The sequence below is a fragment of the Bradyrhizobium lablabi genome (assembly GCF_018129385.1).
GTDB lineage: Bacteria > Pseudomonadota > Alphaproteobacteria > Rhizobiales > Xanthobacteraceae > Bradyrhizobium > Bradyrhizobium lablabi_C.
The window spans coordinates 112189-168185 of the sequence record NZ_JAFCLN010000005.1 but is presented as its reverse complement, the minus strand read 5'-3'; the positions used below and the strand labels follow the sequence as shown (position 1 = coordinate 168185).

General features: G+C 63.0%; 56 protein-coding genes and 1 tRNA gene (1 of these 57 running past the window's edge). 23 read left to right on the top strand and 34 right to left on the bottom strand.

Going from position 1 to position 55997, the window contains the following annotated elements; genetic code table 11:
• Window positions 1-72 precede the first annotated feature (72 nt).
• Window positions 73-798 (top strand): sulfite exporter TauE/SafE family protein, encoded by a 726-nt coding sequence (locus tag JQ628_RS12740; RefSeq protein WP_212222910.1) that lies wholly within the window; start codon window positions 73-75, stop codon window positions 796-798.
• An 82-nt stretch (window positions 799-880) separates the two neighbouring features.
• Here JQ628_RS12740 and JQ628_RS12735 read toward each other — a convergent pair whose 3' ends face one another.
• Together JQ628_RS12735 and JQ628_RS12730 are read right to left on the bottom strand one after the other, a co-directional pair.
• The gene (locus JQ628_RS12735; RefSeq protein ID WP_212222909.1) at window positions 881-1075 is read right to left on the bottom strand and encodes a hypothetical protein; all 195 of its coding nucleotides are present in this window, start codon (window positions 1073-1075) and stop codon (window positions 881-883) included.
• Window positions 1076-1465: 390 nt separating this feature from the next.
• Entirely contained in the window at window positions 1466-2161 is a 696-nt protein-coding gene (locus JQ628_RS12730; RefSeq protein ID WP_249127825.1) for a hypothetical protein, read from the bottom strand.
• 161 nt (window positions 2162-2322) lie between these two features.
• On the opposite strand from JQ628_RS12730, the gene JQ628_RS12725 reads away from it, so the two are divergent.
• Complete coding sequence (locus JQ628_RS12725) at window positions 2323-3726, top strand: adenylate/guanylate cyclase domain-containing protein (protein ID WP_212222908.1); 1404 nt, start codon at window positions 2323-2325, stop codon at window positions 3724-3726.
• A gap of 162 nt (window positions 3727-3888) precedes the next feature.
• On the top strand, window positions 3889-4770 hold the full coding sequence (gene tcmP / locus JQ628_RS12720; protein ID WP_212222907.1) for a three-Cys-motif partner protein TcmP: 882 nt from the start codon (window positions 3889-3891) through the stop codon (window positions 4768-4770).
• Here tcmP and JQ628_RS12715 read toward each other — a convergent pair.
• Window positions 4740-5492 carry a DUF5131 family protein gene (locus JQ628_RS12715; protein ID WP_212222906.1) on the bottom strand — a complete coding sequence of 251 codons (753 nt, stop codon included), beginning with the start codon at window positions 5490-5492 and terminating at the stop codon, window positions 4740-4742. The genes tcmP and JQ628_RS12715 overlap by 31 nt on opposite strands.
• A gap of 184 nt (window positions 5493-5676) precedes the next feature.
• On the opposite strand from JQ628_RS12715, the gene radA reads away from it, so the two are divergent.
• The 6 genes from radA to JQ628_RS12685 all read left to right on the top strand — a co-directional run bounded on the left by radA (window position 5677) and on the right by JQ628_RS12685 (window position 13038).
• Window positions 5677-7152 (top strand): DNA repair protein RadA, encoded by a 1476-nt coding sequence (gene radA, locus JQ628_RS12710; protein ID WP_212222905.1) that lies wholly within the window; start codon window positions 5677-5679, stop codon window positions 7150-7152.
• Between the two features lie 154 nt (window positions 7153-7306).
• Window positions 7307-7936 (top strand): CvpA family protein, encoded by a 630-nt coding sequence (locus JQ628_RS12705; RefSeq protein WP_212222904.1) that lies wholly within the window; start codon window positions 7307-7309, stop codon window positions 7934-7936.
• 46 nt (window positions 7937-7982) lie between these two features.
• The gene (gene purF, locus JQ628_RS12700) at window positions 7983-9491 is read left to right on the top strand and encodes an amidophosphoribosyltransferase (protein WP_212223152.1); all 1509 of its coding nucleotides are present in this window, start codon (window positions 7983-7985) and stop codon (window positions 9489-9491) included.
• A 243-nt stretch (window positions 9492-9734) separates the two neighbouring features.
• Window positions 9735-10475, top strand: coding sequence for an SDR family NAD(P)-dependent oxidoreductase (locus tag JQ628_RS12695; protein ID WP_212222903.1), 741 nt, complete (start codon window positions 9735-9737; stop codon window positions 10473-10475).
• Window positions 10476-10561: 86 nt separating this feature from the next.
• Window positions 10562-11713, top strand: coding sequence for a hypothetical protein (locus JQ628_RS12690; protein ID WP_249127824.1), 1152 nt, complete (start codon window positions 10562-10564; stop codon window positions 11711-11713).
• Between the two features lie 98 nt (window positions 11714-11811).
• The gene (locus tag JQ628_RS12685; RefSeq protein WP_212222902.1) at window positions 11812-13038 is read left to right on the top strand and encodes an ABC transporter substrate-binding protein; all 1227 of its coding nucleotides are present in this window, start codon (window positions 11812-11814) and stop codon (window positions 13036-13038) included.
• Between the two features lie 107 nt (window positions 13039-13145).
• Here JQ628_RS12685 and JQ628_RS12680 read toward each other — a convergent pair whose 3' ends face one another.
• From JQ628_RS12680 to JQ628_RS12665, 4 genes are all read right to left on the bottom strand, one after another.
• Complete coding sequence (locus JQ628_RS12680) at window positions 13146-14342, bottom strand: ABC transporter substrate-binding protein (RefSeq protein WP_212222901.1); 1197 nt, start codon at window positions 14340-14342, stop codon at window positions 13146-13148.
• Between the two features lie 42 nt (window positions 14343-14384).
• Window positions 14385-15122 (bottom strand): SDR family oxidoreductase, encoded by a 738-nt coding sequence (locus tag JQ628_RS12675; protein ID WP_212222900.1) that lies wholly within the window; start codon window positions 15120-15122, stop codon window positions 14385-14387.
• Between the two features lie 45 nt (window positions 15123-15167).
• Window positions 15168-16760: a class I adenylate-forming enzyme family protein gene (locus JQ628_RS12670; RefSeq protein WP_349628057.1), complete on the bottom strand. Its 1593-nt coding sequence runs from the start codon at window positions 16758-16760 to the stop codon at window positions 15168-15170.
• Window positions 16761-16841: 81 nt separating this feature from the next.
• Window positions 16842-17507, bottom strand: coding sequence for a 2-hydroxychromene-2-carboxylate isomerase (locus tag JQ628_RS12665; RefSeq protein WP_212222898.1), 666 nt, complete (start codon window positions 17505-17507; stop codon window positions 16842-16844).
• 197 nt (window positions 17508-17704) lie between these two features.
• Between JQ628_RS12665 and JQ628_RS12660 the strand changes: the two genes are divergently transcribed.
• On the top strand, window positions 17705-18181 hold the full coding sequence (locus tag JQ628_RS12660) for a winged helix-turn-helix transcriptional regulator (RefSeq protein ID WP_212222897.1): 477 nt from the start codon (window positions 17705-17707) through the stop codon (window positions 18179-18181).
• Window positions 18182-18198: 17 nt separating this feature from the next.
• On the opposite strand, the gene poxB is transcribed toward JQ628_RS12660, so the two are convergent.
• The 6 genes from poxB to JQ628_RS12630 form a co-directional block, all read right to left on the bottom strand.
• Window positions 18199-19935 (bottom strand): ubiquinone-dependent pyruvate dehydrogenase, encoded by a 1737-nt coding sequence (poxB, locus tag JQ628_RS12655; RefSeq protein ID WP_212222896.1) that lies wholly within the window; start codon window positions 19933-19935, stop codon window positions 18199-18201.
• A 165-nt stretch (window positions 19936-20100) separates the two neighbouring features.
• Window positions 20101-21450 (bottom strand): globin-coupled sensor protein, encoded by a 1350-nt coding sequence (locus JQ628_RS12650; protein WP_212222895.1) that lies wholly within the window; start codon window positions 21448-21450, stop codon window positions 20101-20103.
• Between the two features lie 178 nt (window positions 21451-21628).
• Window positions 21629-22879 carry a TCR/Tet family MFS transporter gene (locus tag JQ628_RS12645; protein ID WP_212222894.1) on the bottom strand — a complete coding sequence of 417 codons (1251 nt, stop codon included), beginning with the start codon at window positions 22877-22879 and terminating at the stop codon, window positions 21629-21631.
• Window positions 22876-24255, bottom strand: a complete 1380-nt coding sequence (der, locus tag JQ628_RS12640) for a ribosome biogenesis GTPase Der (protein ID WP_212222893.1) — start codon at window positions 24253-24255, stop codon at window positions 22876-22878. Before der ends, JQ628_RS12645 begins: the two co-directional genes overlap by 4 nt.
• A 54-nt stretch (window positions 24256-24309) precedes the next feature.
• Entirely contained in the window at window positions 24310-24831 is a 522-nt protein-coding gene (locus JQ628_RS12635) for a hypothetical protein (protein WP_212223150.1), read from the bottom strand.
• Window positions 24832-24855: 24 nt separating this feature from the next.
• On the bottom strand, window positions 24856-25509 hold the full coding sequence (locus JQ628_RS12630) for a tetratricopeptide repeat protein (RefSeq protein ID WP_212222892.1): 654 nt from the start codon (window positions 25507-25509) through the stop codon (window positions 24856-24858).
• Between the two features lie 260 nt (window positions 25510-25769).
• Between JQ628_RS12630 and JQ628_RS12625 the strand changes: the two genes are divergently transcribed.
• A complete protein-coding gene (locus tag JQ628_RS12625; RefSeq protein ID WP_212222891.1) occupies window positions 25770-26624 on the top strand; it encodes a hypothetical protein in 855 nt (284 codons plus the stop codon).
• A gap of 137 nt (window positions 26625-26761) precedes the next feature.
• On the opposite strand, the gene JQ628_RS12620 is transcribed toward JQ628_RS12625, so the two are convergent.
• From JQ628_RS12620 to JQ628_RS12600, 5 genes are all read right to left on the bottom strand, one after another.
• Complete coding sequence (locus JQ628_RS12620; RefSeq protein ID WP_212222890.1) at window positions 26762-28357, bottom strand: class I adenylate-forming enzyme family protein; 1596 nt, start codon at window positions 28355-28357, stop codon at window positions 26762-26764.
• A gap of 10 nt (window positions 28358-28367) precedes the next feature.
• Entirely contained in the window at window positions 28368-29192 is an 825-nt protein-coding gene (gene panB, locus JQ628_RS12615; protein ID WP_212222889.1) for a 3-methyl-2-oxobutanoate hydroxymethyltransferase, read from the bottom strand.
• 3 nt (window positions 29193-29195) lie between these two features.
• Complete coding sequence (locus JQ628_RS12610; protein WP_212222888.1) at window positions 29196-29780, bottom strand: NnrU family protein; 585 nt, start codon at window positions 29778-29780, stop codon at window positions 29196-29198.
• 69 nt (window positions 29781-29849) lie between these two features.
• A complete protein-coding gene (locus JQ628_RS12605) occupies window positions 29850-30467 on the bottom strand; it encodes a hypothetical protein (protein WP_212222887.1) in 618 nt (205 codons plus the stop codon).
• 228 nt (window positions 30468-30695) lie between these two features.
• A complete protein-coding gene (locus JQ628_RS12600) occupies window positions 30696-32321 on the bottom strand; it encodes a peptide chain release factor 3 (protein ID WP_212222886.1) in 1626 nt (541 codons plus the stop codon).
• Between the two features lie 242 nt (window positions 32322-32563).
• Here JQ628_RS12600 and sugE point away from each other — a divergent pair, with 242 nt between their 5' ends.
• On the top strand, window positions 32564-32878 hold the full coding sequence (gene sugE, locus JQ628_RS12595) for a quaternary ammonium compound efflux SMR transporter SugE (RefSeq protein ID WP_212222885.1): 315 nt from the start codon (window positions 32564-32566) through the stop codon (window positions 32876-32878).
• On the opposite strand, the gene JQ628_RS12590 is transcribed toward sugE, so the two are convergent.
• The 7 genes from JQ628_RS12590 to JQ628_RS12560 form a co-directional block, all read right to left on the bottom strand.
• Window positions 32879-33883 carry an inorganic phosphate transporter gene (locus JQ628_RS12590; protein WP_212222884.1) on the bottom strand — a complete coding sequence of 335 codons (1005 nt, stop codon included), beginning with the start codon at window positions 33881-33883 and terminating at the stop codon, window positions 32879-32881.
• A gap of 11 nt (window positions 33884-33894) precedes the next feature.
• Entirely contained in the window at window positions 33895-34539 is a 645-nt protein-coding gene (locus JQ628_RS12585; protein ID WP_212223149.1) for a DUF47 domain-containing protein, read from the bottom strand.
• Between the two features lie 144 nt (window positions 34540-34683).
• Window positions 34684-35652 carry a branched-chain amino acid ABC transporter permease gene (locus JQ628_RS12580; protein ID WP_212222883.1) on the bottom strand — a complete coding sequence of 323 codons (969 nt, stop codon included), beginning with the start codon at window positions 35650-35652 and terminating at the stop codon, window positions 34684-34686.
• Window position 35653: 1 nt separating this feature from the next.
• Window positions 35654-36541 (bottom strand): branched-chain amino acid ABC transporter permease, encoded by an 888-nt coding sequence (locus JQ628_RS12575; protein WP_212222882.1) that lies wholly within the window; start codon window positions 36539-36541, stop codon window positions 35654-35656.
• 85 nt (window positions 36542-36626) lie between these two features.
• Entirely contained in the window at window positions 36627-37847 is a 1221-nt protein-coding gene (locus JQ628_RS12570) for an ABC transporter substrate-binding protein (RefSeq protein ID WP_212222881.1), read from the bottom strand.
• Window positions 37848-37888: 41 nt separating this feature from the next.
• Complete coding sequence (locus JQ628_RS12565) at window positions 37889-38626, bottom strand: ABC transporter ATP-binding protein (RefSeq protein WP_212222880.1); 738 nt, start codon at window positions 38624-38626, stop codon at window positions 37889-37891.
• Window positions 38619-39374: an ABC transporter ATP-binding protein gene (locus JQ628_RS12560; RefSeq protein WP_212222879.1), complete on the bottom strand. Its 756-nt coding sequence runs from the start codon at window positions 39372-39374 to the stop codon at window positions 38619-38621. The genes JQ628_RS12565 and JQ628_RS12560 overlap by 8 nt, the downstream gene beginning before the upstream one ends.
• 321 nt (window positions 39375-39695) lie before the next feature.
• Between JQ628_RS12560 and JQ628_RS12555 the strand changes: the two genes are divergently transcribed.
• Window positions 39696-40304, top strand: a complete 609-nt coding sequence (locus JQ628_RS12555) for a PAS domain-containing protein (RefSeq protein ID WP_212222878.1) — start codon at window positions 39696-39698, stop codon at window positions 40302-40304.
• 8 nt (window positions 40305-40312) lie between these two features.
• Window positions 40313-40933 carry a hypothetical protein gene (locus JQ628_RS12550; RefSeq protein WP_212222877.1) on the top strand — a complete coding sequence of 207 codons (621 nt, stop codon included), beginning with the start codon at window positions 40313-40315 and terminating at the stop codon, window positions 40931-40933.
• A 3-nt stretch (window positions 40934-40936) separates the two neighbouring features.
• Here the strand turns inward: JQ628_RS12550 and JQ628_RS12545 are convergent, their stop codons facing one another.
• The 4 genes from JQ628_RS12545 to JQ628_RS12530 form a co-directional block, all read right to left on the bottom strand.
• A complete protein-coding gene (locus tag JQ628_RS12545) occupies window positions 40937-41296 on the bottom strand; it encodes an ArsC family reductase (protein WP_212222876.1) in 360 nt (119 codons plus the stop codon).
• A gap of 111 nt (window positions 41297-41407) precedes the next feature.
• A complete protein-coding gene (locus JQ628_RS12540) occupies window positions 41408-41902 on the bottom strand; it encodes a cytochrome P460 family protein (RefSeq protein WP_212222875.1) in 495 nt (164 codons plus the stop codon).
• A gap of 14 nt (window positions 41903-41916) precedes the next feature.
• Window positions 41917-42966 (bottom strand): alpha/beta fold hydrolase, encoded by a 1050-nt coding sequence (locus JQ628_RS12535; protein WP_212222874.1) that lies wholly within the window; start codon window positions 42964-42966, stop codon window positions 41917-41919.
• Between the two features lie 167 nt (window positions 42967-43133).
• Entirely contained in the window at window positions 43134-44465 is a 1332-nt protein-coding gene (locus tag JQ628_RS12530; protein WP_212222873.1) for a dicarboxylate/amino acid:cation symporter, read from the bottom strand.
• A 152-nt stretch (window positions 44466-44617) separates the two neighbouring features.
• Between JQ628_RS12530 and JQ628_RS12525 the strand changes: the two genes are divergently transcribed.
• Window positions 44618-44776, top strand: a complete 159-nt coding sequence (locus JQ628_RS12525) for a DUF5993 family protein (RefSeq protein WP_212222872.1) — start codon at window positions 44618-44620, stop codon at window positions 44774-44776.
• Window positions 44777-44785: 9 nt separating this feature from the next.
• Window positions 44786-45343, top strand: coding sequence for a disulfide bond formation protein B (locus tag JQ628_RS12520; protein WP_349628056.1), 558 nt, complete (start codon window positions 44786-44788; stop codon window positions 45341-45343).
• 88 nt (window positions 45344-45431) lie between these two features.
• On the opposite strand, the gene JQ628_RS12515 is transcribed toward JQ628_RS12520, so the two are convergent.
• A complete protein-coding gene (locus tag JQ628_RS12515) occupies window positions 45432-46136 on the bottom strand; it encodes a glutathione S-transferase family protein (RefSeq protein ID WP_212222870.1) in 705 nt (234 codons plus the stop codon).
• A gap of 77 nt (window positions 46137-46213) precedes the next feature.
• On the opposite strand from JQ628_RS12515, the gene JQ628_RS12510 reads away from it, so the two are divergent.
• Window positions 46214-47071: an SDR family oxidoreductase gene (locus JQ628_RS12510; RefSeq protein ID WP_212222869.1), complete on the top strand. Its 858-nt coding sequence runs from the start codon at window positions 46214-46216 to the stop codon at window positions 47069-47071.
• A gap of 23 nt (window positions 47072-47094) precedes the next feature.
• On the opposite strand, the gene JQ628_RS12505 is transcribed toward JQ628_RS12510, so the two are convergent.
• Complete coding sequence (locus JQ628_RS12505; RefSeq protein ID WP_212222868.1) at window positions 47095-47646, bottom strand: 2'-5' RNA ligase family protein; 552 nt, start codon at window positions 47644-47646, stop codon at window positions 47095-47097.
• A gap of 83 nt (window positions 47647-47729) precedes the next feature.
• On the opposite strand from JQ628_RS12505, the gene JQ628_RS12500 reads away from it, so the two are divergent.
• Together JQ628_RS12500 and JQ628_RS12495 are read left to right on the top strand one after the other, a co-directional pair.
• The gene (locus JQ628_RS12500) at window positions 47730-48164 is read left to right on the top strand and encodes an antitoxin Xre/MbcA/ParS toxin-binding domain-containing protein (RefSeq protein WP_212222867.1); all 435 of its coding nucleotides are present in this window, start codon (window positions 47730-47732) and stop codon (window positions 48162-48164) included.
• The gene (locus JQ628_RS12495; RefSeq protein WP_212222866.1) at window positions 48161-48646 is read left to right on the top strand and encodes an RES domain-containing protein; all 486 of its coding nucleotides are present in this window, start codon (window positions 48161-48163) and stop codon (window positions 48644-48646) included. The genes JQ628_RS12500 and JQ628_RS12495 overlap by 4 nt, the downstream gene beginning before the upstream one ends.
• Here the strand turns inward: JQ628_RS12495 and JQ628_RS12490 are convergent.
• The 3 genes from JQ628_RS12490 to JQ628_RS12480 form a co-directional block, all read right to left on the bottom strand.
• Window positions 48643-49326: a GNAT family N-acetyltransferase gene (locus tag JQ628_RS12490; RefSeq protein WP_212222865.1), complete on the bottom strand. Its 684-nt coding sequence runs from the start codon at window positions 49324-49326 to the stop codon at window positions 48643-48645. The two genes, JQ628_RS12495 and JQ628_RS12490, sit on opposite strands and share 4 nt — an antisense overlap.
• Window positions 49323-50657 carry an amidohydrolase gene (locus tag JQ628_RS12485; protein WP_212222864.1) on the bottom strand — a complete coding sequence of 445 codons (1335 nt, stop codon included), beginning with the start codon at window positions 50655-50657 and terminating at the stop codon, window positions 49323-49325. Before JQ628_RS12485 ends, JQ628_RS12490 begins: the two co-directional genes overlap by 4 nt.
• A gap of 86 nt (window positions 50658-50743) precedes the next feature.
• Window positions 50744-51094 carry a Lin0512 family protein gene (locus JQ628_RS12480; RefSeq protein WP_212222863.1) on the bottom strand — a complete coding sequence of 117 codons (351 nt, stop codon included), beginning with the start codon at window positions 51092-51094 and terminating at the stop codon, window positions 50744-50746.
• Window positions 51095-52022: 928 nt separating this feature from the next.
• Between JQ628_RS12480 and JQ628_RS12475 the strand changes: the two genes are divergently transcribed.
• The 4 genes from JQ628_RS12475 to JQ628_RS12460 all read left to right on the top strand — a co-directional run.
• A tRNA-Ser gene (locus JQ628_RS12475) sits at window positions 52023-52099 on the top strand.
• 351 nt (window positions 52100-52450) lie between these two features.
• Entirely contained in the window at window positions 52451-53776 is a 1326-nt protein-coding gene (locus tag JQ628_RS12470; RefSeq protein ID WP_212222862.1) for a TROVE domain-containing protein, read from the top strand.
• A 103-nt stretch (window positions 53777-53879) separates the two neighbouring features.
• Window positions 53880-55259, top strand: coding sequence for a 3' terminal RNA ribose 2'-O-methyltransferase Hen1 (locus JQ628_RS12465; protein WP_212222861.1), 1380 nt, complete (start codon window positions 53880-53882; stop codon window positions 55257-55259).
• A gap of 11 nt (window positions 55260-55270) precedes the next feature.
• A protein-coding gene (locus JQ628_RS12460; protein WP_212222860.1) for a polynucleotide kinase-phosphatase crosses the window boundary here: on the top strand, window positions 55271-55997 show its 5' end (the start). Its footprint extends 1832 nt past the window's final position; only the first 727 of its 2559 coding nucleotides appear in the window; it begins with the start codon at window positions 55271-55273; its stop codon lies beyond the right edge, outside the window.

Genomic DNA, 55997 nt, shown 5'->3' with positions numbered 1-55997 from the left:
CGCGATCAGCGGCGCTTGCATCGCCTCAAGCCGAGGGGCCACACTGAACGACTATCCCCGAGTCGCGCGCCCATGGGCTTCCTCTTCGTCCTCATTGTCGGCCTTCTCGCCGGCACCATCTCCGGCATCGTCGGCACCGGCTCGTCGATCATGCTGATGCCGGTCCTGGTCTATCAATACGGCCCGAAGGAGGCCGTGCCGATCATGGCGGTCGCCGCCGTGATGGCGAACCTGTCGCGCATCCTCGCCTGGTGGCGCGAAGTCGATTGGCGCGCCTGCGCCGCCTACTCTATTCCTGGAATCCCCGCCGCCGCGCTCGGCGCGCGCACCCTGCTGGCGCTGCCCTCGCATGCCGTCGATATCGCGATCGGCCTGTTCCTGATCGCGATGGTGCCGGTGCGGCATTGGCTCGCCCGCCACGACCTGAAAGCCAATCTCTGGCACCTCGCAATCGGCGGCGCGCTGATCGGCTATCTCACCGGCATCGTGGTTTCGACCGGGCCGTTAAACGTGCCGCTGTTCCTGTTCTACGGCCTGACCAGGGGCGCGTTCCTCGCCACGGAAGCGGCAAGCTCGCTCGGGCTTTATGTGAGCAAATCGGTGACCTTCGAGCGCTTTGGCGCACTCACGCCAGACATCGCGATCAAGGGCCTGATCGCCGGCTCATCGCTGATGTTCGGCGCCTTCATCGCAAAGCGTTTTGTGCTGAAGCTCGAGCCGGACGTGTTTCGGCTCGTGATGGACGGCATCATGATTGCGGCGGGGGTCTCGCTGCTGTGGACGGCGATGACCTCGTAGAATCCGCCTATTCCAAAGCCGGTGTCGCAGAGAGAGGCCACCTGAGCAGCCTCCCTCCATACTTGACGATCATGCCGCCCCGTCACGGAGCCTTGTCCACGTTTGGATCGTTCTCGAACCAGCGTTGCGCGGCCTTGGCATTGGCGGCGCGGCGCTCGAGCCACCGGGCCACGAACAAATCGACCCACGCGGCGAAGCGCTGTTGAACTGCCGCCAGCACGAACCGCGCGTTCGGGTTCGGATAGAATGGTCTGTTGAAATCGTTGCGGGCGTACATCTTGCCCTCCTGCCGTTTCGGCGGAGGGAGCGGCCCTGCGCCGGAAGTTACACTCTTGCTTTGCGGATCAGCCCGACTTCGAGCTGAAAATTCGGACCCGACGCCCTCACGGACATGCACGACCAATCGGCCAGCCGAATAAGCGGCGGCCGGACGCGGTCGGCAGTCTCTGCGACGAGTGTGCGAGCGTTGCGCATCGTGGTCCTCAAGAGTGCGGGCAGTTTTACCCGCGATGAATGGGGGAATCTAAGCGCAGAGAACGTTCGGCGCGTCAAACTGTTTTGTTCACGTGCGCGAAATTTGCAATTTTCGAACGCTGCCGCGATCAGCCGCGTTCTAAAATTTCAGAGTCTGACGAAGAGCAATGCCCGGCGCGGGGCACAAGCGCGCTCACTCGGGGACGACGGCTTTCGCATTGCCCTTGGAAAAAGGCGCCGGCACGTCGAACTTGCCGGTCAGCAGGTCATATCTACAGCGCCAGCCGTTCACCACGCCGGTCTGCATGGGCTTGCGACCCCTGACGTCGGCATCGCCCGACAGGGCGATCACAAGATAGCGGTTCGCCGGCCAATCGACGCCGAGCCCGCGATAGCTCTCTTCAAGCCCTTTGAGCAGAAACGCCGAGTCGTGATATTCCGGCGCCTTCACGATCTTTCGCCAGTCGGGCCGGGTCTTCATGTAGTCCCACGCCAGATCGCCGAGCGGCTTCCCGCTCGCGGCGACGTAGCCTTGCGGCGTGAGGCGGTACAGATAGAGCGTCGAGGTGCCCGAGCCGATCTTCTGGACGCGAACGATCCATTTCAGATCGTTGGTGAAGATGAAGTCAGCGGGATAGCCGGCCGGCTCCTTATCAAGCAGCGTGAATACGTCTTGCCGGCGCGCCCAGAACAGCCATTTCCAGTCGTCGGTCTCCTGGTTCAAATATTGCTCGATCGCGACCGTGCCATCCGGCGTCGTTTTGGTGTGCTCCGGACTGATCTCGTAACCGGCGGGTGGACGCGGCGGTTGCGCGGCGGCCGCGTCCATGCAGCAGATGCCGATAGCGCAGACAAGGAGCAGTCCGACCAACGATGTTCTGACCGTCATTTTCCGGCTCCTTTGACCCAGTCACGCGATTAGTCGCGTGCGTTCCGATCCAGTTCATTGTGGGTGCTTTGGCGGCCTGATCTCGCGCCGTACTTGAGATATACCCGTACCTTCACGGCTCATCGGATGAGCCGGGCTTCCCGTGTGAAGGAGGGGTCGTCTTGAGCGTATTGGCTGAACCTGGCGCCTTGCCCGTTTTCGACGGTCGCACGAACGGGCGAGCCGACGTCCAGCAAGACGTCCAGAAATTTGCCGAGGCAGCGCTCGCGCAAAGCAAGCGCGAAGGCCTGTGGCTGGCCGTTCGCGCGCGCTGGGTCGCGCTTGCGGTAATCGCCGTGACGCTGCCGTTCATGAACCCACATTGGGATGTCCTCTATTACATCGCCTCGACCGGGCTCTTTGCAGCGATCGGCTGGGCTCAGCTCAAGGTCGGAAAAGCCGGCGTATCCCGGCCCGAGCTTTTCCTGATGTTTTGCGATCTGGCCTTGATGACCTTTATCGCCGTGGTGCCCAATCCCTGGGCTCCCGGAGACTGGCCGATCGGAATGCAATTCCGCTTCAACACATTCATCTACTTCTTCGTGCTGCTGGGCACTGCGACGCTCGCCTATTCCTGGCGCACGGTGATCGCGATGGGCACGTGGGTCGCGGGCCTGTGGGCCTTCGGCGTCGGCTGGGCCTGGTTTCATGCCGACAGCTACGCCGCGCTGGCCGAACGGGTGCATGCTGCCGTCGGCTCCGATGCCAGAATGTTCGCGCTGATCGACCCCACCGCGATCAATATCCCGGCGCGATTTCAGGAGGTCCTCGTCTTCGTCATCGTCGCGGTGACGCTTGCGGTCGCGGTGCGCCGCTCCAACGCGCTGCTGGTCAGCCACGCCGGCATCGAACGCGAGCGCTCCAATCTGGCGCGCTACTTCTCCCCCAACGTCGTCGAGCAACTCTCAAAGAACGACGAGCCGCTCAAGCAGGTCCGCACCGAGAGCGTAGCGGTGCTGTTCGTCGACATCGTCGGCTTCACCGCCTATGCCGACGGCCGCAGCCCGACTGAGGTGATCAGGACGCTGCGGTCGTTCCACGAACGAATGGAGCGCGAGATCTTCCGGCATGGCGGCACGCTCGACAAATATCTCGGCGACGGACTGATGGCGACGTTCGGCACGCCCTTCCCCAGCCATTCCGACGCCGGCAATGCGTTGCGCTGCGCGCAAGCCATGCTCGGTGCGATCGACGAATTGAACCGCGAGCGCAAGCCGCGCGGCGAGCCGCCGATCCGGATCGGCCTCGGCTTGCATTACGGCGAGGTCGTGCTCGGCGATATCGGCCAGAACCGGCTGGAATTCGCCGTGATCGGCACCACGGTCAACGCGGCAAGCCGCCTCGAAGCGCTGACCCGCGAATTCGGATGCGCCATGATTGCCAGCGATGACCTCGTGCGTCAGGCGCGCGCGGAAACCGGAAGCTCCGATGGCGATTTCGCCTGCCTGGTCGCGCAGCCGCCGCAGGCTATCCGCGGGCTGGAGCAGCCGCTCGGCATATGGACGCGCGCGGGCAACTCATTTTGACCGTCCGAGTAAGCGGTCGCGTCACTAGAAATCCTTTCGCAAGTTAGCAGGCTTGCTCGCGCACTGGATTCGTGGATAGTTGAAAACACCGGAGGTTGTAGGCTACATTGGACAATAACCATTCAAAATTTATTCAATCAATTTCGCAGGGAGTCCTCTCGGATGGTCGATCACGAGTTTGGCGACCAACACACAGAGCTCAAGCTCTCGATCATCGAAAAGTATCTGAAATTTTTCACTACTGCTCTGCGCGGTAAATTTCGTGAGCTTTGGTACATTGATGGTTTTGCTGGCACCGGATATCGGACCATCCGCCATCAAGCGGTGCCGCCTAGCCTTATAAGCGAGGGAGAGCCTGAACGTATCGAACGCCGACGCGGATCCGCTAAGATTGCAATTGACGTATACCCTCGCTTCGACTTCCTGGTTTTCATCGAAAACAAGCCGTCCTATGTGCGGGCTTTGGAAGAACTGCGGGCAAACCACCCCGATCGCCGCATCGTTGTCGTCAAAAATGATGCCAATGACGGTCTCAAATCGTTGATCGCTGCCAACAATTGGACGTCTACCAGAGCCGTCATCTTTCTTGATCCCTACGGCATGGAAGTGGATTGGTCCACATTGGAGACAATCGCCCGAACTGGCGCTATCGATGTCTGGTATCTTTTCTCGCTTGCGGGGTTCTACCGACAGGCTACTCGCGATCACGACGCGCTCGACGAAGATAAACGAGCCGCTCTTACTCGAATGCTAGGCACCGACGCTTGGGAGCGAGAACTCTACAAAGCCACACCAGTGAATGATTTATTTGGTGGAAGCGATCCGTCCATGAGACGCGACGCAGATGTCACTGCACTTGAAGCCTACGCCAAGGCCAGGCTCGAAACTATTTTCGGCGCAGTGCTCGACCCGCTACCGCTACCCCTGCATGAGCGGCCGCAACGATTTTCGCTTTTCTTTTGTATCTCGAGCCGCAAACCGGCAGCGATCGGATTAGCCCGGAAGATTGGCAATCACATCCTTAAGGCGGGCATCTCATCATAGGTCCGACCGTTGAGTTCACGGCCGGCCGCCTTCTTGTTCTTCCCACCCCACTGTTTGAAGAAAAAAGCCGTTCCGGTCGTTCGACACATCGCCTCTATCTCGTCGACCCACTCAGGCTTCATCTCTCGGGCGCGCGGCCCGCTCTCGCCACCGACTATCGCCCAATGGATCCCAGTCAGATTGCCCTCTGCGACTGATCCGATTAGCGGCTCAAGTGAAACGAAACGGATTGCCGCCGGCACTGCTCGAAGGGCGTCCAAGCGGCTCAGAACACGCCCGTCTTCAACACTGGTTCCAAGCCAGACGTTCTGGAGCACCCTAAATGGTTGTTGCGATAGCACCCGAGCCATGCGTTCAGGACGCTTCGTGAGAATTTGATAGGTATGTCGGGGAGTGTCTGCCATGACATCCCAAACCTTGGTGATGAACTCAATCGGGACATCATCGTGAAAAAGGTCGGACATTGAATTAACGAAGACCTTGCGAGGTTTCGACCACTTTCTTGGCGCGTCGAGCGATGCTTGATCCAGACGAATTTTACCGGTCCAGACGGCACGTTTTCCGCTCTTCCTCGTAAGGCCACGATATTTCTCTGTACCCATAGCCTCTAGTCGGGCGGCCATGCGCATGGCGTAACAATTGGTGCAGCCGGCCGTAAGCACGGTGCAGCCAGCTACCGGATTCCAAGTCGCATCGGTCCACTCAATTGATGTTTCTGCCATTCGAGTTCTCGCCAACTACCTGCTCTTCAAGGTAACGAAGAGTGCTTACAAAAGATTCTGCCGACTTGCCGTCCGTCCTTTGACGGGGGCGAAAAAGAAGGCTATAGAACAAAGTAAGAACATCAAGCCGCTACAACTTGGGGTGCTTGCGGCTAATACACTACTAGGCGTTAGAGCCGTAAGCATGGCCAAATCCTCCCTCTCCTTTGTCTGCCAGAACTGCGGCGCGGCGTATAACCGCTGGCAGGGCAAGTGCGATTCCTGCGGCGAGTGGAATACGCTGGCGGAGGAGGACACATCAGGCGCGACCTCGATGCCGGTGTCGATCCGCTCCAAGCGCAAGGGGCGGACGTTTGCGCTGGAGAGCCTTACCGGCAAGAGCCAGGACGCCCCTCGCCTGTCCTCGGGCATGACCGAGCTCGACCGCGTCACCGGCGGCGGTTTTGTCCGCGGCTCGGTGCTGCTGGTCGGCGGCGATCCCGGCATCGGAAAATCGACGCTGCTGACGCAGGCGACCAGCATGCTCGCCCGCGCCGGGCATCGCGCGGTCTACATCTCCGGCGAAGAAGCGGTGGCGCAGGTGCGGCTGCGCGCCGAGCGGCTCGGCCTTGCGGATGCGCCGGTGCAGCTTGCGGCCGAGACTTCCGTGGAAGACATCGTCTCGACGCTGTCCGAGGGCGCAGTCCCCCGCCTGATCGTGATCGACTCGATCCAGACCATGTGGACCGATACGGTCGAGTCGGCGCCCGGCACCGTCACGCAGGTTCGCGCTTCCGCACAGGCGCTCATTCGCTTTGCGAAAAAGTCCGGCGCGGCCATCATCTTGGTCGGGCACGTGACGAAAGACGGCCAGATCGCCGGCCCGCGCGTGGTCGAACACATGGTCGATGCCGTGCTCTCCTTCGAGGGCGAAGGCTCGCAGCAGTTCCGCATTTTGCGCGCGGTGAAGAACAGGTTCGGGCCGACCGACGAGATCGGCGTGTTCGAGATGACCGGCCTTGGCCTGCGCGAGGTTTCCAACCCCTCCGAGCTATTCTTGTCCGAACGCGATCTCGGCAGCCCCGGCACCGCCGTGTTTGCCGGCATCGAAGGCACCCGACCGGTGCTGGTGGAATTGCAGGCGCTGGTGGCGCCGACCTCGCTCGGCACGCCCCGCCGCGCCGTGGTCGGCTGGGACCCGAGCCGGCTGTCGATGGTGCTGGCCGTGCTGGAGGCCCATTGCGGCGTCAAGCTGTCGGGCCACGACGTGTATCTGAATGTCGCCGGCGGCCTGCGCATCAACGAGCCGGCCGCGGACCTTGCCGCCGCCGCCGCGCTGGTGTCCTCCCTGGTGAACGCGCCGCTGCCGACTGATGCGGTCTATTTCGGCGAGATTTCGCTTTCCGGCGCGGTCCGGCCGGTGGCGCAGACCTCGGCCCGGCTGAAGGAGGCGGCCAAGCTCGGTTTCGGCCGCGCCGTGCTGCCCGAATCGGCGCGCGGCGAGCCCAGTGGCGATGCCGGGCTCTCGCTCAATTCCGTGGGAGGATTAACCACGCTGGTGGCGGAAATCGCCGCCCGCGGCAATCCAAGAGGAAATCGGGACGGAAATCACCGCGAAAATCGCGATGGAACGGCTGAGAAAAATGCCACACCGGCCCGATTCCGTCGAGAAAACGGCTAAAGCGGCGTGACCTTACGGGACCCCGCCGCTATACATCGCCCGCGCGGGATAGCGCGATTTCCGGCCTTGCCGGACGCACGGGATGAACCCCACTTTGGGGGGCGACCGAAACGCCGATTCGCAAGCTTGATGTACGAGCGGACCTGACCAGCCGATGCCGATTACCATCCTCGATCTCGTCCTGCTCGCGGTAATGCTGATTTCGGGCCTGCTTGCGATGGTTCGCGGTTTTATGCGCGAAATCCTGTCGATCGCGGCCTGGGGCGCGGCAGCGCTGGTAACGCTGTACGCCTTCTCGAAACTGCTGCCGACCGCAAAGACCTATTTCAACAACGACACGGTGGCCGCCGTCGTGGTGGTGGCCGGCACCTTCATCGGCACCCTGATCGTGGTCTCCGTGATCACGGTGCGGATATCCGACATGATCCTGGATTCCCGGATCGGGGCGCTGGACCGCACGCTGGGCTTCCTGTTTGGCCTGGCCCGTGGCCTGCTGATCGTAGTCGTAGCCTTCCTGTTCTTCTCCTGGCTGGTCCCGGACAAGCAGCGGCCGGACTGGATCACGGGAGCCAAGTCGAAAGTGGTGCTACAGGGAACCGGCGATTGGCTGATGTCGCTCTTGCCTGACGACCCCGAGAACACCATCTTAAAGCGGTTCAAGAAGAATAAACCTGAAGATGATCAAACTGACGCCGAACCGGCTCAGCCGGGTACTGGCGATGGCTACAGTAAACCTGCCCGCGACAGCCTTAAAAAGCTGATCGAGAAACCCGCGGCCAAGTGAGTTGGGCAAGCAAATTGGGCCAAAACTGAGAGAGGCGATGGACCAGATGCAACATCCTTCCGATCCCGCCGAGCGACTTGATCAGGGCTACGAGTCCATCGAATTGCAGGACGATCTGGAAGGCGACACGCTCCGCGAGGAATGCGGGGTGTTCGGCATCTTCGGCCACCCGGAGGCCGCCGCCATCACCGCACTCGGACTGCACGCCCTTCAGCACCGCGGCCAGGAAGCCGCCGGCATCGTCACCTTCGACGGCAGCCGCTTCCACAGTGAACGCCGCCTTGGCCTGGTCGGCGACACCTTCTCCCGCCGCGAGGTGATCGAACGCCTGCCCGGCTCTACCGCCGTCGGCCACGTCCGCTACTCCACGACAGGCGCCACCATTTTGCGCAACGTGCAGCCGCTGTTCGCCGAGCTCAATGCCGGCGGCTTTGCGGTCGGCCACAACGGCAACCTCACCAACGGGCTGACGCTGCGCCGCGAGCTCGTCAAGAACGGCGCGATGATGCAGTCCACCACCGACACCGAGGTGATCCTGCATCTGGTCGCCCAGTCCAAGCGCAACCATTTCATCGACCGCTTCATCGAGGCGCTGCGCACCATCGAAGGCGCCTACTCACTGGTGTCGCTGACCAACAAGAAGCTGGTCGGCGCCCGCGATCCGCTCGGCATCCGCCCGCTGGTGCTCGGCGATCTCGACGGCCGCCCGATCCTCACCTCGGAAACCTGCGCGCTCGACATGATCGGCGCCAAATATGTCCGCGATATCGAGCCGGGCGAGATCATCGTATTCGACGAAAACGGCGCGCACAGCCATAAGCCGTTCCCGCACAGGCCGCCGCGGCCCTGCATCTTCGAATACATCTATTTCTCGCGGCCGGACTCCATTGTCGGCGGCCGCTCGGTCTATGACGTCCGCAAGGCTTTTGGCGCGCAGCTCGCCCGCGAAAGCCATGTGCAAGTCGACGTCGTGGTGCCGGTGCCCGATTCCGGCGTGCCGGCCGCAGTCGGCTATGCCCAGCATTCCGGCGTACCGTTCGAGCTCGGCATCATCCGCAATCACTATGTCGGCCGCACCTTCATCCAGCCGACCCAGAGCGTGCGCGAGCTTGGCGTGCGCATGAAGCATTCGGCCAACCGCGCCGCGATCGAAGGCAAGCGCATCATCCTGATCGACGACTCGCTGGTGCGCGGCACCACCTCGAAGAAGATCGTGCGCATGATGCGCGATGCCGGCGCCCGCGAGGTGCATTTCCGCCTCGCCTCGCCGCCGATCCTCTATCCCGACTATTACGGCATTGACCTGCCTGACCGCGGCGGCCTCTTGGCGGCCACCCATTCGCTGGAGCAGATGCGCGAGATCATCGGCGCGGACTCGCTCGCGTTCCTGTCGATCGACGGCATGTATCGCGCCATGGGCTATCCCGGCCGCGACCCGGCCAACCCGAAGTTTTCGGATCACTGCTTCACCGGCGACTATCCGACCCACCTCACGGACCAGAGCGAAACCGAGCCACAGCCGCGCCAGCTCTCGCTGCTGGCGGAAGCGAGCTGACGCTACGACGATGCAGCTAACCATTGGCATTTTCTGCGGAGTGCTTTTGGTTGGATTCATGGTCTTTGCCTTCAGGCAGGGCATGAAGGTGACACCCGACCGGTCGGGGAACGGAACCAATAGCGACAATATGCACTCGGGCGGCAACAGCTAACGCTGCAAGAGCAAGAATTCCGTCATGGCCGGGCTTGTCCCGGCCATCCACGTCTGTAATACCCCCGCCAAGACGTGGATTGATCTGAAATGACAAAACCCCTCGCCAACCGCATCGCTCTCGTCACCGGCGCCTCGCGCGGCATCGGCTATGCCACCGCGCTCGCGCTCGCACAGGCCGGCGCGCATGTCGTGGCGGTGGCGCGCACGCAAGGCGGACTGGAAGAGCTCGACGATGAGATCCGCAAGGGCGGCGGCAGCGCCACCTTGGTGCCGCTCAGCCTCACCGACACCGACGGCATCGCGCGCCTTGGCGCGGCCCTTCACGAACGCCACGGCAAGCTCGACATCCTCGTCGGCAATGCCGGCGTGCCCGGCCCTTCCTCGCCGCTCGGCCACATCGAGCTGAAATCCTGGACCGATGCGTTCGCGGTCAACGTGACCGCAAATTTTCAGCTCATCCGCTGCATGGAGCCGCTGCTGAAACAATCCGACGCGGGCCGCGCGGTGTTCATCACCTCAGGGGCCGCCAGCAAGGCCAACGCCTATCTCGGCCCCTACGCTGCTTCAAAGGCTGCGCTTGAAACGCTGGTGCGCGTGTGGGCCAACGAAACCGCCACGACGCCGCTGCGGGTCAATCTGTTCAGCCCGGGCCCGATCCGCACCCGCATGCGCGCCATCGTCTTTCCCGGCGAAGACCCGATGGACCTGGAGACACCGGACAAGCCGGCCGAGTTCATCGTGCCAATGTGTTCGCCCGAGTGGACCGAGACCGGAAAACTTTACGATTACAAGAGCCGCACGCTGCTGAGTTTTCGCGCACCTGCGTAGCTCCGGCTGCAATTGACACCTTCCTCGCCGATCGGTTGACTTCCCCTCGACTGCGGACCAACCGCAGCAGATCAAGGGAGGAAGCCATGATTTCCGTCCGCCGCGCGCGCCTCACAGCGGCTGCACGCTTCACCAAATCCACCATCGCATTGGTCGGCCTCGCGCTGGTCAGCGTTTGCGCGCTGACCGCGTCCGTGCACGCCGGCGACATCCCGACCTTCGCCGTGGATGCCTCCTGGCCAAAACCGCTGCCGAACAACTGGATCCTCGGCCAGGTCGGCGGCATCACCGTCGACTGGCAGGGCCACATCTGGGTGATCCATCGTCCGAAATCGCTGACCGATGACGAGAAGGGCGCAACGCTCAATCCGCCGCGCTCGAAATGCTGCGTATCGGCGCCGCCGGTGCTGGAGTTCGATGCCGACGGCAATCTGCTTCGCTCATGGGGCGGCCCGGGCGAAGGCTATGAATGGGTCGGCCGCGAGCACGGCATTGAGGTCGACGAGAAGGGATTTGTCTGGGTCGGCGGCAATGCCGACAACGACAACGCCATCCTGAAATTCACCCTCGACGGCAAATTCGTGATCCAGATCGGCAAGATCGCGCCGAGCAAGGGCAGCAATGACACCACCCAGCTCGGCAAGCCCGCCGAGACCGCGCTCGACAAGGAAGCCAACGAAATCTATGTCGCCGACGGTTATGGCAATCGCCGTGTCATTGTGTTCGATGCCACCACAGGCGCCTACAAGCGGCACTGGGGCGCCTATGGCAACAAGCCGAACGACGACAAGCAGCCGCCCTACGATCCCAAGGCGCCGCCCCCGCAGCAATTCGCCAACCCCGTCCATTGCGTGAAGCTCAGCAATGACGGCCTCGTCTATGTCTGCGACCGCATCAACAACCGCATTCAGGTGTTTCGCAAGGACGGCACCTTCGTGAAGGAGTGGTTCTTCGAGAAGAACACGCTCGGCAACGGTGCGGTCTGGGACATCGCGATCTGGCCTGATCCGAAGCAAAGCTATCTTTTGACCGCCGACGGCGAGAACAACGAAATCCGTGTGCTCAAGCGCGACGACGGTACCGTGGTGGGCAGCTTTGGACGGGGCGGCCGCAATGCCGGCCAGTTCCACTGGATCCACGCCATGGCGATCGACGCCAAGGGCAACGTCTATACCGCCGAGGTCGATACCGGAAAGCGCATCCAGAAGTTCAAACTGACGTCGGACGCGCTACGATAGGCGCATTGCAATAACGGTTTCGGGCAGGAACAATCCGAGGGAATGCCGGGCAAGGCTTCGCAGGAAGCCACCCGGCATCAACTTATGGAGGAAGAACAATGACCAATAAACTTGCGCGGTATTCCACCGCACTGATCATGCTTGCCGGCGTTGGCCTTGCCGGCCCGGCGCTCGCCCAGGACAAGACCGTCAAGATCGGCGTTCTCAACGACATGTCGAGCCTTTACGCCGACATTGGCGGCCCCAACTCCGTGGTCGCGGTCAAGATGGCGATCGAGGATTCCGGCCTCACCAAGAAGGGCTGGAAGATCGACGTGCTGAGCGGCGATCACCAGAACAAGCCGGACGTCGGCGTCAACATCGCCCGGCAATGGATCGATACCGAGAAGGTCGATGCGATCGCCGATACGCCGAACTCCGGCGTCGCGCTCGCCATCAACAACCTCGCGAAGGAAAAGAACATCATCCTTCTCAATTCGGGTGCCGCGACCGCCGACCTCACCGGCAAGGCCTGCACGCCGAACACAGTCTCCTTCACCTACGACACCTACATGCTGGCCAACGGCACCGGCAAGGCGCTGACCAAGGCCGGCGGCGATAGCTGGTTCTTCCTCACCGCCGACTACGCCTTCGGCCATGCGCTCGAGCGCGATACCTCCGCGGTCGTCACCGCCAATGGCGGCAAGGTGCTCGGCGGCGTCAAGGCACCGATCAACACCGCCGACTTCTCGTCCTTCCTGCTCCAGGCGCAGGCCTCCAAGGCCAAGGTCATCGGCCTCGCCAATGCCGGCGGCGACACCACCAACTCGATCAAGCAGGCGGCCGAATTCGGCATCGTTGCCGGCGGTCAGAAGCTTGCCGCGCTGCTGCTCTTCATCAACGACGTCCATGCGCTTGGCCTCAAGACCGCGCAGGGCCTGACCTTCACGGAATCCTTCTACTGGGATCTGAACGACAAGACCCGTGAGTGGTCGAAGCGGTTCTCGCAGCTCGCCAGCAAGAACGCGATGCCATCGATGACCCAGGCCGGCAACTACGCCATGATCCTGCATTATCTGAAGGCGCTGGAAGCGCTCGGCGGCAATCCGCATGACGGCGCCAAGGTCGTCGCCAAGATGAAGGAACTGCCGACCGACGATCCGCTGTTCGGCAAGGGCCCGCTGCGCGCCGACGGCCGCCGCCTGATCCCGGCCTATCTGTTCGAGGTGAAGAAGCCCGCTGAATCGAAGGGACCGTGGGACTATTACAAGCTGATCGCCACCATCTCGCCGGAAGACGCGGCCAAGCCGCTGGAGTCCAGCGACTGCCCGCTTTTGAAGAAGTGACCGCGTAGCTGATATCCCGGGGTGCCAAGCGAACCCCGGGGATCTCGAAGTTGTTGTCCCGGCCAGACAAGACATCTGGCCGGGACTTTTTCACGCGCGATCAATCCTCACTTCAGATCGGCGCTCAGCACCTCTCCGAACAGCTCCCATGAGCTGCCGGTCCACCGCTGCAACTGAAGCTGCGTATAGGCCATGCTGCTGTCCGCACCCGTGTTGATCGTCCCCGGTATCAGGGTTGGAAGCGCTAGCCCCTTTATGCTCCGCGCCTGCTTGAGAATGTTCTCGCGCGAGAGATCGTTGCCGCTCTGCTTGAGCACCTGCTCCAGGATTTGCCCCTGCTGGGTGCCGAACAGATAATTGGCATCGCCGATGTCGGCACTCGGCAGGTATTTTGCGAAATGTTCGCGGTACCACTTCATGCCGGGATCGTCGGCCCACTTCTTATCGCCGGGGTCCTTGAACATCGTCGCGGCGATGATGCCCACCGCCTTTTCCGGCCCGGCCGGCACGATGGTCGACGACACCGAGGTCGACACCAGATTGATCAGGAATAGCGGCTTCCAGCCGATCTCATCGGCCTTCTTGATCGCTTGCGCGGCGAATTTCGGCGTGCCGGCGAACAGAAACGCCTCCGCACCCGACGACTTCAGCGAGACCACATGGGACTCGATCGTCGGCTCGCTCACTTCATAGGAAGAAGCGACGACCTTCTTGTCGAAATCGTCTTTCAGGTAATCCTTGAAGGCGACGACGAAGTCCCTGCCGAGGTCATCGTTCTGGTGCAGGATCGCAATCTTTGCGTTCGGTCGCGCCTGGGCGATGTACCTCGCATAGATCCGCCCCTCGGTGTTGTAGCTGGCCAGTCCCGTGGTGGTCATGGGGAATTCGGCGAAGTTCGTGAACTTGGTGGCGCCGCTCACCACGAAGAGATGCGGTATCTTCTTCGCATTGACATATTTGATGGTGGCGCTGATGCCGGGCGTGCCGAGCGGACTGAACAGGAACGCGACTTCATCGCTCTCGACCAGTTTTCTGATCTGCTCGACTGTCTTCGGCGAACTATAGGCATCGTCATAAGTGATCAGGTTGATCTTCCGCCCGTTGACCCCGCCGCGCTCGTTGACGGAATTGATATAAGCGATCAGCCCCTTGCCGGTATTGCTCAGGGGCGAGGCCGGCCCGCTGAACGGAAACGTCGCGCCGATCCTGATTTCCGATTCGGTAACACCCACGGTTTGCGCATGCGCCGCAGCGACCGCGAAGGCCATCGCCGCTGCGATGACCGCAGCTCTTCTTCCCAGCATGGTTTTTCCCTCCCTGTTTGATCGAGCCGCCCGTTGTTGTGTTCACCACTTTTCCTTGAACGGGCGGATTTCCAGTTCGAACGTCCAGGCGCTGCGCGGCTGCTGATAGAGCTGCCAATACGCCTCGGCCACGGAAGCCGGCGGCATCAGCGCATCCGGATCGTTCAGCGCATCGGGCCCGAGCGCCTCGAGCCGGCGCTGGCGCACCCACTCGGTGTTGACGCCGGAATCGATGATGAGGTGGGCGACATGGATGTTCTTCGGCCCCAGCTCACGCGCCATCGCCTGCGCCACGGCACGCAGCCCGAATTTGGCGCTGGCGAAGGCGGCAAAACCCGGACCGCCGCGCAGGCTGGCCGTGGCACCCGTGAAGAAGATGTTGCCCTGCCCGCGCGGCAACATCAGTCGGGTAGCCTCGCGGCCGGCGAGGAAGCCGGAATAGCAGGCCATTTCCCACACCTTGCGGAACACGCGCTCGGTGGTGTCGAGGATCGGAAAATTGACGTTGGCGCCGATGTTGAAGATGCACACTTCCAGCGGCGCATGCTTGTCGGCGTCGTTGAGGAACGAGATGATCTCCTCCTCCTTGCGCGCATCGAGCGAGCGGGCATGGATCTCGCCGCCCGCGGCTTCGACGTCCTTGACCAGCGGCGCCAGCTTTTCGCCATTGCGCCGGCCGGCAAAAATCGAAAATCCCTCCGCCGCAAACTTCTTCGCGATCTCGCCGCCGATAAAGTCGCCCGCCCCGATCACGGCCGCGGTCGCGTTTCGCTTGGTCATGCTGTTCTCCTTGGCACTTGACGAACCGGCGGCCGCCAGATCCGGTCAGCCGGCGGCTGTTGATCTTGCAGCGGCGGTCCCGCGCGCGATGGCGGTTTCCTTGAGTTTGTTCTTGAGGATCTTGCCCGTAGATGCCGCCGGCAGCGCCTCCAGGATCACGATCTCGCTCGGCCGCTTGTACGAGGTGAGCTGCCGCGCGGCGTAGGCTTGCAGCTCTGCCGCCGTCACCTTGGCTCCCGGAAGAAGCTGCACGAAGGCGACGACCTCCTCGTTGCCTGCGACCGGGCGGCCGACCACGGCGGATTGCACCACCAGCCCATGGGAGTTGAGCACACCTTCGACTTCGGCCGGATACACGTTGAAGCCGGAGCGGATGATGAGCTCCTTGGTGCGGCCGACGATGTAGAGTTCGCCGGCCTCATTCACGCGCACGAGGTCGCCGGTATTGAACCAGCCATCCTTGTCGATCGCGGCGGCCGTCAGATCCGGCGCCCGGTAATAGCCGAGCATGACGTTAAGGCCGCGGACGTGCAGTTCACCGACCTCGCCCGGCCCAAGCCTGGCGCCCTTCAGATCGACGATGCGATGCTCGATGCCGGGGAGGAAGCGTCCGACCGTATCGTCGTTCGCCAGTTCATTCTCGCGCACACCCGAAAGGCCGGGCGAGCATTCGGTGATGCCGTAGTTATTGAGCAGAGGAATGCCGAACTCGGCCTCGATGCGTCCTTTCAACACGAGATCGAGCGGCGCGCCGGCAACGTTCATCAGGCGCAAATTGCCGCGCGCGAGCTTTTGCAGCCCCTGCACCGTCTTGTATTCGAGCAGGCGCTGGTAGGTCGCGGGAACGCCGAACACCGTCGTGATCCCGTCATTGGCAATCGCCCGCGCCAGCGCCGCCGGGTCGGCCTTCGGCACGACATGCAGCGTCGCCCCGTGCATGAGTGTTGCAATCAGAAGCACCGTGTAGCCCACGATGTGCGACATCGGCAGCACGCCGTAGACCCGGTCGGCCGGGCCGGTTCGCCGCAATAGGCCCGAGGTCCTGGCGGCCACCAGCAGGTTCTGATGGGTCAGCATCACGCCCTTCGGCGTGCCGGTCGTACCGGAGGTGTACATCAGCCCTGCGACCTGCTTGGCCCGGTCGGCGCTCACCGGCTCCGGCTGTGCGGCCTCGTTCAGCGGACCGATCGCGACGGTGAACGGGCCCACCGATCCCGCTTTCGCGCCGAGGCGCTCGGCATGACCTTCGGCTTCCTGCGAGAGGCCGGCATTGATCAAAATCCTGCGCGCGCCACTGTGTTCGGCGATCAGGTCGAGTTCACGCGCCGACAGCCGCGGGTTGGTGGCAATGCCCCAGGCGTCGAGCTTGCTGGCTGCAAACAGCATTGCGCCCAGCGCTACGCTGTTCTCGCTCGCCACCATCAGCCGGTCGCCCGGCCGGACGCCAAGGCGCGCAAGGTCGAAGCTTGCAGCGTCCACCGCTTGCGAGAATTCGCGATAGCTCCAGACGCGGTCGCCTTCCACAAAGGCGGGATGATCCGGCATCTCCTTCACAAAGCGCGCGTAGACTTCGTGCACCCGCGACGGCTGATCACGGAGCAAGTCGTCCCTGCCAAAGCTGTCGATATTCGACTGCATCATTCCCTCCCTCGCCAATGAGCCATTCGCCCTTCTTTGTTTTGCTGCTGATGCGGCTCCTCCGAACGAGCAGCCCGAAGATCAGGACGCGGCGCCCGCCCGCATCGCTTCGCGCCCGCCCCGTGCGGGCAATTGCGCCAGAATTTCCTCCTCGACGTCGCGAAGCTGATCCTTGCCGAAGAACATCTCGCCGCCGACGAAGAAGGTCGGCGAGCCGAAGGCGCCGCGCGCGACCGCATCTTCCGTGAGCTGCACCAGCCGGCCCTTGATCGCGGGCTCCTGCGATTTCGCTGCGATCCGCGCCGCGTCGATGCCGGACGCCTGCAACGCAGATATCATCACCGCGGGGTCGTCCATCTTCTTCGGCTCTTCCCACATGTGATGATAGACGGCGTGGAAGTACGGCCAGAACAGCCCCTCGGCCTGCGCGGCAACCGCGCCACGCATCAATTGCAGCGTGTTGACGGGAAAGAACGGATTGTTGCGGAAGGTCGTGATGCCGTGCTTGCGGATGAAGCGCTCGGTCTCCCGGCCCATCTGCTCGCGCTTGTTCTTGATGCCCTTGAGATAGTCGGCGGGCGAAGAATTGCCCGTCAGCTTGTAGATGCCGCCGAGCAGCACCGGCACGTGGTCGAAACGAACTCCGGTCCGCTTCTCCACCTCCGGAATGACCTTTGCCGCGAGATAGGCGTTCGGGCTTCCGAAATCGAACAGGAATTGAACCTTGAGACCTGCATCAGCGGCCATGCGCATCCCCGTCGTGTGAGCCGAATGGACATCGGCATTGAGGGGACGATATCGTTCTAAAAAAGAACTGTCAATCGTAGCGCTTGCACAAGCACGTGTCGAACATTGGTCGGTTTTGCATCCCGTGTTAATTCCTATTTGGAATGCAATATGTTATGTCGTATTGGTTGGCGGGATGAGGCTCGCGGAGAGTTGAGATGAGATGGGACACCCTTGAGGACGAGCAATGCTCGCTGGCGCGGACCGTTGCGGTGATCGGCGACCGCTGGAGCCTGCTGGTGCTGCGCGAATGTTTCCTGCGCGTCCGCCGCTTCGAGGAATTCCAGTCGCGGCTGTCGATCACGCGGCACCTGCTCGCGGACCGGCTCAAGAAATTCGTGAAGTTCGGCGTGTTGCGGAAGGTGAAGTACCAGGATCGTCCGGCGCGCTACGAATACATCCTCACGCAGCGCGGGCTCGATCTATATCCGATCGTGATGTCGATCGTGCATTGGGGCGACACCCACATGGTCGACGAGCGTGGCAGGCCCCTGCTCCATCAGCACAAGAATTGCGGAAATTTTTTCGATCCGGTGATGATCTGCTCCGAATGCGGTGAGCCGCTCTCTGCGAAGCAGGTTCACACCCATCCCGGCCCCGGCGCGCCGCAATCGCCCGCCGCGAGCGAGGCGTAGTCAGGCCCGCCGGGTTCTCAGCGCGAAAGCAGGTTGGTCTTGGCGAGATCGAGAACCTCGTCGCCGCGGCCGCTCATCACGGCCCGCAGGATCCACAGGCTAAAGCCCTTGACCTGTTCGGCGGTGATCGTCGGCGGCATCGACAATTCCTGCTTGGCGGTCACGACGTCGAGCACCGCCGGCCCGTCATGGGCAAAGACCTCGCCGATCGCCTTCGGCAGGGCGCCGGGATCGTCGACCCTGACCCCGTGAATGCCCATGGCACGGGCCATCGCGGCAAAATCCGGGTTTTCCAGATCGACGCCGGTCTCGACCAATCCGGCCGCCTTCATCTCGAGCGCGACGAAGCCGAGCACGCCGTTGTTGAAGATCACCACCTTCACCGGCAGCTTCATCTGCTTCAGCGTGATGAGGTCGCCCATCAGCATGGCAAAACCGCCGTCGCCCGACATCGACACCACCTGCCGCTTCGGCTGGGCCGCCTGCGCGCCGATCGCATGCGCCATGGCGTTGGCCATCGAGCCGTGCACCCATGAGCCCAGCAGGCGACGGCGGCCGTTCATCGTGAGATAGCGCGCGGCCCAGACCGTCGGCGTGCCGACATCGGCGGTGAAGACCGCATCGTCGGACGCCTTCTCGCTGAGCAGCCGCGCCAGATATTGCGGATGGATCGGCTTGTTGCCGGGGGTGCCGCGCGCCAATTCGTCGAGCCCGGCGCGCGCCTTCTTGTAATGCGCCACGGCGGCATCGAGATGCTTGCTATCGCTCTTGCCGGTCAGTTTCGGCAGCAACGCCTCGATCGTGGCGCCGACATCGCCGACAAGGCCGAGATCGAGCTTGCAGCGGCGGCCGACATTCTCGGGACGAATATCGACCTGCGCGATTTTGGCGTCGCTCGGGAAAAACTGCTTGTAGGGAAAATCCGTCCCGAGCATCAGCAGCACGTCGCAGGCGTGCATGGCGGCGTAGCCCGACGAGAAGCCGATGAAGCCGGTCATGCCGACGTCGTAGGGATTGTCGAACTCGACATGCTCCTTGCCGCCGAGCGCATGCACGATCGGGCTCTTGAGCTTCTCCGCCAGTCGCATCAGGCCGGCATGGGCGCCCGCGCAGCCACGGCCGCAGAACAGCGTCACGCGCCTCGCATCATTAAGCAGCGCGGCCAATGCGGCCAGTTCGGTCTCGGCCGGTACAACCACCGGCGCTGCCGGCAGCAGCCCGGCATTCGGCGAAATGCCCCGGCCAGGTGCCTTCTTCAGCGCAACGTCGCCAGGGAGCACCAGCACCGCCACGCCGCGACGGCCGACCGCAGCGCGGATCGCATTTTCCAGCATGTAGGGCAGTTGCGAAGGGTCCGAAACCAGCTCGCAATAGTGGCTGCATTCCCGGAACAGGTCCTGCGGGTGCGTCTCCTGAAAATAACCGCCGCCGATCTCGGCGGAAGGAATATGCGCCGCAATCGCCAGCACCGGCGTACGGCTGCGATGGGCGTCGAACAGGCCGTTGATCAGATGAAGATTGCCCGGCCCGCACGATCCCGCGCAGACCGCGAGCTGGCCGGTGACTTGCGACTCGCCGGCCGCCGCAAACGCAGCGACCTCCTCATGGCGGACATGCACCCATTGGATCGTCTTGCGCTTGCGCAGCGCTTCGGTCAGGCCGTTCAGGCTGTCGCCGACCACGCCGAACATGCGCTTCACGCCGGCCTGGATCAGGGTTTCCGCGATCAGGTCGGCGACATTGTCGATCTGCATGGGCGCCTCCGGCTGTACTCCGCAGCCGGTGTAACCGGCAGAGGGGTCTCAAACAAGGCGCGATGCCGGGAGGCGTTTCGAATAGGCACGATCGTGATCAAGCCATGCAGATTGCCGCGATCATGGGTAACAAGCCCGGATCGCGCGCGCATCTTCTTCCCTGAATCAGGCCGCCCGCACCGTCTTGAGGAACTGTGCGACCTCGGCGCGCAACATCTCCGACTGGCGCGACAGCTCGCCGGCGGCCGAGAGCACGTTCGAAGCGGTCGCTCCCGCCTCTTGCGCGGCGGCGCTCACGCCTTTGATGTTGGTGGATACGCCGGTCGTGCCGCCGGCGGCCGACTGGGCGCTGCGCGAGATTTCCGTGGTCGCTGCATTCTGCTCTTCCACTGCGGAGGCGATCGCCGTCGACACTTCCGACATGTTCCGGATGACGTCGGTGACGCTGCGGATCGTCAAAACCGAATCCGAGGTCGATTGCTGAATGTCGCCGATCTGGGTCGCGATCTCGGAAGTGGCCTTTGCGGTCTGTTCTGCCAGGCCCTTCACCTCCGAGGCGACCACCGCGAACCCCCTACCGGCCTCCCCCGCACGCGCCGCCTCGATCGTGGCATTGAGCGCAAGCAGGTTGGTCTGGGACGCGATATTGGTGATGAGGTCGACGATCGCGCCGATCTTTTGCGCAGCCTCCGAAAGGCGATCGATCGATTTGCCGGCCTCATCGGCGCCCTGGGCCGCCTTGTTCGCGATGTTCGTGGAGTCCTGAACGCGCCGGCTGATTTCGGCGATCGAGCCGCTCAGCTCCTCGGCGGCGGACGCCACCGCATTGACGCTGCCCAGCGCTTCTCCGGCCGCCCTCGTCACCGCGTCGGACCGCTCGGTGGTCTGACTCGTCGCCGCTCGCATGGTCTTCGCCGCGGACTGAAGTTCCGTTGCAGATGAAGCGACGACGCCGACCACACCGCCTACCTTGGCCTCGAACTCGCCCGCGAGCCGCTCCAAGACGGCGCGCCGCTCGCGACGGCCCGCTTCGATATAGACGGATATCGCGAGATCCATGTCCAGCATGGCCGCCTTGACGACCGCCGCCTGGATTTCAGCTTTCTTTTGCTGCGCATTCCGCTGAAAGCGCCCGACGGGATAATCCAGTGCAATGCACTTGATCAGATCCGAGATCAGGGCGTTGTAGCCGCCGATGTACCATCGAGGCTCGAGCCCAAGCGTGTTATGAACCTCGCCGATCCGCGTCACCGAGGTCATGTAGGCTTCGTTGAAGTTGCCTTCGAGGATGATGCCCCAATGCTTGAGCTGCATCTCCTTGGCATGCCACATGCTCGCCTCCGACTTGAAGAAGGCCGACGTTTGCTGGAAGCGTCCGACATGCTTGTAGAAATTGTCGAGTATCCCCGACATCCTTTCAAGAACGAATGACCTGGCTTCTCGCAAGGCCGCGGCGGTTGCGTCGTCGATGCGGTTGAATTGGAGGCGGATGTGGCTGTCGTCCTGGCGGGTCATGCAGATGCTCGGTGAGCGTTGAAATTGCGGAACCAACCTGCGGAGCGACGCTGCTTCAAGGGCACATCGTCCGCGGCAAGCTCACGGGAAAATTCGGAAAATATGATTTCCAAACAATTAAAACGAGCACGGGGAAAATACTTATATTCATACGCGTTCCATCGATGGAACCCGCCGGCTAGTTGTGACGGCTTCCTGCGAGCGTTCGCATCGAAACAAGCAGCGCCAACACGAGGAGCACCGACGCCAGAAAGAATGGCGCACCCGGCAGCTTGAACGGCGCCGTCTCGCCGATGAAATAGGCAAACGACAGCGTGAACAGGAAAGGCCCCAGCAGTTGCGCCATGCTGTTGACGCTGTTGGTGGCGCCCTGCAACTGGCCCTGCCGCTCCGGCGAAACCAGCCGCGTCATGATCGCCTGCACGGCCGCGCCCGCCACACCCCACAGCGACATCACGGGTATGCCGAGCCAGAACAACGGGCCGCTCGGGGCCGCGGCATAGATGAAGAAGCCGGCCGCGCCGCAGGCGAGCCCCAGGAAGAGCGCGCGCCGCTCGCCGAAGCGCGTCACGATCGGCCCGATCGCCCCGCCCTGCACCACCATCGAGCAGATGCCGACCAGCGCGAGCGTGAGCCCGACGGTCTTTGCATCCCAGCCATAACGATAGCTCGCATACAGCACGAACACCGACGGCAGCACCACATGGGCAAGCTGCCCGAAGAAATTGGCCAGCGACAATCCCGCGAGGATGCGGTCGGAGGCAAGCAGACGCAGCGCGCCGACCGGATTGGCGCTTTTCCAGCGCCACGCCGAACGCCGTTCTTTCGGCAGCGATTCCGGCAGGATGAAGAAGCCGTAGAGCGTGTTGGCAAAGCTCAAACCCGCCGCCACCCAGAACGGCAGCCGCGGATCAGAATCGCCGAGCAGGCCGCCGAGCGCCGGGCCGAGGATGAACCCCGCACCGAACGCGACACCGATCTTGCCGAACACCGCTGCCCGCTGCGCGGGCGCCGTGATATCGGCGATATAGGCAAAGGCAGTGGAGATGCTCGCCGTGGTGATGCCGGAAATGACGCGTCCGACGAACAGCCACAGGAGCGAAGGCGCCAGCGCCATCAGCACATAGTCCAGAGCCGTGCCGAGGTTGGAAAGCAGCACCACCGGCCGCCGCCCGAAGCGGTCGGACAGCGCGCCCAGGATCGGCGAAAAGAAAAACTGCATCAGCGCCCAGGCGGTGCCGAACAGGCCAAAGATGCGCGCCGCGCTTGCGGTGTCGTTGTCGACAAAGCTCTCGATCAGCTTTGGCAGGACCGGAATGATCAGGCCGAGCGCCAGCGTATCGAGCAGGATCGTGATGAAGATGAAAACGACCGCCGCTCCGCGTGGCGCCGCCGCCTCGACGGGATTGGCCTGCTCGCTTTCGCTCATGACGGGCGCTTGCGCTTGTGCGCGAACGGATTGGCTTTTTCGCGCAGGGTAATGCGCACGGGCGTGCCGGGCAGCTCGAACGCCTCGCGCAGCGAGTTGGTGAGATAGCGCAGATAGGATTGCGGCACCGCGTCAGCCCGCGAGCAGAACAGCACGAAGCTCGGCGGCCGCGCCTTGGTCTGCGTGATGTAGTTCAGCTTCAGCCGCCGCCCGGATACCGCCGGCGGCGGATTGGCGCTGATTGCCTGTTCGAACCAGCGATTGAGGGCCGCCGTCGGCACGCGCTTGTTCCAGACGGCGTAGGCCTCCTGGATCGCCGTCATCAGGCGATCGATGCCCTCGCCCATCAGCCCGGATACGGCCACGATCGGTGCGCCCTTGACTTGGGGCAGCCAATGATCGGCGTCGGTGCGCAGTCCGGAGATGAGCCCGCCCTTCTTCTCCACCAGATCCCATTTGTTGACCGCCAGCACGATCGCGCGGCCCTCGCGCTCGATCAGGTCGGCGATGCGAAGGTCCTGCTCCTCGAACTTGTTCTGCGCGTGCATCATCAGCACGACGACCTCGGCAAAGCGCACTGCGCGCAGCGCGTCCGCCACCGAAAGCTTTTCCAGCTTTTCCTCGATCCGCGAGCGGCGCCGCAGGCCCGCGGTATCGAACACGCGAAAATCGCGGCCCTGCCAGGTGATCTCGACCGCGATGGAATCGCGCGTGGTGCCGGCTTCAGGGCTGGTCAACAGCCGCTCCTCGCCCAGCAGGTGATTGATCAGCGTCGATTTGCCGGCATTGGGACGGCCGACGATCGCAACGCGGATCGGCCGGGTGGCAATCTCCTCTTCCGAGATCTCGTCGTCTTCGGCCTCTTCATCGTCCTCGGCCGGCTCAGGCATCAGCGCGGCCAGCGCATCGTAGAGTTCGCCCATGCCCTCGCCATGCTCGGCGGAAATCTGTACGGGATCGCCCAGGCCAAGCGCGTAGGATTCCATTGCGCCCAACTCGCCGTGCTTGCCTTCGGCCTTGTTGGCGACCAGCACCACCGGCTTGTTGGCGCGGCGGGCGAAATCGGCAAAAGCGCGGTCGTTCGGGGTCAAGCCGACGCGCGCGTCGATCACGAACATCAAGGCGTCGGCAAGCTCGATTGCGGTCTCGGTCTGCTCCTGCATCCGCGCGGTCAGCGAGCCCTTCGTGCCCTCGTCGAGGCCGGCGGTATCGATGATGGTGAAGCGGAGATCGCCAAGCCGCGCCTGGCCCTCGCGGCGGTCGCGGGTGACGCCGGGCTCGTCATCGACCAGCGCGAGTTTTTGCCCGACCAGCCGATTGAACAGCGTCGACTTTCCGACATTGGGCCGGCCGATGATGGCAATCGTAAAGGACATACAAAATCCGAATCACCCGTCAGCACGGGCGTGTCAATGCAACGGCAGCGAAATTCAGCGCTGGAAACTGCCGCTCGGCATCGGCGCGGGGAATGCGGATTGCTGCTGCGCCGGCTGCGCCTGCGGAGCCGAATCGGGCGGCGGCGCGGTAGTGCGGCGGCGTACAATCTTTGCCGGCTTGGGCGGCGGGGGCGCCGCGGCGACGCTGTTCTCGTCGTCGGCGGGCGCGGCGTCGGGATCTGGTGCCGCAGCGGGCGCGGCAGCCTGCTTGGTCCTGCCCTTCGATTTCGCACCGGGGGGCGGCTCCGGCGGCGGAGCGGCCGCCGCGGCTGCCGCCGCGTTCTGCTCGTCGATCTGCTGCTGGCGCGCGCCTTTGTAGAGATCCTTTGGCACGCCCTGCTCGAGGCCCGGCACGCCTTCGGGGAAGACCGGCTTGCGTTCGCCCGGAAGCTTCTTCTTGGTGTCGAGGAAGTCGAGCATGTCGGTCGGATCGAAATTGGCCGTGCTGCAACCGGCCACCGCGCCGGAAAGCGCAGCGAGCACGGTCAGGACGATCAGGTTTTTCGATCCGCGCATGGTCATGCCCCGCTCAGCCCGCCGTCAGCTTTTCGCAACCGGCGGCAGCAACGCTTGCAGCGCTTCCGCGCGCGAGCGCAAGGCCGGCGGCGACTCGCCATCATTGGCAATCACGTCCAGCCACTGCCGCGTCGCCGCGGTATCGTTGGCGCGCCAGGCCGACAGGGCCAGGAGTTCGCGCGCGGTATGGCGGAAGGTCGCGTCCTTGGCGGTGGCCGGCTCAAGCCGCTGTAGCATGTTCGGATAGGGTGTGGTCTCCAGCAGCAATTGCGCGGCGCGGATCCGCGCAAGATCGCGCTCGGGCGCGCCGACACTCGAGTCGGCGGCGATGTCGTCGTACATTTTTGCCGCGGCCTGCTTGTCGCGGTGGGCGGCTTCCGCCGCCGTGCGCAGCCGGGCCAGGATGCGATATCCGCGCGGCGCCTTGGCGGCGAGGTCGGCAAAGGCTGCTTCCGCTTCGGCGTGCTTGTTGGCGTCGGAGAGTTCCACGGCCTTGTCGAAGAGGGCGCCGGCCTCCGCGGCCTTCTTGGCCTCGAGGTACTCATAGCCGCGCCAGCCGCCGACCCCCGCAACGATCAGCAGGGCCAAGGCGACGATGTAGAGCGAATACTTGTCCCACAGCTTCTTGAGCTGTTCGCGACGTACATCCTCGTCTACTTCATCAAATAATTCAGACACTTAAGGCTATCCCATACCCCGGTAAGGCCCGTTAAAAATGGGCGGCGCCACACGCCCGGCCCGGGTCTCGCGGCGGCGTTACCCTATCGATATGGCGGTGGCAAGGCAAAGCCAGCCCAATCAAGGTGTTACCCGGAGATGATTAATAGCGGGGGTTAGCGCGAATCCGGCCTGTGACAAACGGCCCGCAGCGTTGACAGCGAGGATCAAGATTTGGCGTATTCCGGTCCGTTGTCCTTCGTTCGTTTTGCAGGTGATTCATGCTTCGCCGCGTCCTGATTGCGATTTCGGTTGCTCTTCCGGCTGCCCTGCCCACAGCTTCGCAAGCCCAAAGCATCCAGGCAAAGACGCCTGACAGTGCCTTCGCGGGAAAACTTCGCCCAGACATTCTCGGCGTTTCGGAAGAGGCCACCGCCGACTCGGCCCGCGCCATCTTCGATGCCGCGTTCAAGGGCCGCACCGACACCAGAACCGACATCCAGCAGCAGAAGTTCGGCGCCACCAGCTACATCAGCGCGCTGAACTTCAGTGCGCCTGCCGGCGCAAAGACCGGCGAAGCGCTGTCGGCCAATTTTTCTTCGCCTGCCAGTGCCAACCGCGCCTACTTCGTCGTGCGCAACCTGACCTTCGCAAAGGACCAGCAGCCGTCGATCGCCGAGATGGTCAAGCAGGTGATGGACAAATACGGCGTACCGACGATCGTCGGCGACCAGCATTTGTATTACGTCTATCGCGGCAAGAGCATCGTCTCGGTGGGCGGCAAGTACAAGGAGCCGGCGGCGGTCGAAGCCATCGCCAGGCCGCTCGATCCGAAGATGGCGCTGAAACTCAATGCCACCAGCACCGGGCGCGGCAGCTGCGTCGCCGTCGTCAAGCGGGCGCTGGCAAAGGACAGGACGCTGAACAGCTTGCTCGATGACGCCAAGGGCGCCAATTGCGACGGCGTGCTGAGCGCCCATTTCACGCCAGGTACGGCGTCCGACCGGGTCGGCACCGCAGAGTTCACCCTGCTCGACGTCAAGCGCGTGATCAGCGCTGCGGCGATCGATAGCGAAGCGCTGGCCGCGACGCAGGGTAGCAGCGCCCTGCCAAAGGGCGCCGCGCCGAAGCTGTAGCCCACGCGCGAATTCTTATCCGTCATCCTGAGGTGCCCGCGCGAAGCGCGGGCCTCGAAGGATGGAATCGGCCACAGGCGGGCCGTCTATCCTTCGAGGCACGCTTACGCGTGCGCCTCAGGATGACGGTACTGAGACTAAGACCCCGCCGCAAACGCCTCGCGCAACTGCCGCTTGATCACCTTGCCGTTGGCGTTGCGCGGCAGCGGCTCGGCGGTGATCTGCATCGTCTCCGGCACCTTGTAATCCGACAGCCGCTCCGCACACCAGGCGCGCAGCACTTCGCCGGCCACCCCGTTGCGCGTCACTACCACCGCATGCACGCGCTCGCCCAGCACCGGGCACGGCTTTGCGATGATCGCGCTCTCGACCACATCAGGGTGGCCCGCCAGCACCGATTCCACCTCGGCCGAATAGATCTTCAAGCCCCCGCGGTTGATCATGTCCTTCTGCCGATCGAACACGCGCACGAAATTGTCGGCATCGATCGAGCCGAGATCGCCGGAATGCCAGAAGCCGCCGGTAAAGCTTTCCGCGGTCGCTTTCGGATTGTTCCAGTAGCCCTTGATGACAGAGGCGGACCGGATCCAGATTTCGCCGATCTCGCCGCGCGGCAGTTCCCTGCCCTCGCTATCGACCGCGATGATATCAGCGCCCGGGCACGGCAGGCCGACGCTGTCGATGTGGGATGCGACGAACTGGGCAGGCATCATGGTCGAGGGTGAGGTCGTCTCGGTCGCACCATAGCAATTGGCGAGCTGCAATCCCGGAATTTTCACTGCGAGTTTCTCGATCGTGGCGATCGGCATCGGCGCGCCGCCAAAACCGCCGATGCGCCAACTCGAGAGATCGTAGCTGTCGAAATCCGGCTGGAGCAGGCAGAGATTATACATCGCCGGCACCATCACCGTGTAGGTGACACGCTCGCGCGCGGCGACCCTCAGATATTCGGCTGCCTTGAACTCGGGCATGATGATCAACGCGCCGCCGCAGCACACCATGGTCATGACATTGGCGACCACGCCGGTGACATGGCCGAGCGGTACCGCGGCGATCGAGCGATCCGCCGCCGTCAGCTTCAGGCAGGAAACAAACACGGCGGAGGAATGGATGACGTTGCAATGCGCCAGCATCGCGCCCTTCGGCTTGCCCGTCGTGCCGGAGGTGTAGAGGATCATCGCGGTATCCTCTTCGCCGACCTCAGCGGGGCTGGCTGCGGCATGGTCGAGCAGCCCGCCAAATTGCGAGACGCGCGGATCGTCATCGACGGCAATCCGGCGCACGAGATCGGGAACGTCGCCCGCATCCGGCAACCGCTCGGCCAGCGCGGCCTCGTGCACCAGGGCCTTGGCGCCGCAATTCGTCAGCACATAGGCAATCTCCGGCTTCTGCTGGCGGGTCGAGAGCAGCACCGTCACCAGCCCGGCATGCGCCGCGGCAAACATCGTCAGCACAAATTCGATGCGGTTGCCGAGCAGCACCGCGAGCCGGTCGCCGCTTTGCAGTCCCAGCTTCTGAAAACCGGCCGCAATCCTTGCCGATTGCGCCACCGCCTCGCGCCAGCTCATGCGACGATCGCCGCACACCAGAGCCTCGCCATCCGGATTCTTCGCGGCCGCTTCCGCAATCATCGCCCAGATGCTTTTCGGCCGCTCGCAAAAGGCCGGCACCAGCCGGTCGCCGAACCGCGCCTCCAGCCGCATCGCCGGGATTGAATGCTTCGACCAGTCCATTGCCCCGCCCTCAGGCTTTTGTCTTCATGCCATAAACATGCTCCGGCCCCGGAAACGCGCGGGCGCGCACATCGTCGGCATAGCCCTTTACCGCGGCTTCGATCGCGGGTCCAAGGTCGCCATAGCGCCGCACGAATTTTGGCGTGCGCGGCGACAGGCCGAGCATGTCCTCCAGCACCAGCACCTGGCCGTCACAGGCCGCGCTCGCGCCGATGCCGATGGTGGGAATGGCGATCTCCTGCGTGATCTTGCGTGCCAGCGGTTCGGCCACCGCCTCGATCACGACCGAGAACGCGCCCGCGTCGGAAATCGCTCGCGCATCCTTCTCGATCGGCTCCCAACTGCCCTCTTCGCGCCCCTGCGCGCGGAACGAGCCGAGCGTGTTGATCGATTGCGGCGTCAGCCCAACATGGCCCATCACGGGAATGCCGCGCTCGGACAGGAACGCGACCGTCTCCGCCATCCGCTCGCCGCCCTCGAGCTTCACCGCGCCGCAATGGGTTTCCTTGAGGATCCGCACCGCGGAATGAAACGCCTGTTCCTTGGAAGCCTCATACGAGCCGAACGGCATGTCGACGACGACAAGCGCATGCTGCGATCCGCGCATCACCGCGCGTCCCTGCAAGATCATCATCTCGAGCGTGACCGGCACGGTGGTCTCGAGCCCGTGCATGACATTGCCGAGGGAGTCGCCGACCAAAATCACGTCGCAGTAGCGGTCGACCAGCGCCGCCGTGTGCGCGTGATAGGAGGTCAGCATGACGATGGGATCGCCGCCCTTGCGAGCGAGGATATCCGGCGCGGTCTTGCGCCTGATGGCCGATTGAACTGACATTTCTTACGCTCCAACGACAGGCACGCCGATCACGACCGGATGGAACGCGAAGGCAAGTGCGAGATAGGCGATGACGCCGACCGCGACCGCGATCAGGTCATTGCCGGGCCCGCCGACGGGGATCGGCGGCCCGCCGCCATCGGTGCGGCGCTTCAGCGTGATGCGGTCGAACACCGCCCAGGCCAGGAACGAGCCGAACAGGATGATGGAGCCGAGATCGCCGTTGGCGAGCAGATGCGCTGCCGCCCACAATTTGATGCCTGCCAGCATCGGATGCTTCAGCGTGGTGTAGATGCGGCCGCGGATGTAGGCGGCCACTACCAGGATCACCGCCGGCAGCATCAGGGCCACCGTGATATGCTTCATGGCGGTCGGCGGATACCAGACATTGATCCAGCCGGTGGCGCGGTAGTTGGCAAAACCCCAGACGATCAGCGCAAGCCCTGCTGCGGAGGCCAGCGAATAGCCGATCTTGTAGCCGCCCTCGCCCGTCGAGGCGATCACCTTCGCCCGCGCCGCGCGCTGGGTCGTCAGCGTATGGACGCCGAGGAACAGGATCAGCCCCAGGATCATCACCGTCAGTCCCACCCCTGTCCTCCCTTGGCGCTTTTTCCCGCCCAATCGCCTATCATTTTTGGCGCGCCGGAGGCAATGCGCTCAGCGCGGTGCGGGCGTCTGGTTCTGCGATGACTTTCCAAGGTCGCGATTGTCGACATAGCGGATCGCGATCGGCCGGCCGGCCAGCGCACCGCCGAGCCCGTCGGTAAATTTCAGCGGCATGCACGCATTGAGCGAGGCATTGATGGCGTTCAGATAGGTTGTACGCGTCTCCGCCGGCACGCCGGCCGTGGCAAAGGTCAGTTGCGGCTTGGCGATGATCTGACCCGAGCGCTTGAAGCTGAAACGCACCGACATCTGCATGCCCTCGCGCGCATTGTCGGCCGGCGGCGGCGTCCAGCACGAGCGCAACGCGGCGAAGAGATCGCCGATGTTATTGAGGTCATGATCCGGCTTCTTGTATTTTGCGGCGTCTTTCTCGGACGGCACGGTCTGGACCGTGAGCTGCAGGTTCTGGCCGTAGGGGTAGTCGATCTCGGGAACGCACGGCCCGTTGTTGAAGATGCTGCAAAAGGACGGCGTACAGGGCTGGCCGTCGAGCACGCTGCAGGGCGAATGCGAAAACGGCGCGGCCTCGAGCGGGTGCTGCTGCGCGCCGGCCTGGCCGGCAAGCGCGGCCATACCGACGAAAACCAGAAGCAAGAGAACGCGGCGCATCATCCCCAAAAGATGAGGCGCGTCCCGGCCTCCATCAAGCCCGGCGCATTCACTTCCGCGCGCTCGCGAGTTCCGCAATCCATCGCCGTCATCGCCCGCGCAGGCGATCCAGTATTCCAGAGACGTCAGTGAGTTGCGGAAGGACCGCGGCGTACTGGGTCCCCCGCCTCCGCGGGGGGACGACGAATGAGGATGTGGCACCAGATACGGGTAAAACCCGCCCTGATCCTAAGCCGCGCCCTTCTTCTTCACATCCTTCACCGACGAGAACTCGATCCCCTCGGCCCGTTCCTTCGTATAGCCGAGGTAGAACTCGTTCTTCGCCATGAACACCGGATCGCCGTCGACGTCGTCGGCAATACCCGAGCCATTGGCGGCGATGAACGCCTCCAGCTTCTTGCGGTCGTCGGACGAAATCCAGCGCGCGAGCGAGAATTCCGACACTTCGAATTCCACCGGCAGCGAATATTCCGCATCCAGCCGTGCCTTCAGCACGTCGAGCTGGAGCGGGCCGACCACGCCGACGAGGGCCGGCGCACCGTCGCGCGGCCGGAACACCTGCACGACGCCCTCTTCTGACATCTGCTGCAAGGCCTCTTTCAACTTCTTGGCCTTCATCGCATCGGTCAGCCGCACGCGGCGGACGATTTCCGGCGCAAAGCTCGGCACGCCGACGAAGGTCAAATCCTCGCCCTCGGTCAGCGTGTCGCCGATCCGCAGCGTGCCGTGGTTGGGAATGCCGACGACGTCGCCGGCAAAGGCCTCGTCCGCGACCGACCGGTCCTGGGCGAAGAAGAATTGCGGGCTCGACAGGCTCATGTTCTTACCGGTGCGCACCAGCTTGGCCTTCATGCCGCGGCTGAGCTTTCCGGAGCAAAGCCTTGCAAAGGCGATGCGATCGCGATGGTTCGGATCCATGTTGGCCTGGATCTTGAACACGAAGGCGCTCATGCGCGCTTCCGCCGCCTCGACCTTGCGCAGATCGGAATCCTGCGCGCGCGGCGGCGGCGCGAACTGGCCCAGACCTTCCAGGAGATCCCCGACGCCAAAATTGCGCAGCGCGCTGCCAAAGTAGACCGGCGTCAAATGGCCCTCGCGGAAGGCTTCGAGCTCGAACGGCTTGCAGGCTTCCGACACCAGTTCGAGTTCGTCCTTGACGTGGGCGACGTCGAGATTGGCGTTGCGCTTGCCGAGATCGGCAATGTCGATCTGCTCGGTCGCGCCGGTCTTGGCGCCGCCGCCCTCGAGCAGGCGCACGCCGCCGTTGCGGACGTCGTAGGTGCCGAGGAAATCGCGGCCGCGGCCGACCGGCCAGGTCATCGGCGTGGTGTCGAGCGCCAGCGTCTTCTCGATTTCGTCGAGCAGCTCAAAGGTGTCGCGGCTCTCGCGGTCCATCTTGTTGATGAAGGTGATGATCGGGATGTCGCGGAGACGGCAGACCTCGAACAGCTTTCGGGTGCGCGCCTCGATGCCCTTGGCCGCGTCGATCACCATGACGGCGGAATCCACCGCCGTCAGCGTGCGGTAGGTATCTTCCGAAAAATCCTCGTGGCCCGGCGTATCCAAAAGGTTGAACACGAGGTCATTGAACTCGAACGTCATCACCGAGGTGACGACGGAGATGCCGCGCTCGCGCTCGATCTTCATCCAGTCGGAGCGGGTGTTGCGCCGCTCGCCCTTGGCCTTGACCTGCCCGGCCAGATTGATCGCGCCGCCGAACAGCAGGAGCTTTTCGGTCAGCGTGGTCTTGCCGGCGTCCGGGTGCGAGATGATCGCAAACGTGCGGCGACGCGCCACTTCATGGGCTAGCGGCGACGCAGGTAGCGACTCGGCAGAAAGAGCAATGTCGGACATGGGCCGAGCGTTTGGCAGGGAAAACGGGCGCGATCAAGGGCGATTCTCGCCGGTTGCACCCAGAGGCAGCCGCCCCCATATCCGACGAGCGTGATCCCGAAAAGTGGGAACCGGTTTTCGGAAAAGATCATGCTCAGACAAGGAGATAAAGCGCGATGACAAGTCATCGCGCTTGGGGAGGACGGCCTCCCCTTTGACCTATCATCCGCGGGGACGACCCTGCCTTATCGGAAGGGTTTGTCGTGGCGTGGTCAATTCTGTTCGTAGCCGGTCTTCTGGAAGTCGGCTGGGCCATCGGCCTCAAATACACCGAAGGATTTTCGCGGCTGGTGCCATCCGTGCTGACACTGATCAGCATGGCCGGCAGCATCGTCCTGTTGGGATTGGCGCTCAAAACGCTGCCGATCGGAACCGCCTACGCGGTCTGGACCGGCATCGGCGCGGTCGGAACCGCCATCCTCGGCATCGTCCTGTTCGGCGACCCCGCTACCGTCGCCCGCCTCGCCTGTATCGGGCTGATCGTATCCGGCATCGTCGGGTTGAAACTCGTCACCTGATCAGCGCAGCAGCAGCACGACCCCATAACTCGCCGCAGCGATGATCGCCGACGCCGGGATCGTGATCACCCAGGCATAGACGATCGAGCTTGCGACGTTCCAGCGCACTGCGGAGACCCGCCGCGCCGCGCCGACGCCGACAATGGCGCCGGTGATGGTGTGGGTGGTGGACACGGGCACGCCGAGATAGGTCGCCATGAACAGCGTGATGGCCCCGCCGGTTTCGGCGCAAAACCCCTGCATCGGGGTAAGCTTGGTGATGCGCAGCCCCATCGTGCGCACGATGCGCCAGCCGCCCATCAGCGTGCCCAGCCCCATCGCAGCCTGGCAGGAGATCACCACCCAGAACGGAATAGAGAACTCCGTGCCGAGATAGCCTTGCGAATAGAGCAGCACGGCGATGATGCCCATGGTCTTCTGCGCATCGTTGCCGCCATGGCCGAGCGAATAGAGCGAGGCCGAGGCGAATTGCAGGATGCGGAAGGCGCGATCCACCGCAAACGGCGTCGAACGCATCGACAGCCATGAGACGATCGCCACCAGCACCAGCGCCAGCAGGAAGCCGACCAGCGGCGACAGCACGATCGCAAGCAGCGTCTTGGACAGGCCGCTCCAGACCACCGCCGATATGCCGACCTTTGCAACGCCCGCACCGACCAGCCCCCCGATCAGCGCGTGCGAGCTCGACGAGGGAATGCCGAGCCCCCAGGTGATCAGGTTCCAGACGATGGCGCCGATCAGCGCGGCAAAGATCACTGCAGCGTCGACGATGTCGGGCTCGATGATCCCCTTACCGATGGTGTTGGCGACATGCAGGCCGAAAAACAGGAACGCGATGAAATTGAAGAAGGCCGCCCAGAACACCGCATATTGCGGCCGCAGCACGCGGGTCGAGACGATGGTCGCGATCGAATTGGCGGCATCGTGCAGGCCGTTCAGGAAATCGAACAGCAGCGCAACCGCGATCAGTCCGATCAGGATAGGAAGACCGAGCGTGGCGTCCACGGGTCCCTGCCCTAAACCTGTTCGATCACGATCGAGTTGATCTCGTTGGCGACGTCGTCGAAACGGTCCGAGACCTTTTCCAGGTGCTTGTAGATTTCCGCACCCACCACGAAATCCATTGTGTTGGCGTCGCGGTGCTTGAGGAACAATTCCTTCAGCCCGATGTCGTGGAGGTCGTCGACCCGGCCCTCGAGCTTGCCGATCTCTTCAGTGATCAGCGTCAGTTCGGTGACGTTGCTGCCGATCGATTGCAGCAGCGGCAGCGCGCGCCCCACCAGCTCGGCGCATTCGACCAGCAACTGCGCGATCTCGCGCATCGGCGGCTCGAACGAATGGACCTCGAACAGGAGCACGGCCTTGGCGGTCTGCTGCATCTGGTCGATGGCATCGTCCATCGCGCCGATCAGGTTCTTGATGTCGCCGCGGTCGAACGGGGTGATGAAGGTTCGCCGCACCGCTGTGAGCACTTCGCGGGTGATGCCGTCGGCCTCATTCTCGAACTGGCTGACGCGCTGGCAATACACCAGCGTCTCGTCGCCGCCGCGCATCATGCCCTGTAAGGCCTTGGCGCCTTGCAGGACCGCCTCGGCGTGGCGCGCGAACAGGTCAAAGAACCGCTCTTCCCGCGGCAGAAAGGCACGAAACCAGCGCAGCAGCATGGGTCAATTCCAGTGTTGGGGCCGGGCCGCGAGCGCCCCGTCACAAAACTGTCATAGACTGATTTCGAGGGAAAAGCCCAGCCGCCGACGGCCGGAATCCGGCCATCCACCATTTTCTAAAACGTTCAGAAAATCAGCTACTTACAGGGACCGGCGGAAATAATGGGCGATCTCGCCGACGATACCCCGCCGGAACGCCAGCACGCAGGCCACGAAGATCACGCCCTGAATCACCAGCACCCACTGGCCGAACCCGGCGAGATATTGCTGCATGGCGATGATGATGAAGGCGCCGACCACCGGACCGAAGATGGTGCCGAGGCCGCCGACCAGCGTCATCAGCACGATCTCGCCCGACATCGTCCAGTGCACGTCGGTGAGCGAGGCATTCTGCGCCACGAACACTTTCAGCGAGCCTGCAAAGCCGGCGAGCGTGCCGGACAGGATGAAGGCGAGCAGCTTGTACTGGTCGGTCTTGTAGCCGAGCGAAATCGCGCGCTGCTCGTTCTCGCGGATCGATTTCAGCACCTCGCCGAACGGCGAGTTGATGGTGCGGTAGATCAGCAGGAAGCCGCCAAGGAACCCGGCGAGCACGACGTAATAAAGCACCGTCGGCCTGGAGAGGTTGATGAAGCCGAACAGATAGCCTTGCGGAATGCCCTGGATGCCGTCTTCGCCGTGGGTGAACGGCGCTTGCAGATAGATGAAGTAGAGTAGCTGCGACAGCGCCAGCGTGATCATCGAGAAATAGATACCCTGGCGGCGGATCGAGATGTAACCGGTGATGACGGCGAGCACCGCAGCGCCCGCGACGCCGACGATGATGGCCAGTTCGGGCGCCAGATGCCATTCCTTCAGGGCATGCGCGGTGAAATAGCCGGCGCTCCCCAGGAACATCGCGTGTCCAAACGACAGCAGGCCGCCATAGCCGATCAGCAAATTGAAGGCGCAGGCCAGCAGCGCAAAGCACAGCGCCTGCATGACGAAGAACGGATAGATGCCGCTCAGCGGCACGGCCGCCAGCAGTACCGCCATGGCGGCGAACACGATCATCTCCTCGCGCATCGCGCGCGGGTTCGCAGGCAGTGTATCGTCGGTCAATGCGCTCATGTCAGGCCGCCCGTCCCGTCAGTCCCGTTGGCTTCACCAGCAGCACCAGCACCATCAGCACGAACACCACGGTGTTGGAGGCCTCGGGATAAAAGTATTTTGTAAGTCCCTCGATCACTCCGAGCGCAAAGCCGGTGATGATCGAGCCCATGATCGAGCCCATGCCGCCGATCACGACCACCGCGAACACCACGATGATGAGGTCGGCGCCCATCAGCGGCCGGACCTGGTTGATCGGCGCCGACAGCACGCCGGCAAGCGCTGCGAGGCCAACGCCAAGACCATAGGTCAGCGTGATCATGCGCGGGACGTTGATGCCGAAGGCGCGCACCAGCGTCGGATTTTCGGTGGCGGCGCGCAAGTAAGCGCCGAGCTGCGTTTTCTCGATCAGGTACCAGGTGGCAAGGCAGACGACCAGCGAGAACACCACCACCCAGCCGCGGTAGATCGGCAGGAACATGAAGCCGAGATTCATGCCGCCTTGCAGCCCGTTGAAGCCGAATATCTTGGGATAGTCGGGAATCGCGTAAGGCAGGCCCGAGGAGCCAAAATAATTCTGGAAGATGCCCTGCACGATCAGCGCGATGCCGAAGGTGAGCAGCAGGCCGTAGAGGTGGTCGAGCCCGGAGAGCCATTGCAGCATGGTCCGCTCCAGGATCATGCCGAAAATGCCGACCGCGATCGGCGCGATGATCAGCGCCCACCAGTAGCCGATGCCGGCGAGGTCGAGCAGGAAGTAGGCGCAGAACGCGCCCATCATGTAGAGCGCACCATGGGCGAAATTGATGATATTGAGCATGCCGAAGATGACGGCGAGCCCGAGGCTGAGCAGCGCGTAGAACGAGCCGTTGATCAGTCCCACCAGAAGCTGCGCGTAGAGAGCTTGCATCGATCGATCTTTCGCAACTGATCCCGCCTCACGCGGGAGATGAAAATCCGCCGGCGCACGCAGATGCCGCGCCGGCGGGTTTCTCTTACTTCTTTACCAGCGCGCAGGCGCTTTCCGAAAGCGGCCGGAACGCCTGGTCTGCCGGGGTGGTTCCGACCAGCTTGTAATAGTCCCACGGGCCCTTGGATTCCTCGGGCTTCTTGACCTCGAACAAATAGGCCGGATGCAACTTGCGGCCGTCGGCGCGGATCGTGCCCTTGCCGAACAGTTTGTCGTCCGTCGGCATCTCCTTCATCTTGGCCACCACCTTGGCGCCGTCATGCGGATTGCCGCCCATCGCTTCCAGCGCCTTGAAGTAATGCAGCAGGCCCGAATAGACGCCGGCCTGCACCATCGACGGCATCGCCTTGTTCTTCATGCGCTCGGAAAAACGCTTGGAGAAGGCGCGCGTGTCGTCGTTGAGGTCCCAGTAGAAGGTCTCGGTGAAGTTCAGGCCCTGCGCCACCTTCAGGCCGAGCGAGTGGACGTCGGTGATGAACAGCAAGAGACCGGCGAGCTTCTGCCCGCCCGCGACGATGCCGAACTCGGACGCCTGCTTGATGGTGTTGGTGGTATCGCCGCCGGCATTCGACATGCCGATGATCTTGGCTTTCGAGGCCTGCGCCTGTAGCAGGAACGAGGAGAAGTCCGCCGTGTTCAGCGGGTGCCGCACGGCGCCGATCACCTTGCCGCCGGCCTTCGTCACCACCGCGGACGTATCGCGCTCCAGCGCATGGCCAAAGGCGTAGTCGGCCGTGAGGAAGTACCAGGTGTTGCCGCCTGCCTTCACCAGCGCCTGGCCGGTGGAGTTGGCGAGCATATAGGTATCGTAGACCCAGTGGATGGTATTCGGCGAGCACTGCGCATTGGTCAGATCCGACGTCGCCGCGCCGGTGTTGATCATGACCACATTCTTTTCCTTGACCAGATTGTTGGTCGCCAGCGCCACGCCGGAGTTCAAGACATCCATGAAGATGTCGACTTTCTCGACATCGATCCATTGCCGCCCGATGTTGGTGGCAATGTCGGGCTTGTTCTGGTGGTCGGCCGAGATCACATCGACCTTCCAGCCCTTGGCGGCAAGGCCGGAATCTTCCACGGCCATCTGCGCGGCGAGCGTCGAGCCGGCGCCGCCGAGGTCGGAATAGAGGCCGGAATTGTCGGTCAGCACGCCGATCTTGACGTTCTTGTCCTGCGCAAAAGCGGCGGTGCCCGAGCCGAGCGCCAGCGCGGTGCCGAGGAGAAGAGCGGAGAGTTGCTGTTTCATCGTTGCTCCCTGAAACTAGACTAAATGCATTTTCCGGTATTTCAGACGCCGAGATAGGTGTGGAGCTTGTCCATGTTGGCGGACAATTCCGAGTTGGCAAAACCGTCGATCACCTTGCCGTGCTCGACGATGTAGTAGCGGTCCGCAACCGTGGAGGCGAACCGGAAATTCTGCTCCACCAGCAGGATGGTGAAACCTTCCTTCTTCAGCCGCGCGATGGTGTGGCCGATCTGCTGGATGATGACGGGCGCGAGCCCTTCGGTCGGCTCATCCAGCATCAAGAAGCGCGCGCCGGTGCGCAGGATGCGCGCGATCGCCAGCATCTGCTGCTCGCCGCCGGACAGTTTTGTGCCCTGGCTGTTGAGGCGCTCTTTCAGGTTTGGAAACAGGTCGAAGATCTGATCGAGCGTCAGCCCTCCGGCGCGCACCACCGGCGGCAACAACAGGTTTTCGCGAACGTCGAGACTGGCGAAAATGCCGCGCTCCTCGGGGCAAAACGCCACGCCCATGCGAGCGATCTGGTCCGACGTAGCGCGCGCGATATTCTTGCCGTCGAACACGATCGAGCCGCTGCGCTTGCCGATGATCCCCATCACCGATTTCAGCGTCGTGGTCTTGCCGGCGCCGTTGCGGCCGAGCAGGGTCACGACCTCGCCGGCACTCACGTCGAAATTGATGCCGTGAAGGATGTGCGATTCGCCATACCAGGCCTCGAGGTTGGAGACGGACAGCACCTGCCCGCCGGCAGCCTGCGCCCCGGCCGTTTTCACCTCAGGCATGACCGGCTCCCAGATAGGCTTCCTTGACGCGCTCGTCCTTGGAGAGGTTGGCGTAGTTGCCTTCCGCAAGCACCTGCCCGCGCGTCAGCACGGTGATGATGTCGGAGAGGTTGGCGACCACGGAGAGATTATGCTCGACCATCAGAATGGTGTGCTTCGCCGAGATGCGCTTGATCAGCGCCTGGATCTTGTCGATGTCCTCGTGGCCCATGCCGGCCATCGGCTCGTCCAGCAGCATCATCTCCGGGTCGAGCGCGAGCGTGGTGGCGATCTCAAGCGCGCGCTTGCGGCCATAGGGCATCTCGACCGCCGGAATGTTGGCGAACTCGCTCAGACCGACGTCGTTCAGCAGTTCATGGGCGCGCGGGTTGAAGCGATCGAGGATCGATTTGGAGCGCCAGAAATCGAACGAATGGCCGTGCTGGCGCTGTAGCGCCACCCGCACATTTTCCAGCGCCGTTAGATGCGGAAACACCGCCGAAATCTGGAACGAACGAACGAGGCCCAGCCGCGCCACATCGGCCGGCTTCATCGCCGTGATGTCCTGTCCCTTGTAGAGGATGTTTCCCGCCGTCGGCTGTAGAAACTTGGTCAGGAGGTTGAAGCACGTCGTCTTGCCGGCCCCGTTGGGACCGATCAACGCATGAATGGAACCCCGGCGAACCCTGAGCGAGACATCGCGTACGGCAAAGAACCCCGCGAACTCCTTGGTCAGTCCGTTGGTTTCGAGAATGAACTCATCAGCCAAACAAATTTCCCCCGTCAGCCTGTTGCGGCGTCCCAGCGCGCACGGCCGATTTTAGTTACCCGGCAGGTTCTCCCGGACGTCTTGGACCGTCCCGGGACCTACCCCTCCGGCGGCGGAATATGCCGCTATCTGAGCCGTTTAGGCAAGGCGGAAAGCTGTGCTCCTGTGGGTCGCTGCGGGCTCCGCCATTAGTCGAATACCGACGCGCTGTTCCGCGCGCCGGAAAGCAGCCATTAACGGTATTTTGCCGGTTTCCGCATCCTTCATAGAAAATTTGTGCCTCCGGCCGAAGCTTTGGCGTTCGTTTCCAGAACGGATTTCATGGCCGTGCAGTTTGAGAGCGCCAACCCGACGGTCGTCAAATCGATCAGGCAGCGGGACTTACTCAATACCTGGCTGCGGCTTTATGCCCGCGAGCAGAAGCTGCCCGCCATTGGCGAATACAATCCGGCTCGCATCGAGGACGAGCTTCCGGATCTCGTCTACTACACCGTTCATTCCGAAGAGATGCCGCCGCGCCTGATCATCGACAGCGACGGCACGCGGATGTCGAGTGCCTATGGCCACACCGGCAAGGGACGCTATCTCGACGAGTATCTCGGCGCGCGGCTCGCGCCGATCGTGATGCCGGTCTATCACGAATGCATCGCGCGCGGCCTGCCGGCCTACACGATCTCGCAGATCGACGACATCTACGGGCGCATCGTCAACTACGAGCGGCTGCTGCTGCCGTTCGCGCAGGAAGGTCGCGTCAACCACATCATCGCTTCCCTGAAAACGATCTGCGAAGACGGCGGGTTCGAGATCAAGAACCTGATGCGCGGCAACGACACGCTCCCGGTACCGAAACTGCGCACCATCATCGACCGCGATCTCTTCCATCGTTCGCCGGGCCGCATCGCGCCGCGCGACATGCTCGAATTCGGCTGACCGCGCCGATGCAATTTGTCAGCAGCAACCCCTCCGTGATCCGGTCGATCAGGCAGCGGGTGTTCCTCAACGCCTGGCTCCGCGCCGCGCGCAAGCGCGGCGGCTTGCCCCTGCTCGCGGACTTCCGGCCTGAAGCCTTCGCCGATGAGCTTCCCGACATGATGGGACTGGACGTCGTAGGCAGCGGTGACGGCGTCCGATTCCTGATCACGCAGAACGGCTCGCAGCTTGCCGCGGCTTACGGCAACAAGAGTGCCAGATCCGACAATCTCCATAACAGCTATCTCGATGATGCGATCGGGCCAGACCGTTATGCGCGCGTGCTGCCGTCCTACCGCGCCTGCCTTTCGCACCGGCGTCCGGCCTACGCGATTTCGACCGTTCAGGATTCCGACGGCAGGGATGTTTCCTACGAACGGCTGCTGCTGCCGTTCGGAAAAGCCGACGCCGTCGAGCAGATTGTCGGATCCTACAAGGCCATCAGCATCGACGGCGGCTTCAAGGTCAGGAACCTGATGGGGCTTCGGTCGGGCGCACCGATTACGATCGTCAGCGCCGTCATCGATCGGGATTTCGTGCCCTCGGCGGGAGCCGCCCGCGCAGGCGATGACGTGATCGAGCTGGATTAGACCTTACCGGCCTTTACCGCCCACTTCCTTCGCATAGACATCCGGCTTGAAGCCGACCAGCAGCTTGCCGCCGTGCTCGAGTACCGGTCGCTTGATCATCGACGGCTGTGCCAGCATCAGGGCGAGCGCCTTCTTCTCGGTCAGGCCTTCCTTGTCCGCATCGGGCAGTTTCTTGAACGTCGTACCGGCGCGGTTGAGCAGCGTCTCCCAGCCGACCTTGTCGGCCCAGCCCTTCAGCTTGTCCTTGTCGATGCCGGCGGCCTTGTAGTCATGGAAGCCGTAGGCGACGCCCTTGCCGTCGAGCCAGGCGCGCGCCTTCTTCATGGTGTCGCAGTTCTTGATACCGTAGATGGTGATGGCCAAAGCTTGATCCCTCGTCTTGCCGCTGCGCAGGCAAGCTAACGCCGCAGCGGCAACTGCGCCAGACCGGGCCGGGCTTATCACCACATCGATGCGCCCGGCCATTCGTCTTTGTCAGTGCGCGTACCGCGTGAAGACGAAATCATGATCGCCGGCATGGGCCTGATGGCAGCCAAAGCACGTCTTGTGCTGCGCCTCGTCGGCAGGCTTGCCGTCGATGAAGCGGCCAAAACCCCAGCCGCCGGTCGCGGCATATTTTTTGGAATCCTTGACCATGATCTGCACCGTGGTGCTCGCGCCGGTCACGAAAGCTCCGTTAAGCCCGGGCAACGGAACGTGCTTCCACGCGAGTTTTGCCAGCACGGTGCCATCGGGAAACGGCAGGGTGTGCTGCCGATAGGCTTTCATGGCGGTGGCGTTGCCGAGCACGCCCCGAAGCTCGTCGACGCCTGCTTCATGCGCCACCCCGATCATCTGCCATTCGCGGTAGCCATGCGGAATCTTGACGCCGAAGATCGGAGACGCCTCATCGACGGTAGCAGCGACAAGCGAAGAGACCGCGAGACCGGTTGCGCCGGCGATGGCCAGCGCTAGAAGGATTTTTTTCATGTCGTTGTTCCGGATCAGCCGTTGGCGATATCGACGATTGCCTGCGCAAAGGCCTGCGGCGCTTCCTGCGGCAGGTTGTGCCCAATGCCGCCTGTGAGCAGCCGGTGCTCGTATTTACCCGAGAATTTTTTGGCGTAGGCGCTGGGCTCGGGGTGCGGCGCGCCGTTGGCGTCGCCTTCCATCGTGATGGTCGGTACCGAGATGACCGGAGCCTGCGCCAGCTTCTTTTCGAACTCGTCGAATTTTGCCTCGCCCTCGGCAAGACCGAGCCGCCAGCGGTAATTGTGGATCACGATGTCGACGTGATCGGCATTGTTGAAGGCCGCAGCGCTTCGCTCGAACGTCGCATCGTCGAAATGCCATTTCGGCGAAGCGAGCTGCCAGATCAGCTTTGCAAAATCGTGCCGGTATTTGTCATAGCCGGCGCGGCCGCGCTCGGTCGAGAAGTAGAACTGGTACCACCATTCCAGCTCGGCCTTGGGCGGCAGCGGCATTCGTCCGGCCTGCTGGCTGCCAATCAGATAGCCGCTGACCGACACCATGGCCTTGACGCGCTCGGGCCAGAGCGCCGCCATGATGTTGGCGGTACGCGCGCCCCAATCGTAGCCGCCGAGCACCGCTTTCTCGATCTTCAACGCGTCCATCAGTGCGATAATGTCGGCGGAAACCGCCACCGGCTGGCCGCTGCGCATGGTCTCCGCAGACCGGAAGGTCGTGCTTCCGTAGCCGCGCAAATACGGGATGATCACGCGATAGCCCGCCGCCGCCAGCAATGGCGCGACATCGGCATAGCTGTAGATGTCGTAGGGCCAGCCGTGCAGCAGGATCACCACCGGACCGCCAGCGGGACCGGCCTCGGCGTAACCCACATTCAGCACACCTGCTTCAACCTGCTTCAGCGGCGCAAACGACGTATTGGTCCCCGGCTTGATCGCGGGAATCTGCGCCGCACCGCCCTTCGTTTGAGCGCTCGCGCTTCCCGCGAAGCCAAACTTCGTTGCGGCGGCGATTCCGGCGGCAAGGCCGAAGAAGCGGCGGCGCTGGCGGTTGAATGACGTCGACATGACGGTCTCCTTTTTGAAATTGGGGTAGCCGCATACGGCTCCCGGGCCGCATGCTCTCAGATCGACCGGGCTTTTCTTTCGCGAAGCCATGATTTTTTCAGGAATGGCTTCACGATTCCCCGACCGCATGGCTGCGGGGGTGGAAAGGGGCCTGTTTCTTCCCGCTCTCAGGCCTGCTCGGTACTCGCGCCCGGCTCGAGGGCTTCGCCGAGCTCGATCGGGTGCGCCATGGTCTCGTGCAGCTTGTCCTTGTCGAGCTCGCCTTCGGAGCGGCTGATCACGACACAGGCGACGCCATTGCCGATCAGGTTGGTCAGCGCCCGGCATTCGCTCATGAACTTGTCGATACCGACCAGAATGGCGAGCGACTGGATGGGAATGTCGGGCACGATGGAGAGCGTCGCCGCCAGCGTGATGAAGCCCGCACCAGTCACGCCCGAGGCGCCCTTGGAGGTGATCATGGCGATGCCGAGAATGCCGAGTTCTTGCCAGATCGTCAGCGGCGTGTTGGTCGCCTGCGCCAGGAACAGCGTCGCCAGCGTCATGTAGATGTTGGTGCCGTCGAGGTTGAAGCTGTAGCCGGTCGGAATCACGAGGCCGACCACCGAACGCGAGGCGCCGAGATGCTCCATCTTCTGGATCATCTGCGGCAGCACCGTCTCGGATGACGACGTGCCGAGCACGATCAGAAGCTCGTCCTTGATGTAGGCGATGAAGCGCAGGATGGAGAAACCGGAAATCCGCGCGATCGATCCGAGCACGATCAGCACGAACAAGACGCTCGTGAGATAGAACGTGCCGATCAGCGCAATCAGGTTCCAGAGTGAGCCGAGGCCATAGGCGCCGACGGTGAACGCCATCGCGCCGAAAGCTCCGATAGGGGCAACGCGAACGATGATGCGGATCACGCCGAAAAACACTTTTGCGGCCTGGTCGATCGCGTAGGCGATCGGCTCACCCGCCTTGCCCATATAGGCGATGGCAAAGCCCGAGAGGATCGAGATCAGGAGCACCTGCAAGAGGTCGCCGCGCGCGAGCGCCCCGATGAAGCTGTCGGGAATGATCGCCATCAGATGCGAGACGATGCCTTCTTCCTTGGCCTTGGTGACGTAGGTGGCGACCGCTTTCGGATCGATCGCGGTGGGATCGATGTTGAAGCCGGCGCCCGGCTGTAGCGTCCTGCCGACGAGCAGCCCGATCGCCAGCGCAACCGTGGAGACCACCTCGAAATAGATCAGCGCCTTCAGCCCGACCCGGCCGACCCGCTTGAGGTCGCCCATCGAGGAGATGCCATGCACCACGGTGCAAAAGATCACTGGCGCGATCATCATCTTGATCAGCGCAATAAATCCGTCGCCGAGCGGCTTTAATTCCTTTCCGAGGGTCGGATAAGAATGCCCGATCAGGATGCCCAGCGCGATTGCGATCAGCACCTGGATGTAAAGGACCTTGTACCAGGGCTGGTGATTGGCGGCGGGGCGAATGGCGGCTGTGGTCATGGGAGACTCGCGAAGGACTTAAGGAACGAGGCCATCATGGGGCGGGGTGGCCGACCCGACAACGAACATTCCCGTGTAGAGGGAATGTCAACCCCTGCGCTGCACAGTGTCGTGCGATCATGATAAGGATTGCACCGTTAGCGGAGGCGAGAATGGAATTCACCGCGCTGTTTCTGGCTGTCGTCATCGTCATGCTCGCCGCCTGGCGTGGGTCACGGCCGTTGGCGCTTGGATTGTTTGCCGCCGCGCTGATCGCCTCGGTCGCGACCTATCTGCATCACGCGACCGACGCGCTGAAACTGTCGTTTTGAGGTATGGCCGTGACGCGCTCGCTGGCCACCACCCTCAACGCCCTCAGCCTCTATGCGGTGGCGCTGGTGCTGATTGCAGCGTTCGCCGCGCAGCTCCTGCTGCATGAGCTGCCCTGCCCGCTCTGTTTGCTCCAGCGCATCCAGTTCGCGATGCTGGCGATCGGGCCGATCATGAATGTGCGCTTCGGACCGCGCCCGAGCCATTATGCCCTGTCGCTGTTCGCCGCCGCCGCCGGCTTTGCCTTTTCGACGCGCCAGGTGCTGCTGCATATCCTGCCCGGCGATCCCAGCTACGGCACGGCATTGCTCGGCTACCACTATTACACGCTGGCCCTGATCGGCTTTGCCGCGGCCATCCTCCTGATATCGGCCATGCTGCTGTTCGACCGTCAGTTCGAACCGGAAGCAACCGCACCGAAATTCGACGCACCCGATTTGTTTGCGACGATCGCGGTCTGGCTGGTGATCGCGCTGACCGCGCTCAACGTGGTGTCGACATTGCTGGAATGCGGCTTCGGTGCCTGCGCCGACAACCCTGTGGTCTATGAGCTGCTGCAAGGCCGGTGATCATCTTTTTGGTTTGAGCATGATCTCCGCGCAAACGCTTCGCGTTTGTCGCGAGGGAAAACCGGTTTCCACTTTTCCGGATCATGCTCTAAGGCCGCTTCGGAATATTCAGCCCGCGCTCCACCGCCGGCCGTGCTAGCCCACGTTCCAGCCACGACGCGACGCTCTTGAAGCCATCGAAGCCGACAAGGTCGCCCGCCCCGTAAAAACCGATCAGATTGCGCACCCATCCCAGCATGGAGATGTCGGCGATGGTGTATTCGCTGTCCATGATCCATTGCCGCCCCGAAAGCTGTGTCTCCATCACGCCAAGCAGGCGCTTGGACTCGTTGACGTAACGCTCGAGCGGCCGCTTGTCCTCAAAATCCTTGCCGGCAAATTTGTGGAAGAAGCCGACCTGGCCGAACATCGGGCCGATCCCGCCCATCTGGAAATGCACCCACTGGATCGTCTGCCAGCGCCGGGCAGGATCCGCGGGCAGCAGCTTTCCGGTCTTCTCGGCGAGATATTGCAGGATCGCGCCGGACTCGAACAGCGGCAGCGGCTTGCCGCCCGGCCCATCGGGATCGAGGATTGCCGGGATTTTTCCGTTTGGATTGAGCGAGAGAAACTCCGCCGTCTTCTGGTCATCCTTATTGAAATCGACCAGGTGGACCTCATAAGGCAGTCCGATCTCCTCCAGCATGATCGAAACCTTGACGCCGTTCGGCGTCGGCAGCGAATAGAGCTGCAACCGGTCCGGATGTTTTGCGGGCCAGCGTTTTGTAATCGGAAAGGCGGAGAGATCGGACATCGAAACTCGCGGCGTTGGCTTCAGGGCTCGTACGCAGCTACTCTACGCGCCCAAAGACAGCAAGGCCGGCATCGCGCATGGACAACAGTCAAAAACAGACCGACGCCGAGTTTTCGACGCATTCGACCGTCTATGCCGCGGATGCTTTGAAGGATCAGGTCGCGATCGTCTCCGGCGGCGCCGGCGGCATCGGCCGCGCCATCGCCTGGCTGTTCGCTCGCCTCGGCGCACATGTCGCTCTGGTCGGCCGAGACCAGGCAAAGCTCGACACGCTCGTTGCCGAACTGGCGGCGCGGAATCTGAGGGCATCCGCCCATGCCGCCGATATCCGCGAGCCGGATGCGGTCGATGCGTTGTTCGAAAAGGTGTGGGCCGCGCAGGGCCGCCTCGACATCCTCGTCAACAGCGCCGGCGGGCAGTTCCCGCAACCTGCGATCGACTATTCAATCAAGGGCTGGAACGCTGTGATCAACACCAACCTCAACGGAACCTGGTACATGATGCAGGGCGCCGCCAGACGCTGGCGCGACCGAAAACATCCCGGCAGCATCGTCAACATCGTGGTCGTGACCACGCACGGCCTCTACGGCATCGCCCACACGATTGCTGCAAGATCCGGCGTCATCGGCCTGTCACGCGCGGTGGCGGTCGAATGGGCGCCGCTCGACATCCGCGTCAACTGCATCGCGCCCGGTGCGATCGAAACCGAGGGATGGAAGGTCTACAAGCCCGAAGCGATCGCCACCTACCCGCGCTCCAACCCGATGATGCGCGCCGGCTCGCCCTGGGACATCGCGGAAGCCTGCGTCTACCTCGCCGGCCCCAGCGGCAAATTCGTCACCGGCGAAACGCTGACGGTGGACGGCGGCGGCCAGCATTGGGGCGAGACCTGGACAACGGGGAAGCCGGAGTATTTTGGCGGGGGTGGCAGCTGAATTGCGAACACTGTTGCTTGGGGTTAGCCGCGAAGCCGCCACTTCGCGACATGCTCGTGTCCGTTCAAGCTGTGAACGAGCACAACGTCGTTTACGATCCAGGAAACTGGCTCGCCCAGCGGATGTTCTTCCACACGGTGCCTGTCGTACAGCAGCGTAACGTGCGGTTCGAACTGTCTATTCGCGGCTCCCTTCAACCCCAGTTCGATACCTAGTTTCTCGCGAAACCACCTTAGCTGGCTCAACCCCTCGCCCCCAAACAATACGAAGGGACGGTTTCCCGGCTGGCGTCCAAAGGTGGCTGTCCGATCGAAGGAAATTTCGAACGGCGGGATGGGTAACGCGGCTCCGTGTTTGCGGCAGACCGCGCAACCCTCACCCGCTCGCAGAGCGCCGAGGAAAAACAGCGATACATGCAAGCGGTCGGCTGCAATGAGTTCGCCGGAAAAATTGTGCGCACGTTTGAGAATGCCCGCGAGCCGGAAGATTTTTGCTGCCGTTGCCATGTCTGGAAGAAGTGCCAGAAACAGTCGACCACTATCTCTTGCCATGCTACTCATAGTGGAATAGAACATATCATGAACATTCAGGGGCGCAATCACGATATTGAACGTTTTTCATCTGAGGCATATATTTGCATCAAATGATGCAGGTTCCCATGAGCAATCAGACCGCGATCCTTCACTATCTGCTGGGCCTTAAGTCCAAAAAGGCGGAGCCAACATTGAGTCTCGCCTATTCCGTGCAGAAGGGATTGCCGGTCTCGGCGCTCGACCGGGTCGCCGGCCGCGTCAGTCCGGGCGATGTCCGCCGCTTCACTTACCGCGTAGTACCGAAGCCGACGCTGGAACGCCGACGCCGGGACAAGAAGCCGCTCACGACGGAAGAGAGCGACCGTCTGGCGCGCATTGCAAAAGTATTTGCCTTCGGACTGGAGATCTTTGGCGACGAGGCAAAAGTCCGCAGCTTCCTCGATCGTCCCCATCCGATGCTTGACGATGCCGCCCCCCTTGAAGTCGCGTTGGCTACCGGTCCTGGAGCCGACGCGGTCATCAATCTGCTCGGCCGCGCAGCCTATAGCGGCGGCGTTTGAGTGTGCCGAAAACGGATCGGGTTCTCACCTGCTATCGGATCGGCGATCCCAACGGCGCTCATCCGATCTACGATGCCGAGGGCGCTCGCCTCTATCCGGGCCGATGGAACACGCACGCCAGTCCCGTTATCTACACGTCGGAGCACTACTCGACCGCGATGTTGGAAAAACTGGTCCATGCCAATCTGGTGATGCCGGCCAACCAGCACTCCATCGAGATCACGATTCCAAACAGCACCAGCTACGAAATTTTCCAGACAGCGGGGCATCCGGGCTGGGACTCCCGGAATGAAACCATATGCAAGACATTTGCCCAGGATTGGTATCAACAGAGGCGTTCGGCCCTGTTGATCGTTCCCTCCATCCCGGCAAGGCTTGAACGGAATTTTCTGATCAACCCTGTGCACCCCGATGCCAAGGGGATTACCCACGGCTTGCCCGAGCCGGTGTGGTGGGATGAACGGCTCTATTCCAGGCGCTAGGGCGCCCGCTTCTGCAACACCGTCACCTGCAACTGCCGGCGGATCGTCATGCCTTGCCGCTGATACAGCGCGATCGCCGAAGCGTTGTCGGAAAACGCATGCAGGAACGGAATTTCGCCGCGCGCGGCAATCTGCCGGGCGATCGCGCCGAGCAGCATCTGCGCATAGCCGCGGCCACGGTGGTCCGGATGCACGCAGATCGCGGTCATCTCGGTATAGTCGCCGGGCTTCATTCGCTCGCCGGCCATCGCGACGAGCTTTCCGCCGATCCGGATTCCCAGGAACGTTCCGAGCTCGTGCGTGCGCAGGCCGAACGGGCCCGGCTTCGTCAATTCGGTCAGCGCCATCATTTCCGCAACGTCGGCGGCGCCGAGGCTGACAAGCTCGACGCCCGGTACTGCGGCCTCCGCGGGCATCCCGATCATCTGCTCGCCGGGTTTAGCCAGCAGCACGTTGAATTCGGCCGGCGGCGTCACGACGTCCGGCGTGAACAGCACGGCAATCTCTGACCCCGACATCAGTTCGCCGAGCGCCGCAAAATTTTGCGGCGACATATCAGCCATATCCGCGAACGGCGTGACATCGGGCGGATAGCGCCGCGCCAGCGCGCCGCCTTCCGCAAAATGCTGTTGGCGGGTGGTCAGCGCGCTCCAGATCGGACGATCAAGCGGATGGTTCATTTCCCTCGCGCGTGCTGGTCGAATGCGCTGAGCACGGCGAGCGTCATCGCCGTGATCCCGGTCTCCAAGGTCGGCTTCGGCACCGGCGCGAATTGCGGCGAATGATTGCCCGCCAGCGGCGTTCCGCTCTTGTTGGCCTCCATCCACTTTTCCGGCTCATAGACGCCGATATTGAACATCATCGACGGCACGCCGGCGCCGGCGAACTCGGAGAAATCCTCGCTGGTCGTGTTCGCGGGCGTCTGCCTCAGCTTCTCGCCGAACGCTACCTTCAGCGCCTTCTCGGCGGTTGCGACCACGCCGGGATCGTTGATGACGGCCTTGGTGCCTTCGCCCATCCTGACATCGGGCGTCGGCGCATCCGACATCGCAGCCACCGCCTTCGCCGTCCGTTCGATGCCCGCCAGCATTTTGGCGCGCACCTCCGGCTTGAAGCTGCGGATCGTACCCAGCAACGTCGCATCGTCAGGAATGATGTTTCCGACGGTGCCGGAGTGAATCGATCCGATGGTCACGATGCCGAATTCGGTCGGATCCTTTTCGCGGCTGATTACGGTTTGCACATCGACGATGAAGCGCGCCGCCATCATGATGGGATCGATCGTGCGATGCGGCATCGCGCCATGCCCGCCGCGGCCTTTGAATTTCACGTAGAGACCATCGACATTGGATGAGCCGACGCCGACGCGGTAGTTGACATAGCCGTAGGGAACGCCGCCGGCATGCAGGGCAAACGCGAAATCGGGCTTCTTGAAGCGCGTGAACAGGCCATCGGCCAGCATCGCCCTGGCGCCCTCGACGGTTTCTTCGGCCGGTTGGGCGATGAACATCAGCGTGCCCTTCCACTGATCCTTCATCCCGACCAGCGTTTTCGCCGTGCCGACCCAGTTCGCCATATGGATGTCGTGACCGCAACTATGCGCCACGAACGTCTCGCGACCAAACCATGGGGCTTTGGCGCGGCTGGCATAGGGAAGATCGGTCTTCTCCTCCATCGGCAGCGCATCGAGCTCGGTGCGCACCATGATCGTGGGCCCATCGCCGTTGTTGTAGATCGCCACCAGCCCGGTCCTGCCGACTTTTTCGGTCACCTCAAAACCGAGCGCGCGCATCTCGGCGGCCAGCCTTGCGGCGGTCTTCACCTCCTGGAAGGCGAGTTCGGGTTGAGCGTGCAAGTCCTTGTAGAGCGCGTCGAGCTTTGGATAATCGGCCTCGAACGAGCTCTCGATGGCGGCCTTCAGGCGCGCGACGTCCATCTCGGCCTGCGCCGGCAACGCAACAGCCACGCACAGCGCGGCGGACACAAGCAAAGGCGTGGCAAGGCGTTTCATGGCGGCGTCACTCCCCTGTCACCTGATGCGGACTTGATCGCCGCATCCGGGCCTGCTGTCACCTTGAATGACGCAGGAAAAAGAGTCTAGCCGCCCTTGTCGTCGTCGAAGCTCACAATCACGGCAGCGTTGGCGATCAGGATGGAATCGCTGCCCTGCTCCGCCGGGATTTCGAGCCCGCCCTTCACGGCAGTGACGGTCTTGGTGCCGTACGGCAATTCTTTCGCCACCGCCGCCGTGTCGACCGCCTCCGGATTCGGCACGGCGATCGTGACGTCGACGAACATATCGTTCGCCGTCTTGCCGAGCATGCGGAAGAAGCCGAGGCTGGAATGGCGGATCGCGTCCGACACCGCACGCTTCGCCGCCTTGGTGGCGTCCTTGCCGTGGACGTCGACGCCCATGCCCATCTCGGTGATACAGCGCACGCGTGCCATTTCAAAAAATCCTGTTCGTGTGGAATGCGGCAGGCACTGTAACGCAAATTGCGGCGCGCACGATCGTCGCGCCGCGCAGTACAGCCGTGACCATTTCGCCACGGCTGTGCCGGCAGCGACGACTCTTCCCGATTCTTGCTGTTGACATCGGCAACTTCAGGGCGTATGTCCCGCGCCCTCGCGAACAATCGGGTTCGTGAACCAACATGAGCTTTCGATGCACTACGGATTAAGAAATCACATCGAGCTATCGCGCGGCTTTATGCCGAACGAAGCCGCATGCCCGGCTCATGGGAGCGAACTCGCATAATGCGAGGTCGACAGTTCGTTTTGCACGAACCCTCCCGAGCCAGCAGCTCCGGAGGGTTTTTTGTTGTCCGGAGCGCGGCTTGCCAAAAGATTTTCGCCGGCGAAAGCCGGAACGGGAGACCCGGATCCCGGGGCTCACGCTGGAGAAGCGTGTGCCCGAGCGCGCGGGGCCTGTCGGAGGGAACGAGGCGATGAGCCGGACACCGATGGCGGGGCGAACCAGAGAGGGTTCGCAATGGCGGCGCGCCGTTGAGAAGCGCCGCGACAGAATTTTGTTTGTTTGATTTGGTTAGCCGCATCTTTGCGGCTCAACCGACGCTGGTGGTGAAGATCTCGGATACTTCGCTCCCATGGTAAAGCGGGTTCGAATCCCGCCTGTGACGCACGCACCGGGGAGCGGCCCAGCGAGGGTCCCGCACGCGCCCCGGCGCAGTGTTCTTCCGCAGGGAGGAAAACTGTGTTGCCTCTCACTGACGCCGATATCGCCTGTTCCCCAGCGTGCCTTTCAACTGTCGATGCGCAAGCATCGAAGGCGGTGGTGAAGATGTCTGTTACTTCGTCTCGAAAACGGTAGCCCGCGAGGGCATAACAGCATCGCCTGTTCCCCGCCTACTCGATCACGGTCCGTGGTGAAGATCGCTGTTACTTCGTCTGCAACACGAGAGGTCGCGGGTTCGAATCCCGCCCGGCGTTCCATGCGCCGGTAGCTCAGTGGATAGAGCGCTACCTGGCCCGCAGGGTAAGCTGCGAGCCGGGGTCTCAGCATCGCCCGTTCCCGGACCGTGTGCTCCAAGTGCGCATGATCCTCGCGCAAACGCTTCGCGTTTGTCGCGCCGGAAAACCGCTTCACACTTTTCCGGATCATGCGCTTCGCCGGTGGTGAAGAGTGCTGTTACTTCGTGATCTCAGGGTCGGGGGTTCGAGTCCCTCCGGACGAAAGTCCGTAGCTCAGTCGGTAGAGCATGAGAAGCCCGATAAGGGCGGTCCAGCCTCGCCTGTTCCCCGGCACCCCATTCCCATCCATAATCAACCCAAGAGGAGGCCATCATGGTCAGGATCAACAAGATCGTCCGCGCCCTCACCCATGAGGGTGCGCGGGGCAAGCGCTTCACGCCCGAAATGGAGCTGAAGCGCGCGCTGATGAACTGCCTCCTGTGGGAGGACCAGTTCTACGAGGACGGCGTCGCGATCGCCGAGCGCATCAAGGCGCTGGTGCCGAAGGTCACCCCTGCCCGCGTCGCCGCGCTTGCCATCGAGGCGCGCGAGGTGATGAAGCTGCGGCATGCGCCGCTGCTCGTGCTGCGCGAGATGGCACGGCATGAGAAGCACCGGGCGCTGGTCGCCGACACGCTGGCCCAGGTGATCCAGCGTCCCGACGAGATGACGGAGCTGCTGGCGATCTACTGGGCCGATGCGCTCGGCCCCCAGCAGCAGCGCAAGCGTCAGCCCGTCTCGGCGCAGATCAAGAAGGGTCTGGCGCGCGCGCTGACCAAGTTCGACGCCTACCAGCTCGCGAAGTACGACCGCGACGGCGCGGTGCGCATCCGGGACGTCCTGTTCCTGGTGCACGCCAAGCCAAAGGACGCTACCCAGGAAAAGGTGTGGAAGCAGCTCGTCGACGGCGAGCTGGCTTCGCCCGACACCTGGGAGGTCTCGCTCTCGTCCGGCAAGGACAAGCGCGAGACGTTCGAGCGGTTGATCGGCGAGAACAGGCTGGGCGGCCTCGCGCTGCTCCGCAACCTGCGCCTGATGCAGAAGGCGGAGGTGCCGCGCAAGATCATCGCTGACGCGATCGAGGCGATGCGGACGGATCGTATCCTTCCCTACCGCTTCATCACGGCGGCGCGCTATGCGCCGGATTTCGAGCCCGAGCTCGAAAGTGCGATGCTGAAGTCGCTCAAGGGCTATGTCCGGCTTCCCGGCCGGACGCGGTTGTTGATCGACGTATCGGGATCGATGTTCGCCCCGCTCTCGGCGCAGTCCGAGATGACGCGCGCGGAGGCGGCCTGTGGTCTTGCCGTCCTCGCCCGCGAAGTCTGCGACGAGGTGGAAATCTTCACGTTCAGCGATTCTGTCGTGAAGATCCCTCCGCGCCGCGGCTTTGCGCTGCGCGATGCGATCATCGACTCGCAGGCGCACAGCGGCACCTGGCTCGGCAAGGCCGTGGCTGAGATCGACCGCAAGGGCGATCGCCTGATCGTCTTCACCGACGAGCAGAGCCACGACCAGGTCCCCGCTCCCAAGGGGCGCGGCACCATCGTCAACGTGGCCTCGTACCAGCACGGTGTCGGCCACGGCGCCTGGACGCGCGTCAGCGGCTTCTCGGAAGCCGTAATCGCGTGGATCGCCGCGTCGGAAGCGACGCTACAGTGATGGTCGTAGCAACAACGAATGGCCCGGACACGCGCCAGCGTGTCCGGGCTTTTCATCGGCAAACACCTGGATCGCAATCTCTTCATCAGCTATCTGAGCGCGCATGTTCCTCTCCATCGCAACCACTTATCGGCCCGCGACCGACCTCGGTTTCCTGCTGCACAAGCATCCCGATCGGCTGCACGAGATCGAGCTGACTTTCGGCAAGGCTTTGCTGTTCTATCCGGAAGCGGAGCAAACGCGCTGCGAAGCTACGCTCGTGCTCGATGTCGATCCCATCGGCCTCGTTCGCGGCAAGGGGCGCGCCGACGGCCTGCTCGACCAATATGTCAACGACCGCCCCTACGCGGCCTCCTCGTTCCTGTCGGTCGCGCTGAACAAGGCATTTCGCACCGCGATGAGCGGCGTCTGCAACGCGCGCCAGGAATTGGCCGGCAGCGTCATCCCGCTCGAAGCCGTGGTGACGCCGCTGCCGATGCGTGGCGGCGAAAAGCTGCTGCGGGCGTTGTTCGAGCCCTTGGACTGGCGCGTCGAAATCGATCCCGTCGCCGGCCCCGACGGTGCCGGCAGTAGCCTGTACGCGCGCCTGCGTCTTACCGGAGAGGCTCGGTTGAGCGCACTTCTCAATCACCTCTATGTGCTGATTCCCGTGATGGACGATGCCAAGCATTACTGGGTGGGCGACGACGAGATCGACAAGCTGCTCGCCCGCGGCGAAGGCTGGCTCGACCGGCATCCATCAAAGGAGTTGATCGTCCGCCGCTATCTTCGTCACCGCGGCATTCTTGCGCGCGCAGCACTTGCGCGACTGGCTCCGGAAACGGAGGAAGAAGCCGCCGAAACCGGGTCGCGGGTTGCGGCGGAAGACGCCATCGAGGCGCCGATCCGCTTGAACGACGAACGGATGACGGCGGTGGTGGAAGCGCTGCGTGCCGCCGGCGCAAAGAGCATCGCCGATCTCGGTTGCGGCGAAGGCAAGCTATTGCAACAGCTCGTCCGTGAGCGTTGGGTCGAGCGCCTCGTCGGTCTTGACCCTGCGGCAAACGTGCTGGAACGCGCCGTAAAGCGGCTCAAGCTGAACCAGCCGGGCGGACCGCCCGAGGGACGCGTGTTGCTGCTGCACGGGTCCCTAACCTACCGTGACGAGCGCTGGGCCGGGGTCGATGCCGCCGCACTCGTCGAAGTGATCGAGCATCTTGACCCGGACCGCCTGCCACTGGTCGAGCGCGTCGTGTTCGGCGAGCATCGCCCGCCGGTGGTCGTCGTCACGACACCGAATGCGGAATACAACGCCCTGTTTCCGACACTTGCCGCAGGCGCATTCCGCCATCCCGATCATCGCTTCGAATGGACCCGCGCCGAATTCGAGGCATGGGCCGGCAGGATCGCATCCACCTACGGCTATCGCACCTCCGTTGGCGGCATCGGCCGGCGGGATGATCTCCTGGGAGCGCCGACCCAAATGGCAGTATTTTCCCGATGAGTGCGTCTATCATGCGTATCGACATCCCCGACTTCTCCCTCGTGGTGCTAATCGGCTCGACGGGCTCGGGCAAATCGACGTTTGCCGCGAAGCATTTTCTGCCGACGGAAATCATTTCGTCGGACCGCTGCCGCGGCCTTGTCGCTGACGACGAGACCGATCAAGGCGTCACCGTCGACGCCTTCGACCTGGTGCGCGAAATCGCCGGCAAAAGGCTGAAGCACCGCAAGCTTGCGGTGCTCGACGCCACCAACGTGCGTACTGCGGACCGCAAGCCGTGGATCGAGCTGGCGCGCAAATGGCACGCGCTGCCGGTCGCGATCGTCATCGATCCCGGCATCGATGTCTGTATCGAGCGCAACAGGACGCGCCCGGAACGCAATTTCGGCGGCCAGGTCGTGCAGCGCATGACCTCGGAGATCCGGCGCGGGCTGGGCGGCCTACAGCGCGAGGGCTTTCGTCAGGTCTGGAAGCTTTCCGGCGTCGACAGCATCGAGGGTGCCGCCGTCACCCGGCAGCCGCTCTGGACCGACAAACGCCACGACCGCGGGCCGTTCGATATCATCGGCGACGTGCACGGCTGTGCCGACGAATTCCAGGCATTGCTGGCCAGACTCGGTTATCGCGTCGAATGGTCAGGTGATGGCGACCGTAGCGTCAAGGTCACCCCGCCCGAAGGCCGCAAGGCGATCTTTGTCGGCGATCTCGTCGATCGTGGCCCGAATTCTCCGGACGTCC

Excerpts from the sequence above, each read along its gene's own strand:
- JQ628_RS12740 (WP_212222910.1), top strand. The coding sequence starts at position 73 with ATGGGCTTCCTCTTCGTCCTCATTGTCGGCCTTCTCGCCGGCACCATC.
- JQ628_RS12735 (WP_212222909.1), bottom strand. The coding sequence starts at position 1,075 with ATGTACGCCCGCAACGATTTCAACAGACCATTCTATCCGAACCCGAAC.
- JQ628_RS12730 (WP_249127825.1), bottom strand. The coding sequence starts at position 2,161 with ATGACGGTCAGAACATCGTTGGTCGGACTGCTCCTTGTCTGCGCTATC.
- tcmP (WP_212222907.1), top strand. The coding sequence starts at position 3,889 with ATGGTCGATCACGAGTTTGGCGACCAACACACAGAGCTCAAGCTCTCG.
- JQ628_RS12715 (WP_212222906.1), bottom strand. The coding sequence starts at position 5,492 with ATGGCAGAAACATCAATTGAGTGGACCGATGCGACTTGGAATCCGGTA.
- radA (WP_212222905.1), top strand. The coding sequence starts at position 5,677 with ATGGCCAAATCCTCCCTCTCCTTTGTCTGCCAGAACTGCGGCGCGGCG.
- JQ628_RS12705 (WP_212222904.1), top strand. The coding sequence starts at position 7,307 with ATGCCGATTACCATCCTCGATCTCGTCCTGCTCGCGGTAATGCTGATT.
- purF (WP_212223152.1), top strand. The coding sequence starts at position 7,983 with ATGCAACATCCTTCCGATCCCGCCGAGCGACTTGATCAGGGCTACGAG.
- JQ628_RS12695 (WP_212222903.1), top strand. The coding sequence starts at position 9,735 with ATGACAAAACCCCTCGCCAACCGCATCGCTCTCGTCACCGGCGCCTCG.
- JQ628_RS12690 (WP_249127824.1), top strand. The coding sequence starts at position 10,562 with ATGATTTCCGTCCGCCGCGCGCGCCTCACAGCGGCTGCACGCTTCACC.
- JQ628_RS12685 (WP_212222902.1), top strand. The coding sequence starts at position 11,812 with ATGACCAATAAACTTGCGCGGTATTCCACCGCACTGATCATGCTTGCC.
- JQ628_RS12680 (WP_212222901.1), bottom strand. The coding sequence starts at position 14,342 with ATGCTGGGAAGAAGAGCTGCGGTCATCGCAGCGGCGATGGCCTTCGCG.
- JQ628_RS12675 (WP_212222900.1), bottom strand. The coding sequence starts at position 15,122 with ATGACCAAGCGAAACGCGACCGCGGCCGTGATCGGGGCGGGCGACTTT.
- JQ628_RS12670 (WP_349628057.1), bottom strand. The coding sequence starts at position 16,760 with ATGCAGTCGAATATCGACAGCTTTGGCAGGGACGACTTGCTCCGTGAT.
- JQ628_RS12665 (WP_212222898.1), bottom strand. The coding sequence starts at position 17,507 with ATGGCCGCTGATGCAGGTCTCAAGGTTCAATTCCTGTTCGATTTCGGA.
- JQ628_RS12660 (WP_212222897.1), top strand. The coding sequence starts at position 17,705 with ATGAGATGGGACACCCTTGAGGACGAGCAATGCTCGCTGGCGCGGACC.
- poxB (WP_212222896.1), bottom strand. The coding sequence starts at position 19,935 with ATGCAGATCGACAATGTCGCCGACCTGATCGCGGAAACCCTGATCCAG.
- JQ628_RS12650 (WP_212222895.1), bottom strand. The coding sequence starts at position 21,450 with ATGACCCGCCAGGACGACAGCCACATCCGCCTCCAATTCAACCGCATC.
- JQ628_RS12645 (WP_212222894.1), bottom strand. The coding sequence starts at position 22,879 with ATGAGCGAAAGCGAGCAGGCCAATCCCGTCGAGGCGGCGGCGCCACGC.
- der (WP_212222893.1), bottom strand. The coding sequence starts at position 24,255 with ATGTCCTTTACGATTGCCATCATCGGCCGGCCCAATGTCGGAAAGTCG.
- JQ628_RS12635 (WP_212223150.1), bottom strand. The coding sequence starts at position 24,831 with ATGCGCGGATCGAAAAACCTGATCGTCCTGACCGTGCTCGCTGCGCTT.
- JQ628_RS12625 (WP_212222891.1), top strand. The coding sequence starts at position 25,770 with ATGCTTCGCCGCGTCCTGATTGCGATTTCGGTTGCTCTTCCGGCTGCC.
- JQ628_RS12620 (WP_212222890.1), bottom strand. The coding sequence starts at position 28,357 with ATGGACTGGTCGAAGCATTCAATCCCGGCGATGCGGCTGGAGGCGCGG.
- panB (WP_212222889.1), bottom strand. The coding sequence starts at position 29,192 with ATGTCAGTTCAATCGGCCATCAGGCGCAAGACCGCGCCGGATATCCTC.
- JQ628_RS12605 (WP_212222887.1), bottom strand. The coding sequence starts at position 30,467 with ATGCGCCGCGTTCTCTTGCTTCTGGTTTTCGTCGGTATGGCCGCGCTT.
- JQ628_RS12600 (WP_212222886.1), bottom strand. The coding sequence starts at position 32,321 with ATGTCCGACATTGCTCTTTCTGCCGAGTCGCTACCTGCGTCGCCGCTA.
- JQ628_RS12580 (WP_212222883.1), bottom strand. The coding sequence starts at position 35,652 with ATGAGCGCATTGACCGACGATACACTGCCTGCGAACCCGCGCGCGATG.
- JQ628_RS12575 (WP_212222882.1), bottom strand. The coding sequence starts at position 36,541 with ATGCAAGCTCTCTACGCGCAGCTTCTGGTGGGACTGATCAACGGCTCG.
- JQ628_RS12570 (WP_212222881.1), bottom strand. The coding sequence starts at position 37,847 with ATGAAACAGCAACTCTCCGCTCTTCTCCTCGGCACCGCGCTGGCGCTC.
- JQ628_RS12565 (WP_212222880.1), bottom strand. The coding sequence starts at position 38,626 with ATGCCTGAGGTGAAAACGGCCGGGGCGCAGGCTGCCGGCGGGCAGGTG.
- JQ628_RS12555 (WP_212222878.1), top strand. The coding sequence starts at position 39,696 with ATGGCCGTGCAGTTTGAGAGCGCCAACCCGACGGTCGTCAAATCGATC.
- JQ628_RS12550 (WP_212222877.1), top strand. The coding sequence starts at position 40,313 with ATGCAATTTGTCAGCAGCAACCCCTCCGTGATCCGGTCGATCAGGCAG.
- JQ628_RS12540 (WP_212222875.1), bottom strand. The coding sequence starts at position 41,902 with ATGAAAAAAATCCTTCTAGCGCTGGCCATCGCCGGCGCAACCGGTCTC.
- JQ628_RS12535 (WP_212222874.1), bottom strand. The coding sequence starts at position 42,966 with ATGTCGACGTCATTCAACCGCCAGCGCCGCCGCTTCTTCGGCCTTGCC.
- JQ628_RS12530 (WP_212222873.1), bottom strand. The coding sequence starts at position 44,465 with ATGACCACAGCCGCCATTCGCCCCGCCGCCAATCACCAGCCCTGGTAC.
- JQ628_RS12525 (WP_212222872.1), top strand. The coding sequence starts at position 44,618 with ATGGAATTCACCGCGCTGTTTCTGGCTGTCGTCATCGTCATGCTCGCC.
- JQ628_RS12515 (WP_212222870.1), bottom strand. The coding sequence starts at position 46,136 with ATGTCCGATCTCTCCGCCTTTCCGATTACAAAACGCTGGCCCGCAAAA.
- JQ628_RS12510 (WP_212222869.1), top strand. The coding sequence starts at position 46,214 with ATGGACAACAGTCAAAAACAGACCGACGCCGAGTTTTCGACGCATTCG.
- JQ628_RS12505 (WP_212222868.1), bottom strand. The coding sequence starts at position 47,646 with ATGTTCTATTCCACTATGAGTAGCATGGCAAGAGATAGTGGTCGACTG.
- JQ628_RS12500 (WP_212222867.1), top strand. The coding sequence starts at position 47,730 with ATGAGCAATCAGACCGCGATCCTTCACTATCTGCTGGGCCTTAAGTCC.
- JQ628_RS12490 (WP_212222865.1), bottom strand. The coding sequence starts at position 49,326 with ATGAACCATCCGCTTGATCGTCCGATCTGGAGCGCGCTGACCACCCGC.
- JQ628_RS12485 (WP_212222864.1), bottom strand. The coding sequence starts at position 50,657 with ATGAAACGCCTTGCCACGCCTTTGCTTGTGTCCGCCGCGCTGTGCGTG.
- JQ628_RS12480 (WP_212222863.1), bottom strand. The coding sequence starts at position 51,094 with ATGGCACGCGTGCGCTGTATCACCGAGATGGGCATGGGCGTCGACGTC.
- JQ628_RS12470 (WP_212222862.1), top strand. The coding sequence starts at position 52,451 with ATGGTCAGGATCAACAAGATCGTCCGCGCCCTCACCCATGAGGGTGCG.
- JQ628_RS12465 (WP_212222861.1), top strand. The coding sequence starts at position 53,880 with ATGTTCCTCTCCATCGCAACCACTTATCGGCCCGCGACCGACCTCGGT.